This window comes from Novosphingobium sp. ERW19 (assembly GCF_012641315.1).
Lineage (GTDB): Bacteria > Pseudomonadota > Alphaproteobacteria > Sphingomonadales > Sphingomonadaceae > Novosphingobium.
On the sequence record NZ_JABAIC010000017.1, the window covers coordinates 1 to 54,944 of the forward strand.

Annotated in this window: 38 protein-coding genes; 22 read left to right on the forward strand and 16 right to left on the reverse strand. The window is 63.1% G+C overall.

Features of this window, described 5'->3' with window-relative positions; all coding sequences use genetic code 11:
- Positions 1-413: 413 nt before the first annotated feature.
- Positions 414-788, reverse strand: coding sequence for a hypothetical protein (locus HGI46_RS20585; RefSeq protein ID WP_162896083.1), 375 nt, complete (start codon positions 786-788; stop codon positions 414-416).
- 287 nt (positions 789-1,075) lie between these two features.
- Here HGI46_RS20585 and HGI46_RS20590 point away from each other — a divergent pair, with 287 nt between their 5' ends.
- From HGI46_RS20590 to HGI46_RS20605, 4 genes are all read left to right on the forward strand, one after another.
- Positions 1,076-2,638 carry a hypothetical protein gene (locus tag HGI46_RS20590; RefSeq protein ID WP_168905671.1) on the forward strand — a complete coding sequence of 521 codons (1,563 nt, stop codon included), beginning with the start codon at positions 1,076-1,078 and terminating at the stop codon, positions 2,636-2,638.
- A gap of 93 nt (positions 2,639-2,731) precedes the next feature.
- Positions 2,732-5,410: a TonB-dependent receptor gene (locus HGI46_RS20595; protein WP_168905672.1), complete on the forward strand. Its 2,679-nt coding sequence runs from the start codon at positions 2,732-2,734 to the stop codon at positions 5,408-5,410.
- Positions 5,411-5,506: 96 nt separating this feature from the next.
- Positions 5,507-5,866 (forward strand): metalloregulator ArsR/SmtB family transcription factor, encoded by a 360-nt coding sequence (locus tag HGI46_RS20600; protein WP_168905673.1) that lies wholly within the window; start codon positions 5,507-5,509, stop codon positions 5,864-5,866.
- Positions 5,850-6,338, forward strand: coding sequence for an SRPBCC domain-containing protein (locus HGI46_RS20605; RefSeq protein WP_168905674.1), 489 nt, complete (start codon positions 5,850-5,852; stop codon positions 6,336-6,338). Before HGI46_RS20600 ends, HGI46_RS20605 begins: the two co-directional genes overlap by 17 nt.
- A 2-nt stretch (positions 6,339-6,340) precedes the next feature.
- Here the strand turns inward: HGI46_RS20605 and HGI46_RS20610 are convergent, their stop codons facing one another.
- Both HGI46_RS20610 and pobA read right to left on the reverse strand, forming a co-directional pair.
- Positions 6,341-7,015 carry a response regulator transcription factor gene (locus tag HGI46_RS20610; protein WP_168905675.1) on the reverse strand — a complete coding sequence of 225 codons (675 nt, stop codon included), beginning with the start codon at positions 7,013-7,015 and terminating at the stop codon, positions 6,341-6,343.
- A 106-nt stretch (positions 7,016-7,121) separates the two neighbouring features.
- Positions 7,122-8,291 (reverse strand): 4-hydroxybenzoate 3-monooxygenase, encoded by a 1,170-nt coding sequence (pobA, locus tag HGI46_RS20615; RefSeq protein ID WP_168905676.1) that lies wholly within the window; start codon positions 8,289-8,291, stop codon positions 7,122-7,124.
- A 113-nt stretch (positions 8,292-8,404) separates the two neighbouring features.
- Here pobA and HGI46_RS20620 point away from each other — a divergent pair, with 113 nt between their 5' ends.
- A complete protein-coding gene (locus tag HGI46_RS20620; RefSeq protein ID WP_168905677.1) occupies positions 8,405-9,250 on the forward strand; it encodes a helix-turn-helix domain-containing protein in 846 nt (281 codons plus the stop codon).
- 25 nt (positions 9,251-9,275) lie between these two features.
- On the opposite strand, the gene HGI46_RS20625 is transcribed toward HGI46_RS20620, so the two are convergent.
- Together HGI46_RS20625 and HGI46_RS20630 are read right to left on the reverse strand one after the other, a co-directional pair.
- On the reverse strand, positions 9,276-11,972 hold the full coding sequence (locus HGI46_RS20625; protein ID WP_206065869.1) for a hypothetical protein: 2,697 nt from the start codon (positions 11,970-11,972) through the stop codon (positions 9,276-9,278).
- 78 nt (positions 11,973-12,050) lie between these two features.
- Positions 12,051-13,007, reverse strand: coding sequence for a hypothetical protein (locus HGI46_RS20630; RefSeq protein ID WP_168905679.1), 957 nt, complete (start codon positions 13,005-13,007; stop codon positions 12,051-12,053).
- A gap of 668 nt (positions 13,008-13,675) precedes the next feature.
- Between HGI46_RS20630 and HGI46_RS20635 the strand changes: the two genes are divergently transcribed.
- The 4 genes from HGI46_RS20635 to HGI46_RS20650 are packed head-to-tail and all read left to right on the forward strand — an operon-like array spanning position 13,676 to position 16,951.
- Positions 13,676-14,809: a cobalamin-independent methionine synthase II family protein gene (locus HGI46_RS20635; RefSeq protein WP_168905680.1), complete on the forward strand. Its 1,134-nt coding sequence runs from the start codon at positions 13,676-13,678 to the stop codon at positions 14,807-14,809.
- A 5-nt stretch (positions 14,810-14,814) separates the two neighbouring features.
- Positions 14,815-15,213, forward strand: a complete 399-nt coding sequence (locus tag HGI46_RS20640) for a nuclear transport factor 2 family protein (protein ID WP_346766786.1) — start codon at positions 14,815-14,817, stop codon at positions 15,211-15,213.
- A gap of 23 nt (positions 15,214-15,236) precedes the next feature.
- Positions 15,237-15,953, forward strand: coding sequence for an IclR family transcriptional regulator (locus HGI46_RS20645; protein ID WP_346766787.1), 717 nt, complete (start codon positions 15,237-15,239; stop codon positions 15,951-15,953).
- The gene (locus tag HGI46_RS20650) at positions 15,953-16,951 is read left to right on the forward strand and encodes a nucleoside hydrolase (RefSeq protein ID WP_168905682.1); all 999 of its coding nucleotides are present in this window, start codon (positions 15,953-15,955) and stop codon (positions 16,949-16,951) included. The genes HGI46_RS20645 and HGI46_RS20650 overlap by 1 nt, the downstream gene beginning before the upstream one ends.
- Before the next feature lie 27 nt (positions 16,952-16,978).
- On the opposite strand, the gene HGI46_RS20655 is transcribed toward HGI46_RS20650, so the two are convergent.
- The 8 genes from HGI46_RS20655 to HGI46_RS20690 all read right to left on the reverse strand — a co-directional run bounded on the left by HGI46_RS20655 (position 16,979) and on the right by HGI46_RS20690 (position 26,310).
- Positions 16,979-17,818 (reverse strand): beta-etherase, encoded by an 840-nt coding sequence (locus HGI46_RS20655; RefSeq protein ID WP_168905683.1) that lies wholly within the window; start codon positions 17,816-17,818, stop codon positions 16,979-16,981.
- Positions 17,819-18,084: 266 nt separating this feature from the next.
- On the reverse strand, positions 18,085-19,473 hold the full coding sequence (locus HGI46_RS20660; protein ID WP_168905684.1) for an aminomethyl transferase family protein: 1,389 nt from the start codon (positions 19,471-19,473) through the stop codon (positions 18,085-18,087).
- 288 nt (positions 19,474-19,761) lie between these two features.
- On the reverse strand, positions 19,762-20,019 hold the full coding sequence (locus tag HGI46_RS20665) for an ATP synthase F1 subunit epsilon (RefSeq protein ID WP_039335066.1): 258 nt from the start codon (positions 20,017-20,019) through the stop codon (positions 19,762-19,764).
- Between the two features lie 47 nt (positions 20,020-20,066).
- The gene (gene atpD / locus HGI46_RS20670) at positions 20,067-21,509 is read right to left on the reverse strand and encodes a F0F1 ATP synthase subunit beta (protein ID WP_118074159.1); all 1,443 of its coding nucleotides are present in this window, start codon (positions 21,507-21,509) and stop codon (positions 20,067-20,069) included.
- Between the two features lie 28 nt (positions 21,510-21,537).
- Complete coding sequence (locus HGI46_RS20675) at positions 21,538-22,410, reverse strand: F0F1 ATP synthase subunit gamma (protein WP_039335060.1); 873 nt, start codon at positions 22,408-22,410, stop codon at positions 21,538-21,540.
- 60 nt (positions 22,411-22,470) lie between these two features.
- The gene (gene atpA, locus HGI46_RS20680) at positions 22,471-24,000 is read right to left on the reverse strand and encodes a F0F1 ATP synthase subunit alpha (protein WP_168905685.1); all 1,530 of its coding nucleotides are present in this window, start codon (positions 23,998-24,000) and stop codon (positions 22,471-22,473) included.
- A 31-nt stretch (positions 24,001-24,031) separates the two neighbouring features.
- Positions 24,032-24,586, reverse strand: coding sequence for a F0F1 ATP synthase subunit delta (locus tag HGI46_RS20685; protein ID WP_168905701.1), 555 nt, complete (start codon positions 24,584-24,586; stop codon positions 24,032-24,034).
- A 167-nt stretch (positions 24,587-24,753) separates the two neighbouring features.
- Entirely contained in the window at positions 24,754-26,310 is a 1,557-nt protein-coding gene (locus HGI46_RS20690) for a serine protease (protein ID WP_240946928.1), read from the reverse strand.
- Positions 26,311-26,462: 152 nt separating this feature from the next.
- Here HGI46_RS20690 and ada point away from each other — a divergent pair, with 152 nt between their 5' ends.
- Together ada and HGI46_RS20700 are read left to right on the forward strand one after the other, a co-directional pair.
- Entirely contained in the window at positions 26,463-27,509 is a 1,047-nt protein-coding gene (ada, locus tag HGI46_RS20695; RefSeq protein ID WP_168905702.1) for a bifunctional DNA-binding transcriptional regulator/O6-methylguanine-DNA methyltransferase Ada, read from the forward strand.
- Positions 27,510-27,512: 3 nt separating this feature from the next.
- A complete protein-coding gene (locus HGI46_RS20700; protein WP_168905687.1) occupies positions 27,513-28,382 on the forward strand; it encodes a type II CAAX endopeptidase family protein in 870 nt (289 codons plus the stop codon).
- Between the two features lie 30 nt (positions 28,383-28,412).
- Here the strand turns inward: HGI46_RS20700 and HGI46_RS20705 are convergent, their stop codons facing one another.
- The 3 genes from HGI46_RS20705 to HGI46_RS20715 all read right to left on the reverse strand — a co-directional run bounded on the left by HGI46_RS20705 (position 28,413) and on the right by HGI46_RS20715 (position 33,815).
- A complete protein-coding gene (locus HGI46_RS20705) occupies positions 28,413-29,960 on the reverse strand; it encodes a hypothetical protein (protein WP_168905688.1) in 1,548 nt (515 codons plus the stop codon).
- 90 nt (positions 29,961-30,050) lie between these two features.
- Complete coding sequence (locus HGI46_RS20710; RefSeq protein WP_168905689.1) at positions 30,051-31,601, reverse strand: cryptochrome/photolyase family protein; 1,551 nt, start codon at positions 31,599-31,601, stop codon at positions 30,051-30,053.
- 48 nt (positions 31,602-31,649) lie between these two features.
- Positions 31,650-33,815: a primosomal protein N' gene (locus tag HGI46_RS20715; RefSeq protein ID WP_168905690.1), complete on the reverse strand. Its 2,166-nt coding sequence runs from the start codon at positions 33,813-33,815 to the stop codon at positions 31,650-31,652.
- Positions 33,816-33,885: 70 nt separating this feature from the next.
- Here HGI46_RS20715 and HGI46_RS20720 point away from each other — a divergent pair, with 70 nt between their 5' ends.
- The 11 genes from HGI46_RS20720 to HGI46_RS20770 form a co-directional block, all read left to right on the forward strand.
- Positions 33,886-34,569 (forward strand): DUF4197 domain-containing protein, encoded by a 684-nt coding sequence (locus tag HGI46_RS20720; protein WP_168905691.1) that lies wholly within the window; start codon positions 33,886-33,888, stop codon positions 34,567-34,569.
- 94 nt (positions 34,570-34,663) lie between these two features.
- Positions 34,664-35,317, forward strand: coding sequence for a fructose-6-phosphate aldolase (gene fsa, locus HGI46_RS20725; protein ID WP_168905692.1), 654 nt, complete (start codon positions 34,664-34,666; stop codon positions 35,315-35,317).
- Positions 35,318-35,344: 27 nt separating this feature from the next.
- A complete protein-coding gene (cobT, locus tag HGI46_RS20730) occupies positions 35,345-37,159 on the forward strand; it encodes a cobaltochelatase subunit CobT (RefSeq protein ID WP_168905693.1) in 1,815 nt (604 codons plus the stop codon).
- A 43-nt stretch (positions 37,160-37,202) separates the two neighbouring features.
- Entirely contained in the window at positions 37,203-37,874 is a 672-nt protein-coding gene (locus HGI46_RS20735; protein ID WP_346766788.1) for a nitroreductase, read from the forward strand.
- A gap of 8 nt (positions 37,875-37,882) precedes the next feature.
- Positions 37,883-38,554 carry a nitroreductase gene (locus HGI46_RS20740; protein ID WP_168905694.1) on the forward strand — a complete coding sequence of 224 codons (672 nt, stop codon included), beginning with the start codon at positions 37,883-37,885 and terminating at the stop codon, positions 38,552-38,554.
- A 170-nt stretch (positions 38,555-38,724) separates the two neighbouring features.
- A complete protein-coding gene (locus tag HGI46_RS20745; RefSeq protein ID WP_168905695.1) occupies positions 38,725-41,892 on the forward strand; it encodes a CHAT domain-containing tetratricopeptide repeat protein in 3,168 nt (1,055 codons plus the stop codon).
- A gap of 3 nt (positions 41,893-41,895) precedes the next feature.
- Complete coding sequence (locus HGI46_RS20750; protein WP_168905696.1) at positions 41,896-43,941, forward strand: adenylate/guanylate cyclase domain-containing protein; 2,046 nt, start codon at positions 41,896-41,898, stop codon at positions 43,939-43,941.
- Complete coding sequence (locus HGI46_RS20755; protein WP_118074148.1) at positions 43,928-44,695, forward strand: hypothetical protein; 768 nt, start codon at positions 43,928-43,930, stop codon at positions 44,693-44,695. Before HGI46_RS20750 ends, HGI46_RS20755 begins: the two co-directional genes overlap by 14 nt.
- Before the next feature lie 3 nt (positions 44,696-44,698).
- The gene (locus tag HGI46_RS20760; RefSeq protein WP_168905697.1) at positions 44,699-45,466 is read left to right on the forward strand and encodes a hypothetical protein; all 768 of its coding nucleotides are present in this window, start codon (positions 44,699-44,701) and stop codon (positions 45,464-45,466) included.
- A 245-nt stretch (positions 45,467-45,711) separates the two neighbouring features.
- The gene (locus tag HGI46_RS20765; RefSeq protein WP_206065871.1) at positions 45,712-47,454 is read left to right on the forward strand and encodes a ShlB/FhaC/HecB family hemolysin secretion/activation protein; all 1,743 of its coding nucleotides are present in this window, start codon (positions 45,712-45,714) and stop codon (positions 47,452-47,454) included.
- A 131-nt stretch (positions 47,455-47,585) separates the two neighbouring features.
- Positions 47,586-54,944, forward strand: a 7,359-nt coding sequence (locus HGI46_RS20770) for a hypothetical protein (protein WP_168905699.1), incomplete at its 3' end; no start/stop codon positions are given.

Genomic DNA, 54,944 nt, shown 5'->3' on the forward strand with positions numbered 1-54,944 from the left:
CGTCGCACAATATTCCCGATATTGCGCTTCCTCGCCTCCTTGAACTGGCGGTTTTTGCCTCCAGCCGTGGCGCTGTGGAATTTGTCCACGCCGCCTAGTGCCCGCCTGTCGCTATCTTCAGCCGGTCGCCGTGGTCAACGACGGGAACGTCGCCTTCTGACCCAGCGCCCCTTGCGCAAGCGCTTGATGCTCTCCTCGCAGCGCTCACACTTGCCGACGTAGCCATCAAATTCAAACGACACTTCTGATCGTACCGGGCGATGATAGCCCAGCAAGCATTTCAACGAGACCATGAAACCCACCCCAGAGTTACTTCCAGAGTGAAGCAAAGAATCTCCGTTCTGAAAATTCAACGAAAGTTAATTTTCGAGATCGTTTTTCACTTTTCGCACATGCAAGAATCCGAACAGCGATCAGCGCAGTGCAAGAACCTCGTTGGTTTCCAGCCCGCGCATCGCAAGTGAGGCGGCACGGCGGGAATCGACCCAGCGCCCATCGGACAGCTGCACGTCATAGCGCTCGTCGCTCGATGCTGCGTCGCGGTAGAACTCGGCCGCCTTCTGCTTCTCCCCCACCAGCTTGTAGGCCGTTCCCAGGTTGATCAGAGCCAAGGGATCCTGCTTCTGCACAAGATCGCTGTTCTCGATCTTGGCAATCGCCGCGCGGGGACGGCCAGCCATGATTTCATGATAGCCGACATCACCGCTCTCGATAGCAGGCGCCGGCACTGTCAACGTGGCGGGAGCCTGTGCCATCAGTGCGGCTGCGAGAAACAGAGTTGCGGACATCGAGACTCTCCTTTGCTTGTCGGCCTTGCGCATTCGGTCAGCGCTTCGGCTTGTTGAGTCTGATTATGCATCCGATGGCGGCGACTGCAATCAAAGTGAAACATTGTCACAAAACTGCAATTTTCTATCCGGCAGATTTCCGTGCTGTCGTCACAAATGTCAAATAACCGTCAGATATTCTGACTTATTTCTGTCAGGAAACCGCAAAGTGGCTGTCACTTTGCAGGCCTAGATCACCCCTCGACCCGGCGGGAATCGCTCCCGCTGTTATCCATGGGGGATACCAAGTGAAGAAGTTCCACGGCCTTATGCTCATTGGCTGCAGCGGATTGGCGCTCGCTGGCTGCGGCCCGACCGACATCGCCTCGCCTGGCACCGGCGGCAATGTTGTCATCAACCAGCCCACGCCAACGCCGGCGCCGACCCCCACGCCAACCCCGACTCCGACCGTCACCGCCGCGGCTGGTTGCCCGACCATCGAAGACCCCACCGGGCTCACCGATGCCGGTACGGTCACTTCGGCGCAGGGCTCGTGGCGCGTGTGCACGCTGCCTGCCCGCATCACCCGTTCGACCACGCTGCCCAAGATCGCCGGGCTGCTCTATTCTATCAACGGTCGCGTCGATGTCGGCACCGATGCCGGCTTCAGCAGCACCAGCACGGGCGTTACGCTGACGATCCAGCCGGGCGTGATCCTGTTCGGCAACACCGGCACGTCCTGGCTCGCCGTCAACCGCGGCAACAAGATCAATGCGGTCGGCTCGGCAACCGCACCGATCATCTTCACCAGCCGCGACAACGTGCTCGGCCTCAACACCGAAACTTCGCAGGGGCAGTGGGGCGGCGTCGTGCTGATGGGCCGTGCGCCGATCACTGACTGCACCACCGGTTCGGTCGCCAGCGGATCTACTGCCAGCACCTGCGAACGCCAGACCGAAGGTTCGGCCGACCCCGCCCTGTTCGGTGGCACCAACAGCGCCGACAGCAGCGGTTCCATGAAGTACGTCCAGATCCGTTATTCGGGTTACGTGCTTGGTTCGAACTCGGAACTGCAGGCCCTCACGCTCGAAGGTGTCGGTTCGGGCACGGAACTGGACTACATCCAGAGCTACAACAGCTCGGATGACGGGGCCGAGTTCTTCGGCGGCACCGTGAACATGAAGCACTACATCTCTGTCGGTGCCGATGACGACAGCCTCGACATGGACACCGGCGTCCAAGCGAACCTGCAGTACCTGTTGCTGATCCAGCGTTCGGGCGCGGGTGACACGCTGATGGAGCTCGACAGCAACGGCAACGAAAGCCAGACGCCGCGTCAGGTTTCGCGCATTGCCAACTTCACGGCGATCCAGCCTGCCACCAGCAGCAACAACGAAGCCAATGGCCAGGCGGCGCTGTTCTTCCGCGGCAATTCCGACATCAGCCTCTACAACGGCGTCGTCGTCGCTCCGGCCAACCAGTGCATCCGCATGAACGGCTCGGGCGGCACGGCCTCCTCGACCCTGACTGCGCGTTCGGTGGTCATGTCCTGCGCAGGCACTGGCGATGACCGCTTCATCGGCACGGGCGCCTACACCGCTGCGCAGGTTGCGGGCTTCTTCGGCTCGGGCTCGAACAACAACAACGCCGGGTTCACGCCCACGCTGGCAAGCCTGTACATCAACGGTGCCAACGAAACCGCCGTCACCGCGTTCAACGTGACCACGCTGTCCTCGTTCTTCTCGACGGCGGCCTACATCGGCGCGGTCCGTGACAGCTCGGACACCTGGTACGCCGGCTGGACCTGCAACAGCGCTGCGGCAAACTTCGGCACCACCAGCCAGTCCTGCACGCTGCTGCCGATCACCTGATCGGCGCCTTTCGGGAAATCCGGGGGGTGGCCGGCAACGGCTGCCCCCTTTCCCGCACCACGGAACTTTCCTTTTCCCCAGGGGGGACGACAGATGAATACCTCGCGGCTCGCACACCTGCTGCTGCTGTCCACCGCGCTGCTCACGCCGGCGCTTGTCCATGCGCAAGAGGCCGCGCCGGCGCCGTCTCCGGCTCCGGAAGCTTCCGCCGATCAGGCCGCGGCGGATCCGCAGGCCGAAGAGCAGCCGCAGGAGGCCGCGCCTGAAGTCTCCATTCCCGGTGGCGAGATCGTCGTGACCGGACAGCGCGATCGCAACCTGCAACGCGCCGCTCCGCAAGTCGTTTCGGTTCTCGGCACTGCCGAAATCGCGCGGACCGGCGAAGGCAACATTGCCGGTGCACTCGGCCGCGTGACCGGCCTCAGCGTCGTCGGCAATGGCTATGTCTATGTGCGAGGCCTCGGCGATCGCTACTCGCTCGCGCTGCTCAACGGTTCTCCCTTGCCGAGCCCCGAACCGCTCAAGCGCGTCGTCCCGCTCGACCTGTTTCCCTCGAGCATCATCGCCTCGTCGCTGGTGCAGAAGTCCTACTCGGTCAACTATCCTGGCGAATTCGGCGGCGGCGTGGTGAATCTCACCACCAAGTCGGTCCCGCAGGAAGCGTTCGTCAATGTCGGCATCGGCGGCGCCTGGGATACGGAGACGACCAACCAGCTTGGCTATACCTACTATGGCTCGAGCACCGACTGGACCGGGTTCGACAACGGCCAGCGTGATTACACCAAGGCCCTGCAGAGCTTCTTCGCCAGCGGCGAGCGCCTCTCCTCGGGCAATGTCGATGCCGTTGCCGTGGGGCAGGGCATCGTCAACACCCGCAATGGCCTCACCCAGCGCATCCCCAACATGCCCGGTAACGGCTCGCTCTCGCTTTCGGCGGGCAAGTCGTTCGAGCTTGGCGGCGCGACACTCGGCGTCATCGCCACCGCCGGGTACAACAACAAGTGGCTGACCCGTGACGTTCTGAGCCAGACATCGGTCGAATCCGATCTCGCTGATCTGCAGTCCGATTTCCGCCGCGTCACCACCGACAACCGCATCGTCGTGAACGGCATGCTGGGGCTGGGGCTGGAATTCGGGCGCAACAAGATCCGCTGGACCAACCTCTACATCCGCGACACGCTAAAGCACACGCGCATCAGCCTGGGCCAGCGCAACCAGACCTCGGCAGACTGGCAGCAGCAGGAAACCGCCTGGTACGAGCGCCAGCTGATCGACAGCCAGATCGTCGCCGAATTGAAGCCGCTCGACGGCCTCAGCGTTGACCTGCGCGGCGGCTATGCCAATTCGCAGCGTGAAGCGCCTTACGAACTCGGCTTCGAGTATGTGCGCACCAATGTCGCCTCGGACCCGCTTGGCCAATTTTTCGTCAACAATCTCGATGGCAACGCCGGCCGCGCCAATGTCAGCTTCTCCGATCTCAACGAAGACCTGTGGTCGGGCGGGATCGACGTGTCCTACAAGGTTTCGCCCGCGATCACCGCGACGGTCGGCTACGCCTATACCGATACCCGCCGCACCAGCTCGCGCCGCGACTTCCAGTGGCGTGCGGTCGATCTGCCCGATGGCGTGAACCTGTTCCGCCCCGACTACCTTCTCAGCAATGCCGTCATCAAGGCATTCAACATCGGTCTCGTCGATACGAACGAAGGCAATCCCGCCTTCCTCGCCACCTTGAAAAACCACGGGGCTTACGCAAAGATCGATGCGCAACTGACCGATACCCTGCAACTCGATGCAGGCGTCCGCTACGAAACGGCGAAGATGGCCGTATCGGCGATTCCGGTGTTCAAGGATGTCACGGCTATCACGGCGCCGACCAGCCTGAACAACGACTATTGGCTGCCGGCGGCCACGCTGACCTGGTCGTTCCGCGATGACATGCAGTTGCGCGCCAACGCGTCGAAGACGATCGCCCGCCCGCAGTTCCGCGAGCTGATTTACCAGTTCTACTTCGATCCCGACACCAACCGCACCTATCGCGGCAACCCCAACCTGCAGGACAGCACGCTGACCAACGCCGAGGCCCGCTACGAGTGGTACTATGCGCGGGATCAGCGTTTCTCGATCGCCGGTTTCTGGAAGCGCATCGACAAGCCGATCGAAAGCTTCGTCAGCCTCGAAAGCGACAACTTCATCACCAGCTTCGCCAACGCGCCCAAGGCCGATCTCTACGGCGCGGAAATCGAGCTGCAGAAGTACTTTGACCTCGCCGACTGGGGCGGGATGTGGGAGTCACGCCGCTTTGCCGTGATCGCCAACTACACCTACACCAAGTCTAAGCTGAAGGTGAAGGAAGGCGACCAGACTTCCTACTACCTCGCCGCATCGACCCGTGCGCTGGACTACTTCCGCGATGGCGCACCCCTGACCGGGCAAAGCGAGCACATTGCCAACGTTCAGCTCGGCCTTGAAGACACCGACAAGCTGTCGCAGCAGACCATCCTGCTCAGCTACGCCAGCAAGCGCGTCTTCAGCCGCGGTCTGCTCAACACCGGCCAGCCCGATGTCATCCAGGACCCGGGCCTGCGCATCGACTTCGTCGCGCGCCAGGGCTTCAAGCTGTTCAAGAACGATCTCGAACTCAAGTTCGAAGCACGCAACATCACCGGTCGCCGCAACTACGAATATCAGCAGTCCGGCGCCAACCGCGTCGAAGTCAACTCGTACGACGTGGGGCGCACCTTCGCCCTGTCGGCATCGATGACGTTCTGACGCCTTTCACCAGTCAATCCACCTCGAGAGGCGGCTCCGAAGCGGGCCGCCTCTTTTTTATTGCCGTATCGGCCAGATCGTGAAATACTGAACTACATGGTTCAGCATTGTGTGTCCGATATCGATGCCACATTCGCGGCGCTTTCCGATGCCACCCGGCGTGGGATCGTCCTGCATCTCGGGCAGGCAGACGCTTCGATCAGCGACCTGGCCGAACGCTTCGGCATGACGCTCACCGGCATGAAGAAGCATGTCAGCGTGCTGGAAGCCGCGGGGTTCGTGGCCACCGAAAAGATCGGTCGCGTGCGCAAGTGCCGGCTGGGGCCAATGCGCCTGGACGAGGAAGCCGCCTGGATCGAGCGTTATCGCCAGTTATGGGACGCCCGGTTCAACGCACTGGACAATGTTCTGGAAGGCATGATGCAAGGAGAGATCGACGATGACCGACAAGCTTGAAAGCGCCGACCCGCACACGCGGGTGGAGCGCCCGTCCGACCTCGAACTTGTCGTGGTTCGGAACTTCAGCGCGCCAGTGCATCTGGTCTACCGCGCTTGGGCCGATCCCGCGCTGTTTCGGCAATGGTGGGTGCCGCGATCCTACGGCATGACGCTGATTTCGTGCGAGATGGACGTGCGCGTGGGCGGCACCTATCGCCTCGAGATCGGCCACGCTTCCATGGACCAGCCGATGGCGTTCTTCGGCACCTATCTCGAAGTCGAGCAGGACCAGCGGATTGTCTGGACGAATGAGGAGAGCCCGGAAGGGGCGGTGACCACCGTCAGCTTTGTCGCGCACGACGGCGGCACCGAAGTCACCATCTCCAACCTGTTCCCGAATGCCGAAGCGCTCGAACACGAGCTTGCCTCAGGTGCATGCGACGGCACCGCCGAGAGCCTGCGCCAGCTGGAGGAATTCCTGCAGGCCTGACCTCAAGGCCGGTCGAGCACATACCCCATTGAGCGCACCGTGCGCAGCGGCGAGCCTGCGCCGACGTCACGCAGGGCGCGGCGCAGGCGGCTGATCCAGGCATCGACGGTCCGCTCGTCGATCGGCTGGTCGTGCTTGCCCAATGCCGCAATCAGCTGCGTACGGCTGAACACGTGGCCGGGCTTTTCCATCAGGTAGCGCAGCAGACGCATCTCGTTGGGCATGAGCAACAGCGGCTTTTCGCGCCAGCGGGCCTGCAGCGCGGCAAGGTCCAGCGCCAGGTCACCCAGCCGCAACACCCGCGCCGGCGCTTCATGCTCCGGAAGCTGGATCGACAGCACCCGGTCGAGGATCGCACCCCGGTCCACCGGTCCGACGATATAGTCGTCAGCCCCCGCGCGCAGGGCGCGGCGCTTGGCCTCGGCATCATCTTCCTCGAGGATCATCGTGATATGCGCTTCCTGCCCCAGGCTGTCGCCGCAGCGCAGGCGGCGGCACAGTTCCAGCCCGGACATCTCGTCAAGCACCCAGTCTATGAACGCCCATGGCCGCCCTTCCATGAGGGGCAGGGGGGCCTCCGATTTCCAGCGGTGAAACACCACGCGCAGATCGGAATGCACGAAGGGTTCGCGTCCTCCGGATAGGTTGCCTGTCAGCAGGATGTCGATGTGCCGCATGAAAAGAAAGCCCCTGTTTCCAGGAGCTTTCTGTATCGACTTTGTGACGGTGAAATGACGATGTTACACTGCGCCGGCCGACCTTTGGGGCAGGCCCTGGCAGCTGTTACACCGGCAGACCGACGTAGTTCTCGGCGATGCTCGTCTGTGCGGCCTTGCTGGAAGCGATATAGTCCAGCTCGGCCACCTGCATTGCGCGCTCGAACGGGCCGTCCTCGGGGAAGCGGTGCATCAGCTTGGTCAGCGACCACGAGAAGCGCTCGGATTTCCACACCCGGGCCAGCGCCTTGGCAGAGTACCCTTCGATCGCGTCGTTATCGCCCCGCTTGAAGAAGCTGCTCAGGGCTTCGGCGGCGTAATGGACGTCGCTTGCGGCAAGGTTCAGGCCCTTGGCACCGGTCGGAGGGACAATGTGCGCCGCATCGCCGCACAGCAGCAGGCTGCCGTGGCGCATCGGTTCGAAAACGTAGGAGCGCAGCGGCGCGATCGACTTTTCGATGGAAGGCCCGCGCGTCATGTTCGCCGCAGCCTCCGGCCCGAGGCGCACCGCCAGCTCGTCCCAGATGCGCTCGTCCGACCAGTCCTCGACCTTCTCGGTCAGCGGCACATCGACATAGTAGCGGCTGCGCGTGTGGCTGCGCATCGAGGCGAGGGCGAAGCCGCGCTCGTGATTTGCATAGATCAGTTCATGGTTGCACGGCGGCACGTCGGCAAGGATGCCAAGCCAGCCGAACGGATAGACCCGCTCGAATTCGCGCGCCACGCTCGCCGGGATGGCCTTCCGGCTGGGGCCATGGAACCCGTCGCAACCGACGATGAACCGCGCATCAATGCGCTGTTCGCTGCCCTCAAGCGAATAGGTGACGTAAGGGGCGTCGCTCTCGATGGCATGGAGAGCCACATCGCTGGCGCCATAGATCACCTGCAGCCCACGCTCGGGCGCGGCGTCCATCAGGTCGCGGGTGATCTCGGTCTGGCCATAGACCACCACAGTCTTGCCGGTGAGATTGGCGACATCAATGCGGATCAGGCGTTCGCCATCGGCGAGATTGAAGCCTTCTTCCACCAGTCCCTCGGCCTTGAGGCGAGCATCGAGGCCGAGCCGTTCCATCAGCCCGACGGTGATCTGCTCCAGCACACCTGCACGGATGCGGCCAAGGATATAGTCCGGCTGCTGCCGCTCGACCACGACGCAGTCAACGCCCTCAGCCTTCAGCAGGTGTCCGAGCAGCAGGCCGGCCGGGCCTGCGCCGATGATGGCGACCTGAGTCTTCATGACAGTTCTCCCACGCGCCCGCACTGGGATGCGGGGTCAATGCTGGAGAATTTGACAGAAGCGCGGTTGCGGGTGAATGCAGCCGCAGGACAAACTGCTAGCACTTTCGGGACATGACCGAGGCGATACCAAGATATGCCCTCTATGGTGAAGGCACGGCGCAGAACACCGGCGGTTTCGCCCATATCGAGACCATCGCGGAGCGGAGTGCCCTGCACGATTGGGAAATCGGCATTCACCGCCACGATCATTTCGTTCAGGTTCTTCTGGTAGAAGAGGGACACGCTGCAGTGACCCTCGATACCATCACCGTCGGGCTCGAAGGTCCGGCGCGCGTGATCGTGCCCGCCGCCGCCGTCCATGGCTTCCGCTTCCGCCAGGGCACCCGCGGATTTGTCCTCACCTTGTCCACTGACTTTTCCACAAGGGCAGCTGGCCCGGCCGATCCGTTGCTCGGCGCTCTGGCACGCGGCGGTTCTGCGCCGCTTGGCCCCGAAGCTGCCCGCCGCGCCGTCTGGCTCGCGCGTGAAATGCTCGGCCTTCAACAGGAATGGCAGCAGCGCGATCCATTGTTCATGGCGCTGGCTGAAAGCCTCATCCGCACAATCGCCCGCGAGGAGGACGCTTCCGATCCGCAGGAGCGTGCCGACCGGCGGCTCGATCGCTTTCGCCAGCTTGTCGAACTGCATTACCGCCAGCACCGCGATCTCGATTTCTATGCCGGCGCGCTCGGCCTTACCCGCCGCACGCTGTCGCGTCTCACCGCAGCGCGCCTCGGCTGCAGTCCGATGGACTTGATCCACCGCCGCCTCGCCCTCGAAGCCCATCGCTTGCTGCGCTACACCAATGCCACGGCGGCACAAGTCGCCGCCGAACTCGGCTTCGAAGACCCCAGTTATTTCTCCCGCTTCTACCAACGGGTTACCGGCAGGCGACCTTCACAGGACAAGGCGGCCTAGGCGTTGTGGAATTTGTCCACGCCGCCTAGAATACCTTGCGCAGTTCGAGCGCCACGGTGCGCCCGATCGGATCGCGATAGGCGGGCTGAAAGCCCAGTGGCAGATCCCCATTCGCTGCAGTCACCCGCTGGCGGGCATTACCGATGTTGTCGACGACGAGCGAAATGCGCGCGCCCTTCCAGAACGGAGACTTGGGCACGAGCGAGCCCATGTCGGCAATCGCGCGCAGGTCGAACGTGCTGATCGGCTGGAACGTCAACCGGTTCGGCGCGGCTTGCGAGCCATAGAGCAGCTGGCTCTGCCCACGCCTGCTGGCTGAAAGCCGGAACCCGCTTGGCCCCCGCATCACCGAGACATTGGCGGTCGTCAGGTGCCGCTGCTGACCGCCGCCGATGCCGATTGCGCCACCCGACAGCAGGTTCACTTGCCCCAGAGCTGCTCGGATCACCGAAGTGCTCTCCAGCACGATGGTATGCGCCGCATTGACCTGCATCGTCATCCTCGGCCCATAAGCCCTGGCCTTGCCATTCGCATCGAGCGGCATCGGCTCCAGAGGCACCGCAAAGCTCGTGCCCAGTCGCAATTGCCGCGAGCGCAGCCGGTCAAAGTTCACCGTGCGATTGTCCACCAGCGTCAACCGCCCGCTTGCATCGCGCACGAAGCGGTCGGGGAACGCCGCCACCACGGCCTGCGTCGGCAAGGGCAGGGCACCGAACTGGTTGCGCGTGTCCGAAATCGAATAGTCCGCGTTGACCTGCAGTTTGTAGCGGGACCATGGCGATGCGGACACCGACAGCGTGCGCAAGCGTTGCGTCTCGCTCCTCAGGCCGCCGCCGCCGCCGTAGATCGTCGTCACGGGCACCGTCTCGCCACGCACCGGATCGAAGTAGGGCACGTTCTCGGCAATCGTGCTCGGCGCGGCGACAAGTTCCAGCGGAATGGCCCGCCCGTCACGGTTGTCGGTCAGGTTGAAACGCAGCCATGCCAGCGGCCGCCAGTTGAGTGCAAACGCATGCTCGTTGATCCGCCCGAACTGCCCCAGCCTCTGTCGCGAGACGTCTGCTGAAACATCTATGTCGCCCAGCGCGTCGAGAAAATTTCCCGCCTTGCTCGTCAGCGGCACGGTAACGCCTGCGCGCAGTGTCCAGTCGTTGCGCTCGATCCTCGAATCGCGGCCCTGCTGGTCCGTCGCATCCAGCGTGCCACCGCCCAGCGCGCCGCCCCCGCGCACTTGCACCGTGCCTGCAGGCAGCCCGAACAACGGTCCCTGAACATCGAGCCGTACCTCGCGCGCAGTGGTCTTGTTGCGCGTGGTGCGCACGGAAAGCGGAATGAGCGCGGCCAGCCCGTCGGCAAAGGGATTGATCGTCGGATCAATGGCGATCAGCCCTCCGGCTACTGTGCCATTAAGGATGCTGCCCGAGGCGCGCTCGCGTTGTTCGTAGCGGCCCAGCAACGTGCCTTGCCACGGCCCCCGCGTCGCGATCAGGGATGCCGTCAGGCTCCTTGCGTCGCTGCGCGTATCGTAGCGCAAGGGCCGCGAGGCGTCGCTCAATGCCAGCACCACCGGTGTCGTGAACAGACTTGCCGGATGATCCGCCGCCAGGAGAAACCGCGCTGTCGGCAAGCCGTTGAGGCTCGAAGCCGTCGTGCGGCCGATCCGCCCGTTGAACGAAAGCGAAAGCCATGGGGCCAGCGTCTTGTTGCCTGAAAGGCTGGCTTCGAGCGGCTGCGACGCGCCGCGCAGCGTGCGAAAGTCGCCGATCCGGCTGTCGTTCACCTTGTTGGCGAAAGGCACCAGACTGGGCAGCGTCGGCGTCCCGGCATTCTGGGGCAGCGCGATCGTGCTTACCAGGCTCCCGGCAAGCGCCGAAAGCGCCGGGTCGATCTCTGTGCCCCGGAAAGAGATCACATTGCCCAGCGGAGCAAACGGTATGATCGAGTCCGGCCGCACCAGATTGCGGTCGGTTTCGAAGAGGTTGTCCGATTGCGAAGCCTTGACCGAAAGGTTGATGCGGTCACGCTTGCGGATGAAGGTCAGTTGCGCCTCACCCCGGCTCAGGCCCCAGTCCCCCTCGGTGGCGACTTCGCGGCTGCCGGTCACGGTGAGCGTCTTGACCGCAGGCTTCAGCACGATGTTGTAGACGCGCTGCGTGGATCCACCACCGACGCGCGCGGCTGACCCACGTGGTAGCGTTTCGATCTTGCGCACGGCTTCTACGGGGTAGTCGGATATGTCACCGATGTCGCTGACCGGCTGGCCGTTTACCAGCACTGCCGGCTGATCGTCGCCGTTCTCATCCTGGATCTGATTGACCAGTTCGCCAACCGTGCTGGCACCGTAGGATGCGATGCGGTCTTCCTCGTAATCTTGCTCAGGCGCGACGTCGGACAGTTGCGATACGATGGCGCGATCGCCCACGACCACGATCTGCCGGTCAAACAGTGGAACCGGCAGTTCCAGCCCGGACGGCCGCGTTTGCGCCGATTCGCTTTGCGGCGCGCCGTCACCACTGCCCGAGCCTGCTTCACCACTGCCATCGGCGGTACCGCTGGCCGCATGGGCCGCGACCGACAGGCAGGACAGCACCAGTGCAGGTATCGCAAGGCCCGGCCTCAGCGTGCCGAGGCACTGCAAGCGCGGCGCAGACCAGACGGTCCGTCCGCTCTTGTCAGAGCTCTGCCCATTGGCGGGGAAACAAGGGTGTCGAGGGGCTGTCATCAGCGTCGTGAAAAGGCGCAAGGCTCCACCGGCCATTGCCGATGGAGCCATAGACACCCAGACCCGAGGTCAGATCGCTCAGGCGCCCGGAACCGAGATATAGGTCCCGTTCGAGGTCTGCGAACCGCCGCCCCACGGAGCCGTATTGAAGTAGGTCGTGTTGCAGTTGGTGCCGACATAGCCGTTCTGAGCAGTCCAGGTGCCCGGCAGCCTCTTGGGCGAAATGCAGACGACGACCTTTTCGGCCAGCCAGTTGCCGACTTCTGTCCACGGGCCAGCAGCAGCTTCATGCCCGGCAACGCCATAGACGGTGTTGGTTTCGTCGATCGTCTGGTTCGAAGTCAGCTCGGGTGCGGCCTCCGGCGCATTGTCGATCCACTGTTCTTCAACCGGTTCAACAGCATCGGCGGTCGTGATGAACAGGCATTTTGACTGATTTTCGCCCCATTGGCTCCACGTCGGGCCCTTGTCGGTAAACTCGGCGCACGCACGTTCTGTGGCTTCGATGTTACCGTTCGCTTCGGGATCGCGGATATAATAGCCCTGAACCGGCGTACCTTCGACCGCGGGAATGTAAGTTTCGCTGTAGCGCGTGTATTCGCAGTTGTAGCTCACCGTGGTGGTGGTGGAATAATCGGCGGTGAAGTCGTATTCGCTCGCGGGCCAGTTCTTGTTCTTGGCAACCTTGTCACCGAACAGGTTCACGCTGCCCCCGGTGCGGAAGGGCCTTCCTTCAATGGTGAAGCCTGAATAGGTCGGCGTGCCGGTGCCAAAGCGGGTGCCCGGCGTTTCCACGCGGTTGCTTTCGACCGGATCAGCATCGATCTGACCGGTTTCGACGACTTCCACGGTCAGCGAAGGACGGCCGTCATGCAGCGGCGCAGTCAGCTTGGCAGCAAGGTCAGCGTCGCACACGCCTGCCATTGCAGTAGTCGTGTCGCCTGAAAGCGTGATCGCCAAGGCCGGCGTGATTGCCAGCGGGCTCAGCGAAGAGGCACACAGAGCGCCGATCGTCAGGATCTTTACAGTCTTCATTTGGGAACTCCCCCAGCAGTTGCGCTCGAAGTCCCGGACCCCATGGTCGGGCGTTAACCTTGAGTGCTTGAGCGCGACTCGCCGGTTTATCGAGTTATAAAGGCTTAATACGTAATTAATGGTATGGTTAGGAGTCATAAAGTGTTAATGATCCAAAGCGGGACTGTCTTTCAAATAGTCATTAAAGCATGTGAGATTATCTAAAGTTCAAAATCCTTTACTTCTTTGGATAAGTGATTTGCTGTTTCTTCGAGAGATTTTTCGACCATCACCGTCATCGCAAATTTCACTTCATGAAACGACGTTTCCGGATTTCTGGAAACGCGTTTTCACCCTTGGACCGTCAGCCATCGCAAACAGCGCTCCAAAACAACTTTCCTACAGCGTCAGTGCTGCGGCAAACTCCGGTCATGCACAAATTCGGATTCGCCCCTTTCGGAGCTACTGCGTCGCTGCCACCGCCGTGGCCTCGTCTTGCGGCTCGACGGACGCAAGCGGGCCGTCGAAATGGCGAAATCGGTGGGGCTGAATGTTTTCTCTTTGAACTGTGTAACCCGTAAACCCCAAGGCAGCCGCGCTCTGGCGAAAACCCCGCAAATCCGCTTGTTTCGACCGCGAACTGCGCTATGAATTTTTCATGGATATGAACTGCGGAAGAGGCAACTGAAATGGCCAAGATCAAGACAACCCACGTCGGCAGCCTCCCGCGCGGCGATGAATTGACGCCCCTGCTGCTCGCCCGAGACAAGGGCGAAGCATACGACGCCGCCGAATTCGATGCAAAAGTCTCGGCCGCAGTCGACGCCGCAGTCAAGATGCAGGTCGATGCCGGCGTGTCCGTGGTCTCCGATGGCGAGCTCGGCAAGGTCGGATATTCGACTTACATGATCGAACGCCTGTCCGGCTTCGGCGGCCACATTGATCGCAAGCCTGCGGCGGACCTCGCCGAAGTGCCGAACCTGGCCAAGAAGCTCTCGGCGATCATGGGCAGCCAGGAGTTCGTCCGGGCCTCGTGCATCGGCCCGGTTCGCAAGGTCACGCTGCAGCCGCTGCATGACGACATCCGCCGCTTCAAGGCCGCGCTCGCCAACCACGCGGCGCCCGATACCGAAGCCTTCATGAATGCGGCATCGCCGGGCCTGATCACCGCCTTCCAGGTCAACCGCCACTACCCCAGCCACGAAGCCTACCTCGCCGACCTCGCCGATGCGATGCGCGTGGAGTACGAGACCATCGTGAGCGAGGGGTTCTACCTCCAGCTCGATTGCCCCGACCTCGCGATGAGCCGCCACACCGGCTATCAGGACATGTCGGAAGAGGACTTCCTCAAGGTCGCCGCCGCCAACGTCGAGGCGCTGAACGCGGCAACGGCCAACATTCCGCCCGAGAAGATGCGCATGCACATCTGCTGGGGCAACTACGAAGGCCCCCACGACCACGACATCCCGCTCGAACGCGTGGTCGACATCGTGATCAAGGCGCGCCCCGCCACGATCCTGTTCGAAGGCGCCAATCCCCGCCACGAACACGAATGGACAGTGTGGCGGGACGCCAAGCTGCCCGATCACAAGATCCTTGCGCCGGGGTTGATCGACACCTGCTCGAACTACATCGAACATCCCGAACTGATTGCCCAGCGCATCGAGCGCTTTGCCGGCTTCGTCGGCGCCGACCGCGTGGTTGCCAGCACCGACTGCGGCTTTGGTACTTTTGCAGGGTACGGCAAGCTCGATCCGATCGTGACGTGGCGCAAGCTCAAGTCGCTGCGCGAAGGCGCGGACATCGCCGCGAGCCGCCTGTGAGTCAGGTGAGCTTGACTCCTGAAGACCGCCGCGCCGCGGAGCATGATTGTGCCCGCCTCGTTGCGCTCTACGCCAACCTCAACGACGAGGCGCGGTGGGAGGAGGTGGCAGCGCTTTATGCCGAGGATGGCGTCATGTACCGTCCGACTGCGCCTGATCAGGGCGTGGAAGGGCGCGAGGCCATCCTTGCGGCGTTCAAGGCAAGGCCGCCGCGCACCACACGGCATGTCTGCTCGAACGTGGTGATTGACGTTGAAGGCCCGGCCACAGCACGGGGCACCAGCGCGATGCTGCTTTTCACGGGCGAGGGCGCGCCGCTGGTCGGCTCCTTCCACGATCGCTTCGTGCGGACTGCCGAAGGCTGGCGGTTTGCCGAGCGGCGCGGGAGCTTGACGTTCAAGTGAACGCCCCTGCCGCCTCGAACCCAGTGAAGTCGGCGATGCGCACGCTCGACGTGATCGAGTACGTCGTCGCAAACCGCCAGGGCGCTGTGGCGCAGGAGATCGCGGGCGCGCTGGCCATTCCGGTCAGCAGCCTGTCCTACCTGCTCGCCACCTTGACCGAGCGTGGCTACCTGACGCGGGACGGGCGGCGCTATTTGCCGGGGCCGGGGCTGCAGCGATTGCGCGCGCCGGACGCCGCGCTCACGCTCGAGGATCGCGTGGCCCCGCTGGTGCGGGCCTTGCGCAGCGAACTCAACGAGACCTCCTCGTTCATGGTCCGCCGTGGCTGGGAAGTGGAGGCGCTGGTCACCGAGGCCAGCGACCAAGCGCTGCGCTATGCCGTCGATCCCGGCACGCGCCGTCCTCTCCATGCGCTGGCGGCCGGCAAGATCATGGCGGCGTGGCTGCCACCTGCCGAGATGGAGCGCTATTTCGCCGAGACCGAGCGCGCCAAGCTGACGCCGCAGACGCGGACAACCGAGGCAGAACTGCGTGCAGACTTTGCCCAGATCATGGCCACTGGCTTCAGCCTCGCCCAGGAAGAGGCGACGGTCGGGATCTGCGGCATGGCGGTTCCGGTGTGGATCGACGAGCAGCTTGCGGGGGCTTTCAGTGTGGCCGTCCCGGCGGTGCGATTCGATGAACAATTAGCCGAGCGGGTGCGCCAGTTGCTGCTGCGCTTGGCAGGAGCGGTAAAGTGATGAAGCGCAGGTCTTTTCTTGGGGCTCTGCCAGCGGCTGCAGGTCTCATGGTGGTCCCCGGCCTTGTGCGAGCGGCGGCCGATCAGCGACGCTTCCGGGTGATTTGCGATAACGATTTTTCAGGAGATCCGGACGGCCTGTTTCAGCTGGCGCATCACTTGCGCTCGCCTTCGGTCGAGGTGCGGGCGATCATCGGGTCGCATCTCCACGCTGATGAGAAGTGGGCCAAGTCCGACCATCAGGCGACCGATGGAGCAAACCGGGCGCGCGAACTGCTGGAAGTCATGGGGCTGACCGGCAAGGTCCCGGTCTTCGTCGGCTCCGAGAAGGCCATGATCTCTGCGTCCGTCCCGGCGCGCTCGGCGGCAGCCGATGCGATCATTGCCGAGGCGATGCGGGACGATCCCTTGCCGCTGTTCTATTGCGCCGGCGCTGGTTTGACCGACCTCGCTTCAGCCTTGCTGTTCGAGCCGCGCATCGCCAAGCGGCTGACGCTGGTGTGGATTGGTGGGCCCGAGTATCCCGGCCTTGGCCTGCCCGTGCCCGGTGGATCGCCGGGCGAGTACAACATCACCATCGATGTCGCCGCGGCTCAGGTGGTCTTCAACCGCTCCGACGTTGCGATATGGCAAGTGCCGCGCAATACCTATCGGCGGATGCTGTTCTCGATGGCCGAACTCGAAGCGATGAAAGAGAGCGGCGGGACCGGTGCCTGGTTGGCGGGCCAGATATCGGGCCTGTCCGAGGCCGCGGCCAAGATGGGCCTGAAGGTGGGCGAGGCCTATGCCCTTGGTGACAGCCCGCTGGTGACGCTGACTGTTCTGCAATCCTCGTTCGAGCCTGATCCATCCTCCAGCGACTATGTGATGATCCCTGCTCCGATCGTGCAGGCAGACGGCACCTTCAAGCCGAACCCTGAGGGCAGGCCGATCCGCGTCTATGTGACCATCGACACCCGACTGACCTTTGGCGACATGATGGCCAAGCTCAAAAGGTAAGGGCCGGATCGCTCCGGCCCCGATTGCTTATTTCTTCATGCCTTCGGTAATGCGCTGGGTTTCTGCGCGGGTCGAATCCGGGCCGGTGTTGCGCTTGTAGATGCCGCCCTGTCCCGCCGCGCGGGTAAACAGGTCGGGATCGCCTTCACGTTGTTCCAGGCCGAACAGGGGAAACAGGCCCGGGTGGCGACCAAGCCCGCCGTAGAGATCGAGGCAGCGTTCGATCCACGGGCGGAGCGGATCGTCATTGGCGAGCACCGGGATCTTGCAGACCGAGGCGGTGAAGAGGATTCCGCCCATGATGCGGTAGTCGGCATAGTTGGGCGCGGAGCCACCAAGCCATTCGTGCTGGCCAAGCGCAGCGCGCAGCGGTTCGAGGGCGGCGCTGATGGTCGGCAGACGATCTTCGCGGCCGGCCTGCACGTCCTCAAGCTTGCGGCCGAGCATCTTCTCACGGCTGTGGGTGACGTATTCATGGTCTGCCGGCACCGACAGGTCGCGGTAGTCTGCGCAGAAGCAGAACATCCACGGACCCACGGCAGCATTCCAGAACCAGTGGTCGAGCGCCTTCAGCGTGACGGCGACGCTTTCGTGCGGGATCAGGGCTGGCCGGTCAGGATACTTGGCATCAAGGTATTCGACGATGCCCCAGCTATCCAGCACCCATTCGCCGTCGTCGACGATGGCGGGCAGGCGCTCGGTCTTGCCGCCGGTGCGCTCAAGAATGCCGGTGAAGCCGCCGGGTACGACGTCAAGATCAAAGCCCTTGTGCTTGAGCGCGTACTTGGTTGCCCAGACGAAGGGGCTGATCGTCGCGCCGGTGGAAAGGGCGAGGTCGTAGAAGGTGATGGTGTTGTTGGCGGCCATGGCATCCTCATGTTCTTGTTGCGGGGATTGTGCCATATTTTGTTAGTAACACAAACGAAATTTGCGCTTGGCTGGGTTCCTGTTTTCTCGTCATCTCGGACTTGATTTTGGCCCCGCCTTGTTCCCGCAGCTCGCGCTGCTGGAAGAAAAGCGGGATCCCGGATCAAGTCCGGGATGACGAAGACAGGGCGCAGGCGAAAGCAAAGAGCGCCGGACCCGTCGGGATGGGCCGGCGCTCTCGCTTTGGGGCTGGCTGCCCTAAGTCCTTACTTCTTCGTGCGCCAACCTTCGGCGTAGTTGTCGCGGGCGACTTCGGAGTAGGGAACGGCGGCGACGGTGGCCTTGATCTCGGTCTGGACGTGGGTTTCGACGGTCGGCTTGGTGGTGCCGCCATTAGGTTCACCCCACAGCAGGCTGACTTCGGTGCCAGGTTCGACGTAACCGGGTTCCATCATCGCGAGGGTGAGGAACTTGCCTTCGTTGGCGGTATAGCCGATCCAGGTGGAGAGGCCGACCAGCTTGCCATCGGCGAGGACCTGATCGAACGGGTGCATCGAGTACACAGCGCTCGGATACTCCATGAACTTGGCGCGATCGCCCTTGCTCAGTGCCGAGGACTGGACGCGCATGACGTCTTCGTTGTCGAGCGCGAGGGTCACCTTGGTGCGGTGCTTGCCTTCTGCGGCCATCTTCTCGAGCGCGGCGCGGCCGATGAAGTCATGGTCGAACTTGACGAAGGGGCCGTAGCCGAGATCCCACGGCGTGGTGTAGTAGCCTTCGATGGTTTCGGGCACGTAGCTGCCGCCGACCGAGCACTTGGCTTCGTAGGAATTGGCCGAGAGCCATTCGCGGTACGGGCGCAGAGCCTCGCCGGTGTAGATCGCGGGGAAGGGCGAGGGGATCCAGCCCGATTCCAGCGTGTTCGACGAGTAGGCGCGACCCCCGACCAGCGCCATCTGGAATTCCTTGCCAGCCTCGACCAGTGCGGCGTGGACGGCGCCATAGTCTTCCCACGGGCCCATCAGCTCGAAACCGGGCTGGCCGGCCATGCCATGCCGCAGCGCGCGCACTTCCTTGCCGCCGATGGTCATGCGAGTCATGTGGAAGAACTTGAGGTCGGGCGCGGTTTTGCCGGTGGCCTTCTCGATGATCTTCATCGCGTTCGGGCCCTGGACCTGGAAGCGGTAGGAGTTGCGCTTGCCATCGGTGCGCATCGCCCAGCGTTCGTCACGCTCGACGGTGACGTTCCAGTTGCCCGAGGCCGCGTGGTATTCGACCCATTCGATCGTCGGCGCGCGGCCGACGAGGTTGAAGTGGTTCTCGTCGAGGTAGAACAGGATCACGTCGCCGATGACGTAGCCATCCGGGGTGACGGGAACGAACTGCTTGGCGCGATCGGGCTGGAAGTTCTTGAACGAGTTGATGCCGAGGTGCTCGAGCATCTTGAAGGCGTCAGGTCCCTTAACCGCGAGATCGACCATGTGGTACGACTGGTTGTAGAGCACCGCCGAATGCGCCCATGCCCACTGTTCGTTGCGCCAGTTCGAATACTCTGCCGGGACGCCGGGGTAGACGTTGGGGCCGACCTGCTGATTGCGGACGAAGTTTACAAGGTCACCGGCGTTCTGGATGACCTGTTCGAGGGTCTGGGACATTTCTCAAGCTCTCCCGATGCGATTTCACGGATATGGACTCGTCATGCCTCATTTTCGCGTGCTTGAAAAGTTCGGAATGCTGAAATGGGTGAAAAATTGTATGTGCTGCATACGGAGTGTGGCGCTTTGCGTCCTTCGACAAGCGCTGGATGAGCGGGTGTTGGAAAAGGGCGGTTCACTAACCAATCCCGCTCAGCCTGAGCTTGTCGAAGGCTCGTCTTCGCAATCACGCAAACGAAAAGGGCCGGTCCTTGCGGACCAGCCCTTCTGCGTGTCGGTTTCGGCGGATCAGCCTTCGACGTGCTCGGCGAGAACCGTCAGGCCCTTGGCGCCGACTTCGGCGAAGCCGCCCTGGACCGTGATCTCTTCAGGCGCCGAACCTGCCGACTTGTATACCTTGATCGTTCCGTCCTTGACCGTCGACATGAACGGCGCGTGGCCTTCCAGCACGCCGAATTCACCGTCGGTGCCGGGAACGACCACCATGTGGACCTCTTCCGAACGGACGAGGCGGGCCGGGGTGACGAGTTCGAAGTGAAGGGACATCTCTTGCCTTTCGGTCTCCCCGGGGCTTTCCCGGGGAGCTAGCTCAATCAGGCTTCAGCAGCCAGCTTCTTGGCCTTTTCGACCGCTTCGTCGATGCCGCCGACCATGTAGAACGCGGCTTCGGGAAGGTGGTCGTACTCGCCGTCGACGACTGCCTTGAACGAACGCACGGTGTCTTCGACCTGGACGAACTTGCCCGAGATGCCGGTGAACACTTCGGCGACGTGGAAGGGCTGCGACAGGAAGCGCTGGATCTTGCGGGCGCGGGCGACGGTGAGCTTATCTTCTTCCGAAAGCTCGTCCATGCCGAGGATCGCGATGATGTCCTGCAGCGACTTGTACTTCTGCAGCGTTTCCTGAACGCGGCGAGCGGTCTGGTAGTGCTCTTCACCGACGACGGCGGGCGTCAGCACGCGCGAGGTCGAGTCGAGCGGGTCAACCGCCGGGTAGATGCCGAGTTCCGAGATGGCGCGGTTCAGCGTGGTCGTTGCGTCAAGGTGAGCGAACGAGGTGGCCGGGGCCGGGTCGGTAAGGTCGTCGGCGGGGACGTAGATCGCCTGCACCGAGGTGATCGAACCCTTGGTGGTGGAGGTGATGCGCTCCTGCAGCGCGCCCATGTCGGTGGCGAGCGTCGGCTGGTAGCCCACGGCCGAAGGAATACGGCCAAGCAGTGCCGACACTTCCGAACCCGCCTGGGTGAAACGGAAGATGTTGTCGACGAAGAACAGAACGTCCTGGCCTTCCTGGTCGCGGAAGTATTCTGCCATGGTCAGACCCGACAGAGCGACGCGAGCGCGGGCGCCCGGGGGCTCGTTCATCTGGCCGAACACGAGGGCGACCTTCGAGCCGTCCGGGGTCGGGTTGCCATCGGCGTCCTTGGCGATAACGCCGGCGTCGAGGAATTCGTGGTAGAGATCGTTGCCTTCGCGGGTGCGTTCACCGACGCCTGCGAAGACCGACACGCCGCCGTGGCCCTTGGCGATGTTGTTGATCAGTTCCTGAATGAGAACCGTCTTGCCCACGCCGGCGCCGCCGAACAGGCCGATCTTGCCGCCCTTGGCGTAAGGAGCGAGAAGGTCGATGACCTTGATGCCGGTCACGAGGATCGCGGCTTCGGTCGACTGCTCGATGAATTCCGGAGCCTTGGCGTGGATCGGAGCGGTCTGCTCGGCACCGACCGGGCCACGCTCGTCGATCGGATCGCCGACGACGTTCATGATGCGACCCAGGGTCTTGGGGCCGACCGGCACCGAGATCTGCGCGCCGGTGTTCGACACGGGCTGGCCGCGAGTCAGGCCGTCGGTCGAGTCCATCGCGATGGTGCGGACGGTGTTCTCGCCAAGGTGCTGCGCGACTTCGAGAACGAGGCGGTTGCCGTTGTTGTCGGTTTCGAGCGCCGAGAGAATGGCGGGGAGTTCGCCGTCGAACGCGACGTCGACGACGGCGCCGATGACCTGGCTGATCTTGCCGGTAGCTGCTGCGGTGGCCATTGTTGTTTCCTTGCCTTCTATGTCGTCGTCAGAGCGCTTCGGCGCCAGCGATGATTTCGATGAGTTCGGTGGTGATCGCGGCCTGGCGGCTGCGGTTGTACTGGATGGTGAGCTTGTTGATCAGCTCGCCCGCATTGCGCGTCGCGTTGTCCATCGCGGTCATCGACGCACCCTGTTCCGAGGCTTCACGCTCAAGTAGGGCACCGAACAGCTGCGTGGTGACGTAGCGCGGCAGCAGTTCCTCGAGGATTTCCTCTTCGCCCGGCTCGTATTCGACCACGGCGTCGATGGCGACGGTGTTGGTCGGGGCGGGGACGGGGATGATCTGCGTGGTGACCGGCAGCTGGGTCAGCGCGTTCTTGAACTCCGGCGCGACAAGGTGCGCGACGTCGAACTTGCCGGCTTCGAACATCTCGAGGAGTTCGCGGGCGATGGCGCTGGCTTCGTCGAAACCGGGCGTGCGCACGTTGCCGGTGTCGTATCCGGCGGCGATGCCGTTCGGATAGTCACGGCGGATCGGCGCGCGACCCTTCTTGCCGACGAGGTAGAAGCTCACCGTCTTGCCCGCCGCTTCGAGCGCACGCGCCTGCAGCTTGGCTTCCTTGACGATGTTCGAGTTCAGACCGCCGCACAGGCCCTTGTCGGTGTTGACCACGACAAGGAGGTGGCGCTGGTCGGAGCCGGTGCCGCGCATCAGCAGCGGTCCGTTATCCTGGCCTGCGACCTTGGCGGCGAGGCTGCCCATGACTTCCGCGAGGCGGCTGGCATAGGGGCGCGCGGCTTCGGCAGCCGCCTGCGCCTTGCGCAGCTTGGCCGCCGCGACCATCTGCTTGGCCTTGGTGATCTTCTGGGTCGACTTGACCGAGTTGATCCGGCCCTTGAGTTCCTTCAGCGAGGCCATGACGGCTCCCTTGATCCGTCACCCCGCCGCGCCGGACGGGGTGGCGTTGACTTCAAAGACTTAGGCGAACTGCTTTGCGAAAGCGTCGAGCGCCGCGACCAGCTTGCCCTTGGCTTCGTCGCCAAGGTCCTTGGTGTCGCGGATCAGGCCGAGCAGGTCAGCGTGCTGCGTGCGCAGGAAGCTGAGCAGTTCGGCTTCGTATTCCGTGACGCGATTGGTCGGCACCGAGTCCAGGTAGCCCTGCGTACCGGCAAAGATCACCGCGGTCTGCTCTTCGAAGCCGAGCGGCGAGAACTGCGGCTGCTTGAGCAGCTCGGTCAGGCGCGCACCGCGGTTGAGCAGCTTCTGGGTCGAAGCGTCGAGGTCCGAACCAAACTGGGCGAAGGCGGCCATTTCGCGGTACTGGGCGAGCTCGAGCTTGATCGAGCCGGCAACCTTCTTCATCGCCTTGGTCTGGGCCGAGGAGCCAACGCGCGACACCGACAGGCCGACGTTGATGGCCGGGCGGATGCCCTGATAGAACAGGCCGGTTTCAAGGAAGATCTGACCGTCGGTGATCGAGATCACGTTGGTCGGGATGTAGGCCGAAACGTCGCCCGCCTGGGTTTCGATGATCGGCAGGGCGGTGAGCGAGCCGGCGCCGTTCTCGTCGTTCATCTTCGCAGCGCGCTCGAGCAGGCGGCTGTGGAGATAGAACACGTCGCCCGGGTAAGCTTCGCGGCCAGGTGGGCGGCGGAGCAGCAGCGACATCTGGCGATAGGCAACGGCCTGCTTGGAAAGGTCGTCGTACACGATCACGGCGTGCATGCCGTTGTCGCGGAAGAATTCGCCCATGGTCGCACCGGTGTAGGGTGCGAGGTACTGCAGAGGAGCCGGTTCCGAAGCGGTTGCGGCGATGACGATGGAGTATTCCATCGCGCCGTTTTCTTCGAGCTGGCGGACGATCTGCGCGACGGTCGAGCGCTTCTGGCCGACGGCGACGTAGATGCAGTAGAGCTTCTTGCCTTCATCGGTCCCGGCGTTGACGGCCTTCTGGTTGATGAAGGTGTCGATCGCGACGGCGGTCTTGCCGGTCTGGCGGTCACCGATGATCAGCTCGCGCTGGCCACGGCCGACGGGGACGAGAGCGTCGATCGCCTTGAGGCCAGTCTGCACGGGTTCGTGCACCGACTTGCGCGGGATGATGCCCGGAGCCTTGACTTCGACGCGGGTGCGGGTGGCGTCGACGATCGGACCCTTGCCGTCGATCGGGTTGCCAAGAGCGTCAACCACGCGGCCGAGCAGCCCCTTGCCGACGGGCACGTCGACGATGGTGCCGGTGCGCTTGACGACATCGCCTTCCTTGATCTCGGCGTCCGAGCCGAAGATCACGACGCCGACGTTGTCGGCTTCGAGGTTCAGGGCCATGCCCTTCACGCCGTTGGCGAATTCGACCATCTCACCGGCCTGGACCTTGTCGAGACCGTGGATGCGGGCGATACCGTCACCCACCGAGAGAACCGACCCGACTTCCGAGACCTGGGCGTCGGTGCCGAAGCTGGCGATCTGGTCCTTGATGACCTTCGAGATTTCAGCGGCGCGGATTTCCATGTTCTGTCCTTCCTGGAACCTGTGCGGGCCGTTAGGCCTTCATCGCCTGGGCGAGAGAATTGAGACGGGTGCGGATCGAGCTGTCGATCATCTGGCTGCCGATCTTGACGACGAGGCCACCGAGAATGTCGGGATCGACACTGGTCTTGAGCTTGATCGACTTGCCGGTGCGGGCCTTCAGCTTTTCAGTGAGGGCGGCGACCTGTGCATCATCGAGCGGGTGGGCGCTGGCGACTTCGGCGCTGACTTCGCCACGATGGGCAGCAGCGATCTGGCCAAATGCGCGGATCACGTCGGGCAGGGCCGAGAGGCGGCGGTTCGAAGCGAGCACGCCGAGGAACTTCCTGGTCAGGTCACCAAGGCCGAGCAGGCCGGCAACCGAATCCATCGCGCGAGCTGCTGCATCGCGGCCGAGCTGCGGGTTGCCGATCAGGCCCTTGAGGTCAGCCGATTCGCGCAGTGCAGCATCGAGCTTCTCGAGATCGCCCTCGACGGCGTTCACAAAGCCCTGCTCATTGGCCAGATCAAACAGTGCCGAGGCGTAACGCCCTGACAGGCTGGCCGTAATGCCGCTGGAAATCTCCACGCGCCGAAGTTCCTTCATCCAGGATAAGCCGAGGCAGACCATTACCCGGCGATGAACACCGGGTGGCCTGCAGACGGGGCGCGCCTAGCAACGTCAGGCCGATATGACAAGATGCGACTTGGCTTCTTGTGCATAGGTATGATCGTGTTTTTCCTTATGCGGGGCGATCAGGGAGCGGGTTGGCAGTTGTAGCGCATCCGTTCGTTGGGTTCAGGCGGCAGAAGCGCCTTGATCGACTGCTGGTTCTGGCCGAACTGGCGGGCAGCTTCTTCGCCCGCGCCGCATGCGGGGGCATTGAGCCTGGCGCGTGCGGCGCGAGCCTCGGTCATGGCATCCAGACCCACCAGAAACCGCTCCACCGTGTAGGTCCGGGATTGTGGATCATACGAATTCACCGAGACCGTCTCCTCGCCATTCGGAACAAGGATTCGGCTCCAGCCATCGTTGGCGAGGCCGTACTGGGTCTTTCCGTTCATGCAGCCGCTTTCAGTCCACTCGATCGGAACATCGGTGATATCCGAAACAGTGACGCGGCTCCGTTCGGGATCGAGCACGCAGATCATGCGTCCGGAGCCGGCACGATCGAGTGCTGCTGCCGATGCGCTGGAAGACGTGTGTGGCTGTTCGAGCTTTTCCCGTGCGCGACTGTCTATCGATGCAAGTGACGGCCGCAGGAACCAGACAGCGACGGCGGACACCAGCAAGGCTGCGGCTCCAAAGATGTGTTTACGCTGGAACTTGCCGCGGCGTCTGGAGGCCTGGACCATGCCCCAGCCACCGGCGCCAAGTGCGCCGACGAGAAGCAGGGCAGCCAGGGCCATGCCGTTGTCGCGCTCGGACAGGACGGCCATTTCAGCCTCGCGGCGAGCAGTTTCGAACTGCTGCTGGCTGGCTTGCGCGCGTGCGTCGCGTTCGGCGGCCATGCGCGCCTGCTCTCCCGCCGCGCGTTGCGCTTCGGCGCGGTCGAGGTCCGCGATCGAGCGACAGGGCAGGCCGCTGCTGTGCACATCAACCTTGGCGCGGAGCAGGAAGGCCGAGAGCTCGCGCATCGAAATGGCGAAATAGAACGACGAATCGGTGCTGTTGTCGCTGACCGTGCCGAAGGAGTTGACGCCGATCACGCGGCCGCAGGAATCGAGCAGTGGGCCGCCCGAGTTGCCCGATCCCAGTGGGGCGGTGTGCAACAGGGTATCGAATGACCGCGAAGAGCGCCCACCTGACAGATAGCCGCGCGTCTTGACCGCTTCCTGCGGCGTGACAAGATCGGCCATCGATAGCCCCTGCGCCAGATCGACGTTGCCGGGATAGCCGACGGCATAGACTTCCGAACCGTCCGTTGGTGCGCCGGGAAAGAGCGTGATCGGCGTAAGGGTGCCGCCACCTTCGATGCGCAACAGGGCAAGATCATTGCCGGGCGAATAGGCAACCAGCTTGGCCGGATAGCCGTTGCGGCCTTCCGCCGGGACGACGCCAGCGATGAGCGTGTCGTCCCCGCGCAGCTCTTCGACGACGTGGGCATTGGTGACGATCAGGTTCGGGGTTACGGCAAATCCTGTGCCATGGGTGATCAGCCGGGCCCGATCCCCGTCGCTTTCGATGATCACCACGCGAACCACGGATCGGCTTGCCGCGCTGATGTCCGCGGGGTCGGCAAGAGCGACCGGTGCGGATCCAAGCGCCAGTAGGGCAACCAGAAAGGCGATTAACTGTTTGGCGACACGCATGGAGGCGCTTTTTGCGCTGATTTGCTTTGACCGCAAGGTGCGGGACGCTTTGGTGGCGCAGTGTGGCCAGATTCTCTCCACAACGAGGAGACGAAGCGATGCGCGATGTGACACAGGCTTGCCGAGATCGTTCTGCGCATTATCGACAGGACATGGGCGCAACTGCGGACATTCCCGACGATGAAGCCTGGCGTGCTGTGCTGGCGCGCGATCGCGCTTTTGACGGGCGTTTCGTCACCGGTGTGCTGAGCACCGGCATCTATTGCCGTCCATCCTGTCCGGCCCGGCATCCACGTCGTGCCAATGTCCAGTTCTTTTCCGACGGGGTTGCGGCGAGAGAGGCCGGTTTGCGCCCATGTCTGCGCTGTTCGCCCGATGACGTTTCGCGCGATGAACGCGCGGTGTTGATGGCGATCGAGGCGATCAAGGCGGCGGGGCAGCCTTTGGCGCTTGCCGACCTTGCCGAGCGCTGCGGCTATTCGCCAACGCACTTTCAGCGGGTTTTTGCAAAGGCGACCGGGCTTTCGCCCGCGGCCTATGCGCGCGCGCTGCAGAAGGAGCGCATGACTGAAGCGCTTTCGGGCGCGGGCAAGATCAGCGATGCGATCTATGACGCCGGGTTTTCCGGACCTTCGCGATTTTACGCTGCGGCAGAGGAGCGCTTGGGCATGACGGCTTCGGCTTGGGCAAACGGCGGGCGCGGCGTGACGATCCGCTGGGCAGTGGTGCCGACCTCGCTGGGCGCGATGCTGGTCGCGGCGACAGAACGCGGCATTTGCCGACTGTCTTTCAACGAGGACGCGGCGACTTTGCGTGCGCGCTTTCCCAATGCCGCGCTGGAGCAGGGCGGCGAAGATTTCGCAGGCCTGCTTGAGCAAGTGATTGCGGCGGTGGAGACGCCGGGAGACCATTCGCATATCCCGCTCGACGTGAAGGGCACTGCTTTCCAGGAAGCGGTGTGGCAGGCACTCCGGGCCATTCCAACGGGAGAGACGCGCTCCTATGCCGAAATCGCCGCAGCGGTCGGCAAGCCCGGCGCGGTGCGCGCGGCGGGATCGGCCAACGGGGCCAACAACGTGGCGGTGCTGATCCCGTGCCATCGCGTGATCCGCTCGGACGGCTCGCTTGGCGGCTATGCCTATGGGCTTGAGATCAAGCAGCGATTGCTCGACAAGGAGCGCGAAACCAACCGGGGGTAAGGCATGGACGATCTTCAGACGGCAAGACCGGGCATCTTGCGAAGGATCATTGCCTTCCCGTTGACGCTGATGATTCTCGAGTTCCTTGCCGTCGCCATGGCTGCGTCTGCTGCGACGGTTGGTCTGAAGGGTCTGTTTCCGCACGGAACGCCCGGCTACTTCCTTGGCGGCCTTGGCGTGGCTGTTCTGGCAATACTGGTCTACCTCGCTTGCACTCGCTGGATCGAGCGGCGGTTGGCCCACGATCTTCCGCTTGCGGCCATGACCAAGGACCTGCCGCTTGGAATTCTGATCGGCGGCGCACTTTTCACCCTGATGACGGGGATTGTCGCGCTGCTGGGCGGACTGTCCGTCGAAGGCGTGAATGGCATTGGCGCGCTGTGGGCGATGCTGGTGATGGCGGTCACCTCGGGGACGATCGAGGAGATTCTGTTCCGGGGCATACTGCTGCGGCACGTCGAGGCAATGCTTGGCACCTGGACAGCGCTGGTTGTGACCTCGGCGCTGTTCGGTGCAGCGCACCTGGCCAACGACGGGGCGAGCCTGTTTGCCGCTTTTGCGATTGCAATGGAGGCCGGCGTCCTGCTGGGCGCGGCATACCTCTGGAAGCGACGGTTGTGGATTCCGATCGGCATTCATGCCGCGTGGAATTTCACCCAAGGGTGGGTATTCAGCGTGCCGGTATCAGGGGGCAATGCGCCCGAGGGCCTGCTGATAACGACCCGCAACGGACCTGACTGGCTGACCGGCGGCGCGTTCGGCCTGGAGGCAAGCGTGATCGCCATGCTGGTGGCGACCGGCGCGGGCTTGCTCCTGCTTCTGCGCGTCATTCGTGAGGGCGGTATAAGGCCGCCCATGTGGGCGCGGCGCTGACGGACCTTTCAGTTCGCCGGCGCCAGGGCTTCAGTCCTCTGCGCAGGCCTCGTCATCGGCCGAGCAAGGTTTCTCCACCTGTCCGGTCGACTTCCAACGCTCTATCCGAGTGAGAAGCGACTTGCCGTACGGCCCGCCGTGAGGATCGTTGGCGAGAATGCGGGCGTGGGCGATAGCGTCATCGAATCGCCCCTGGTTCGCCTGGTCCCAGGCAAAGGCTGCGCGAATGCTGCTGGCCTCTGGCGCCAGTTCGAGCGCTCGCCGCAAGGCGTAGCGCGCCTGGCCCGGTATTTGCGCCGTCTCGGCGCTGTAGCTCTGGAACAGCGTCCAGAACGCGAAGGAATCGTAAGGTGACGCGTCGCTGGCCTTGCGGATCCAGCTTCTGGCCGCTGTCCACCGCTCGGGCGCCCTGATGGACACGTTCTCGAGCCTGTGCATCTCGATTTCGCCCTTCAGAAGGTTAGCCCGCGTCATCCCGGGCTGGAGTTTCAACGCCAGTTCGTTGAACTTCTCGGCCTCGTTCCACAACGCAATCTCTTTAGCCGTATCATCGGTATTGTTTGCGAGCGCCTGTGCCGCTCTGGCTACCTCGTAGGCAGCATTGGCAGACTGGGGATTCGCCATGGCAATCTGGCGCAGTTCGCCAAGCGCCTCTTCCTCGCGCTTGTCGATGAAGCGCATGATATGCAGCGGCACAATGGCCGAGTCGACCGGCGACAGGCGTTCGAGGGCTGGAGCTGCCGGTTGCGGCAAGGGCGTGGCGGAGCGTGAGAACTTGATGCTGCCGCGCATGTACTTGTCGAGTTCACGATCCAGCTTCTTGAGGTCGCCGAATGCCGCGGTGCCGGCTTGGTCGGGCGGCATTCCCCCTGCCACGAGCGAGAGGTAATTGCCGAGCTGGCCCTTGCGCTCCTGGCTCGTGCTGAGAAAGTGCACCAGCAGCCAGGACTTGCCGTAGAACAGATCCGAATTGCGCCCCTGCTTGCCGGCCAGCACATCGGTCAGAGGCATGTCGTCCCGCGCAAGGCTCCACGCTCTATGGCGGGCCGGGCGGCCAAGGTCGAAGCGGCCCTGACTGTCGAATTCGACGGTGGAAAGATACTCCGCAAAGCCTTCGACGTACCACGAGGGATAGGCGAAGCGGAAGTTTCGGAACATCAGGAAGTGGGCGTATTCATGAAACAAGGTAGTCTGGGCACCGAGTTCGAGTTCCGACATGGCGACTTCGCGATGCGAAACGATGAAGCGGCCTTCGATGTCATGCGAGAAGAACCCCGCTACCTCCGGGACCTTGTACATTGCGCCGACCGCAGCCTTGTTCGGCAGCAAGTAGATCGGCAGCGGCATGGCATTGGGATCATCCGGAATGCCGAACATCTGCCGTACCAGAAAATCGAATCGTTCGAGGTCATTTGACAACTTCGTGGCAAGTTCGACGCTGCCTGCACTATGCAGCGCGAAATGGCGGGAGTTGAGTCTGTACCAGCTTTCTGCGGCGGCTGGTGTAGTTGCTGCTGCAAAGATGCTTGCGCCTACGGCGATGGTCCGCAGGAAATTCTTGAACGCAGAAATATTCACGCCGGATCTACCACCCAATGTCAAACCACTTAGGAAGAGCAGTCCTTCATTCTGGCATTATCGGCAAGCACAATCGTCACCGGATCGATTTCAGCCCCAAGTTGATGGCTGGTCGGAAAGACTGTCCAGGAAAGCCTCGGCACTGGCGATGTATTCATGACGCCGCTCTTCGCTCATCCTTCGCCATGTCGCATAGGGTTGGGCGAGCCGATGGTAACCCGCCAGCCGCTTTTCATTCCGTGCAAGGAAGTGCCAGTAGAGTGCATTGAACGGGCAGGCAGCGGGGCCGGTCTTCTGCTTCACGTTGAAAGTGCATTTGCCGCAGTAGTCGCTCATGCGATCGATGTAGGCGCCGCTGGCTGCATAGGGTTTCGACGCCAGACGGCCTTTGTCGGCATGAAGGATCATGCCCGCCACATTGGGCAGTTCGACCCATTCATAGGCATCGGCAAAGACGATCAGATACCATTCGGCCACTTCGCGGGGGGCAAGGCCGGCAAGCAGCGCGAAATTGCCGAGCACCATCAACCGCTGGATGTGATGGGCATAGGCATTGTCCCGAGTGGTGCGAACGCATTCGGCGATACAGTGCATCGGCGTGTCGCCCGTCCAGTAGAATTCGGGGAGCGGACGGTGGGCATCAAGGCCGTTGGCATCGGCGAGCCCCGGCATTTCCAACCAGTACATTCCGCGGATATACTCCCGCCAGCCAATGATCTGGCGGATGAAGCCTTCGACGGCTTCCAGCGGTGCGCGGCCTTCGCGCCATTCCGTTTCGGCGCGCTGGCACAGGTCAAGCGGGTCGAGCAGGCCGATATTGATCGCAGGCGAGAGCGCTGCGTGAAACAGGAAATCCTGTCCCGACACCATCGCGTCCTGATACTTGCCGAACAATGGCAGTCGGTCCTTGAGGAAAGCGTCGCGCGCCTGCTCGGCCTCGGCACGGGTTACCGGCCAAGCGAATTTATCCAGCGAGCCGAAGTGCCTTGCGAAGCGGGTTGAAACCATTTCGAGCACTTCGCGCGTCGTGTCGTCAGCCTTGAATGCCGGCAGCCCCGGTGGGGCGAGGCCAGCTTCGGGGCCACCGCGATTCTCCGCATCGAAGTTCCAGCGGCCACCGACCGGCTTGTCCCCATCCATCAGCAGCCCAGTCTTGCGGCGCATCTCCCGGTAGAACCACTCCATGCGCAATTCGCGGCGACCTGCAGCCCACTCGAAAAAGTCGGGGAGGGGGCAGATGAAGCGGGTATCGGGCAGGATGCGAACGCGAACGGGGAGGTCCGTGCGCCACTGCTCCATTGCCTGCCGTACGCGCCATTCGCCTGGCTCGGTAACCTGCACGCCGCGTGCGTTGTGGCGTGTTATGGCGCGGGCAACTTCGCCGGTGAAGCTGCCGGTGTTTTCAGGGGCATCGAGGCGGACGTAATCGACCATCCAGCCAGCTTCGCGCAATTCCTCGGCGAAGTGTCGCATGGCCGAGAGGATCAGCGCGATCTTGGCCTTGTGGTGGCGAACGTAAGTGGTCTCCTCGACCACTTCCATCATCAGGACCACGGTGTCCTCAGGCCTGCGGTCGGCAAGACTGGAGATGTCGGGCGAAAGCTGGTCGCCGAGGATGGGAACGAGAACGGGGCCGGTCATCCTTGCGGAATGGCCGAGTGGCGGTTTCGTTCAACCTGACCCTAAGGGTCAGACAAAGCTGTAGGGATCGATATCAACGGCGACACGCACGCCCGGCGGGAAGCGCAGCGGGTCGAGCCAATCGCGGATTACCCGCTGCAGTTCGGTGGAACGGCGAGCGTTGATGAGCAGACGATAGCGATAGCGGCCCCGCAGCAGCGATAGTGGGGCGGGTGCGGGGCCAAGGATCAGCACATCGTCAAGGCGCGGAGCGGAACCTCCGATGCCCCTTGCAGCGTCGCGCGCTTCGGCTTCGTCCTCGCTGGAGACGATTATTGCCGCCCAACGACCGAAAGGCGGCGCTCCGGCATCACGCCGGGCTTCGGCTTCGGCGGCATAGAAGGCGTCACGGTCTCCGCTGGCCAGGGCCTCGATTACCGGGGCTTCGGGGTGCCGGGTCTGGATTAGCACCTCGCCAGGTTTTTCGCCACGGCCGGCGCGGCCCGCAACCTGCGCGACCTGCTGATAGGTGCGTTCGGCCGCGCGAAGATCGCCGCCCTCGAGACCCATATCGGCGTCGATCACTCCGACCAGCGTAAGCTCGGGAAAGTGATAGCCCTTGGTGACGAGCTGGGTGCCGACAATCACGTCGATCGCCTTGTTGCTTGCCATCTCGACGAACTCGGCGGCCTTGGCAGGGCTGGTCAGCGTGTCGGAGGTGACCAGCGCGACCCGTGCTTCAGGCAGGATCGCGGCGACTTCATCAGCGATGCGCTCCACGCCCGGGCCGCAAGCGACAAGGCAATCGGGCTCGCTGCATTCGGGGCAGGCATCGGGCGGCGGGATCTCATGTCCGCAGTGGTGGCAGGCGAGGCGGCGCGAGAGGCGGTGCTCGACCAGCCAGGCGGAGCAGTTCGGGCACTGGAAACGATAACCGCAAGTCCGGCACAAGGTAAGCGGAGCATAGCCGCGTCGGTTAAGGAACAGCAGTGACTGTTCGCCCTTGTCGAGCCGATTCTTCAGCGCCTCCACCAACGGTGGCGCAATCCAGTGTCCGCGCTCGGGCTGTTGTTCGCGCAGGTCGACGATCTGGATGTCAGGCATCGTTGCTCCGCCGAAGCGCGCAGGCAGGACCACGCGCTCATAGCGGCCAGCTTCGGCCATCTGCAAGCTTTCCAGCGCCGGCGTGGCGCTGGCGAGGATAACTGGCACCTTCTCGAAATGCGCGCGCATCACTGCCACGTCGCGGGCATTGTAGCGCACCCCGTCGTCCTGCTTGAACGAGATCTCGTGCGCTTCGTCGACGACGATCAGCCCGAGTTGGGCGAAGGGCAGGAACAGCGCGCTGCGTGCACCGACAACCACTTGCGCCGTTCCGGCTGCCACGGCCCGCCATGCGCGCCGCCGTTCCGACGACTTGAGCGAAGAGTGCCATGTAACCGGCGGCACCCCGAAGCGCGCTTCGAAGCGCTTCAGGAAAGTCTCGGTAAGCGCGATTTCCGGAAGGAGCACGAGGACCTGCCGCCCTTGCTCGATCGCGGCTGCGACCGCTTCGAAATAGGTTTCCGTCTTGCCCGAGCCCGTCACGCCGTCGAGCAGAAACGGATGGAAGTCATGTGCATTGACCGCCGCGACAAAGCGGGCAGCGACTTCCGCTTGTTCATCCGACAAGTCAGGCGCGGCGAAACCGGCGTCGGCAGGCGGATAAGGCCGGTCAGAATCGACCACCACCGGTTCAAGCAGCCCGGCATTGACCATGCCGCGTAGCACGCCATCGGAGACGCCGGCGATTTCCGACAGTTCGCGGATCGTTGCCTGCTGGTCCTGCAACAGGTCCAGAGCGATGAGACGCTGGGGCGTCATGCGTTCCGGCTCGCGGCCGGTCAGGCGATATTCGGTGACGGTGCCGCCGCCCTGCAGCGCGGCCGTGCTGGAAAGCGCCATGCGCGCCACTGCTGCAAGCGGCGCGACGTAATAGTCGGCGGTCCACTCGATCAGGCGCCGCAATGGTGCGGGCAGGGGGGGGACAGGGAGGACCTGAAGCAGAGGGCGCAGCTTGGCATCCGGAACTTCGGTTCCCGGCAGCCGTTCCGCTTCCCAGACCACGCCGATGATCTGCCGCGGCCCCAGCGGTGCAATGACGACGCTGCCCGGTTCCACGTCCATACCGGCGGGCACGCGATAATCCAGCGGGCCGAGCGCGGAATTGAAGACGAGGCATCGGACGCGGTTCATGTTCGCCGGTCTATATGGGGCTGCATCGCAACCGGCAAAGCCCGGGCGCAAAGGAATTGAGGAGAAAAACATGTCGCAGGCTTCCACCATCCTGAACCGCCGGGTCCTGCTTGGCGGCATGACGTCAGCTGCCGTGCTTTCCGTTGCCGGCTGCGCGAGCTATCCGCAGTTCTCGTTGGAAGAGGCGGTGCGACGTTTGCTGTTCCTGTCGACCGATCGGGCCTTCGCGCGCTTGCTGGCACCGGGCGGGTTCTGGGACGATCAGGTGACGCGGCTTGCGCTGCCAGAGGCCATCGGCAACCGTGGCAGCGTTCTCGCGCGAATTCTGACCGGGCCGATCGTCAGGGACCGTCTGCAGCGCGCGTTCAACGACATGGCCTATGACGCGGCGGAACGCGCAGCGCCTGCGGTGACAGACGCCGTCCGCACGATCGGCATTCGCAATGCTCTGGCGCTGCTGCGCGGCAGCGACCCTATGGGGGCGACGGCGTTCCTACACCAGGAGATGGGGACCAGCCTTGTCGAGATCATGGTGCCCGAATTCGGCGATGCGATCCGGGTGAGCCGTGACCCACTGTTGGGGCAGGTGCTGGGCGCGCTGACCGGTGTGGACGTCGGCGGCATCGCAAACTCGCTGGCTTACGAGGCGGACAATGCGATCTTCCGCGCGATCGGCCGGGAAGAGGCCGCCATCCGTTCGGACCCCCGTTCGACCAACGATCCGGTACTGATAGCCGCTTTTGGCCTGAAGTAGTCTGACAAATTCCCGCGCGCAGGCACTGACATTGGCCGAGGCTTTCCTTATAGGCACGGGGGAATCACTCCTCCCTGCTGGAAGGCCTCGTCCCATGAAGTTCTTCGTCGACACTGCCGATACCGCCGAAATCGCCGACCTCGCCGCCACCGGCCTTCTCGATGGCGTGACCACCAACCCGACCCTGATTGCCAAGGCTGGCAAGGACTTCATCGAAGTGACCCGCGAAATCTGCGGTCTGGTCGATGGTCCGGTCTCGGCTGAAGTCGTGGCTCTGGACCACGAAGGCATGATGCGTGAAGCCGAGATCCTGCGGAAGATCGCCGACAACGTCTGCATCAAGGTGCCGCTGACCATCGACGGACTCAAGACCTGCAAGGCGCTGACCAACGACGGCACCAAGGTCAACGTGACGCTGTGCTTCTCGGCCAACCAGGCGCTGCTGGCAGCCAAGGCCGGCGCAACCTTCATCTCGCCGTTTGTCGGCCGTCATGACGACAACGGTTTCGATGGCATGGACCTGATCCGCGACATCCGCCTGATCTATGATAACTACGCATTCGAGACCGAAATCCTTGTCGCGTCGATCCGCCACGGCGTCCACGTTCTGGAAAGCGCACGCATCGGTGCCGACGTGATCACTGCGCCGCCCGCCGTGATCAAGGGCCTGTTCAAACATGTCCTTACGGACAAGGGCATCGAAGGCTTCCTTGCGGACTGGGCGAAGACCGGCCAGAAGATCGGCTGATCCATCTGACTCACAGGCATTTGCGCATTGGCTGACGAAACTCCCCTCGACCGTTTCCGCTCGGTGCTGACCGGCACCGCGCGGGCGATCTCGCTCGATCCCGAGGTCGAGGTGGCGTGGACGGCTGATGCGCCGGTCCAGTCCGGGCAGTCGATGCGTGTGCCGATGCCGGGGCGTTCGCTTCCGGCAGAGCAGGTGGCCGAAGCGCGCGGCCACGCGGATTCGATGGCGCTGCGGCTGCGGCATCACAACGCTGGCCTGCATGGCCGCAATGCACCGACCGAAGCGCTGGCGCGCGCGTGCTACGATGCGGTCGAGCAGGTCCGCTACGAGGCGCTGGGTGCGAACGCCTATGCCGGGATGCGCGACAATCTCGGTGCAGCGCTGGCCATGCGCATGGCCTCGGATCCGATCAGTCGCGCCGCCAAGCCCGAGGACGTGCCGCTGCCGACCGCGCTGGCGCTGCTCCTGCGCGAGAAGCTGACCGGGCAGGAATCACCCGCGTCGACCGATACCGGCATGGCAATGGTGCGCAGCTGGATCGAGAGCAAGGTCGGCGAGGACATCGAAGGCCTTGCCCTTTCGCTCGACAACCAGCGGGCATTCCAGCAACTCGCGCTCGACATGCTGCAGCATCTCGACCTCACGCAGTCCGCGTCCGAACAGGACGAGGATACGCAGGAAGACGAGGGCGAAGATCAGGAGGACGAGGGCGAGGAAGAGCCTTCGAACTCCGACGATCAGGAGCAGCAGCCCTCCGAAGTTGCGGGCGATACCAGCGAAGGCGACGAGGATTCGGAGTCCGAGCAGGAAATCGAGCAGGACGACGATGCCGCCGACTCCGACATGGCCGACGAAGGCGAAGAGGGCATGCTGCCCACGCGCCCGAACCGTCCATGGACCGACCTGCCAGAAAACTTCGACTACAAGAGCTACACAACGCAGTTCGACGAGGTCGTTTCGGCCACGGACTTGTGCGACGAGGAAGAACTGACGCGGCTGCGTGCCTATCTCGATACGCAGCTCAAGGGCCTGCAGGGCGTGGTCACGCGCCTCGCCAACCGGCTGCAGCGCCGCCTCATGGCGCAGCAGAACCGCTCGTGGGACTTCGACCAGGAAGAGGGCCTGCTCGATGCCGCGCGCCTTGCCCGCGTGGTGATTTCGCCCGGGCATTCGCTGTCCTACAAGATTGAGCGCGACGTCGAGTTCAAGGACACGATTGTCACGCTGCTGATCGACAACTCTGGCTCTATGCGCGGTCGCCCGATCTCGATCGCTGCGATCAGCGCCGACATTCTCGCGCGCACGCTTGAGCGCTGCGGCGTGAAGACTGAAGTGCTCGGCTTCACCACCCGCGCATGGAAGGGCGGGCAGAGCCGCGAGGCCTGGCTGGCCGGTGGCAAACCTTCCCAACCCGGCCGCCTCAACGATTTGCGCCATATCGTTTACAAGAAGGCCGACGAGCCTTGGCGCCGCGCGCGCAAGAACCTCGGCCTGATGATGCGCGAAGGCCTGCTCAAGGAAAACATCGACGGCGAGGCGCTGCTCTGGGCACACACGCGGCTTCTCTCCAGGCCCGAAGATCGTCGCATCCTGATGGTCATTTCCGACGGCGCGCCGGTCGATGATTCGACCCTTTCGGTAAACAACGCCGGTTATCTGGAGCAGCACCTGCGCAAGGTGATCGACTGGATCGAGAAACAGTCGCCAGTGCAGCTTGTCGCCATCGGCATCGGCCATGACGTGACCCGCTATTATCGCCGCGCGGTGACAATCATGGACGCGGAGCAGCTCGGCGGCACGATCATCGAACAGTTGGCGGATCTATTCGAGGACGAGTAGGTCCAGCTTGACGACGCTTGTTTAACCGGGCAGTTAATCCGGCATGAGCACCATGACAGTCAGCGAGGCCGTTCTCTCCCGTCGTTCCATCCGGGCGTTCAAGCCCGATCCCGTGCCGCTTGAAACCCTGCGTCGCGTGATGGACAAGGCGCGCTGGGCGCCGTCGGGGTGCAACTTTCAGCCTTGGGAAGCGACCATCGTGACAGGCGCACCGCTTGCCGAGTTGCAGGCAAAGATGTTGTCGTCACCGATGCAGGATCCGATCGAGTATTCGTGGTCGGACCCCGAGGTCATCCCTGAATGCAAGGCGCGCCTTCATGCGGTGGGCGCTGCCATGTATCAGGCGATGGGCGTGGGACGCGCCGATGCGGATGCAAGGGCTGACTTCGTTCGCAACAATGCCACGTCTTTCGGCGCTCCGGCCGTGCTGCTGTGCTACTTCGACCGTCGCATGGGGCCACCGCAGTGGTCCGATGTCGGGATGTGGCTGCAGACGTTCATGCTGCTTCTGCGCGAAGAGGGGCTTGATTCCTGTCCTCAGGAATTTCTCTCGATGTATGCAAGGCTTATCAAGGAGTTCATTGGCGTTTCTGATGAAACCCACATTTTCTTCTGTGGCATCGCCATTGGCTATCGCGATGAAGGCAATCCCGTGAACGGCTTCAGTCGCGAGCGCGAACCGGTTGACGGCAACGTACGGTTCCTTGGCTTCTGAGTGGCTCCATGGATGTAACCGACGCAGTGCTGACGCGGCGATCGGTGCGCCGCTTCCGCTCGGATCCTGTCCCGCTCGATCTCTTGCGCAGTGTCCTCACGAAGGCTCAGAGGGCTCCATCGGGTGGCAACGTCCAGCCATGGAATGCCCACGTCATTTCGGGTGAGCCGCTCGTCCGGCTGGTCGAGACCGTAGGAGCCGTCATACCACTCGGCCGCAATGCGCATGCGCCCGAATACGCCATCTATCCGCCAGAGCTTGATGGTGCATACGAAGCGCGGCGCTTCGGTGTTGGCGAGGCGATGTACGCCGCGATTGGTATCGAGCGGGACGACAAGCGCGGGCGCCTGGCGCAGTTCATGCACAACTTCCAAGGCTTCGGTGCCCCGGCGCTCATGCTGGTCCATACACCACGCTACATGGGACCGCCGCAGTGGTCTGACATCGGAATGTGGCTGCAGACGGTCATGCTTCTGCTGCGAGAGGCAGGGCTTGATTCCTGCGCGCAGGAAGCGTGGGCCGTTTACCAGAAGCAAGTCCGGGAATGCGTCGCCATCCCCGACGACCACGTATTTTTCTGCGGGCTTGCGATCGGCTATCGCGATGAGGACGCAGCCATAAATTGTTTTGAAGTACCTCGCGCGGCGCTGGAAGAGGCTGTTACTTTTGAGGGCTTCTGACGCCTGACGGCGACATTTTGTCACACATCGTCGGGGTATCACTTGGCATTGCCGGGTTGACGCGCCTATGCTGTGGCAAAGGGCACAAGAGTCTTCGGGATACGCAGTTATTCGATGCAATGGTCTTGGCGTTCACGTGGATCGTGGAGGTCGGGCTGAGGGAGCAGGCGATGCGTAACCGACTGGCGAGCTTCGGAATCAGACTGGCGACGGGCGTTGCTGCGCTTGCGTTGGTGTGCGGCCCTTCGGTTGGGCACGCAGTGGCGGCTGAGGAATCGCTGCTCCTGCGCGACAGTTTCCCGCTCGGATCGGGTGGCAGCAAGGCGCTCTGCCAGGTCCAGTCACGCACGACGGATCAGGCCAACCGGTCGCCCCTGGACAGGACATGGGCCATCGTCTGCCGGGATTCGGCCCTGCCGGTCGGATATGTCTTTGCGCTGCGGCACGGACAGGATGACGAACTGGCCCGCCTTGCGGATCGGCGTCGCCAGAAAGTCACCTGCCAAGATGCAGGCCGCGCTTCAGTTGCCGGGCGCATGCGGATGGATTGCCGCTGGAACGATCCTGATCTGGCCTACGAAGTGGTGAGCGTGGCGAGGGGCAATACAACCTTCGTGGTGGAGGGCTTTTCCGCCTACCACGGTGCGCTCGACCTGGCTCTGCGCTCGATCTATGCCGATCGCCTGATCGACGAGCCGATCGAGATCGCCATGACCTCGATAAACGACACCGAAGCCTATGCCCGGATCCAGGCTCTGACGCTTGATCCGGCAACGGCGCTGGCAGAAGGCTATCGCCGTAACAATTCGGGCGATTACGCCGAGGCTGCGGCCTACTTCGAGACGCTCGACCAGCGGCAGGCGTCGACGGGCGATGTGCCGATCGACCGAGTCGAGTTCCTGGTGAACGCTGGGCTGCAACGTTCCAATCTTGGCCAGTTCGCCGAAGCCGACCGCCTGTTTGCAGAGGCTGGCGCCATGCCTGCCGGCAGCGGTGTGGTGGAGCGGCTGCGCCGCAATTACGAGGCAATCCACCTTCTCAACCAGGAGCGCTACGCTCAGGCACTTGAGCGGCTGGGACAGCCCCTGCGCCAGACCAGCGCGATGGGTGCGGATAGCTTGCGCGACACCATGGAACTTACGCCATCGGTCTCGCGACGCATCAACGCTTCGGACCTGACGGCCAATGCGATGGGACTGGTCGACGATCTGCGGCTGACAGATGATGAACGCGCGACGATCCTCGATGCACAGAGCCTCCAGTTGCGCGGCACGGCATTGCGTCTAATCGGGCGGAAGGCCGAGGCTCGTACTGCGTTGGAGCAAGCGCAGGCACGGGCTTTGGCAGTGCGCAATGGCCGCGTTGTCTCGATCGTGCGCATGCGTGCGCAAGTGTTGAACGAGCTTGCCACGATTGCTGAAGACGAGGGGCGGATGTCTGACGCAGAAGCGCTGTTGCGTTCTGCGCTCGAGATTGTCGGCGTACAATATCCGGAAACCCGCAGCATGGCAGCGGCCCAGGCTAGGCTGGCGGCTTTCCTCGTGCGTCGCGGGCGCCCTTCGGAAGCAGAGCCGCTTTACCGCCAGGTCGTGGCCCGTTCGGTCGAGCGCGAGAATGGTCTTTCCGGCCTGTCTCGGCAGATGGCTCCCTATTTTGATCTGCTTGCCACGCGAATGAATGGGGATGCGGGAACGAGCGATGCCTTCTTCCAGGCATCTCAAGTGCTGGTGCGTCCGGGCGTTGCCGAAACGCAGGCCGTGCTTTCGCGCGAACTGTCAGGCGGCAGCGACGAGGCCGCACGGCTGTTCCGGCAATCCAACAGTCTGACGCGCGCCGTGGAACGCGCCCGCATGACCTATGCGGCCTTGCAACGGCTGGATGATGCGTCGGCCCGGACAGACGAGATTGCCGATGCTGCAAAACGGGTCAGCGAACTCGAAGCGCAGGAACAGGCAACCGTCATCGAACTTGCCAACTATGCCCGCTATCGCGTTGTGACGCAGCGTGTAATTGGTCAGAAGGAGCTTCAGGAAGGCCTCGCTCCGAACGAGGCCTACGCCAAGATGGCTGTTCTAGGTCCTGATGTGTTCGTGTTCTTTGCGAACAAGGACAAGGCCGTTGGCTATCGGGCGCCCATCACTGCGGCGGAATTGGAATCGTCGGTCAAGGCGGTCCGTGACTCGATCTCGCGCTTCGATGGCAAGCAATATGTAACCGGCACTTTTGCGGCAAAAGAGGCAGTAGCCGTCTACAAGGCCTTGTTTGGTCCTGTCGCATCGGACCTGCAGGCAGCCCGGCATCTGATCTTCGAACCAGACGGGGCGATGCTGAAATTGCCGATAAATGTGCTGATTGCCGACGAAGGTTCGGCACAGGAATACCTAAAGCAAGCCGAAAGCCCGGCCGGCGATCCCTTCGATCTACGGGCTGTTCAATGGCTTGCAAAGGACAAGCTTGTTTCCACTGCGGTGTCTGCACGGTCCTTCATGGATGCCCGTAAGCAGCCTGCTTCGAAGGCGCACGAGGCCTATCTCGGCATGGGCCGAAATGCTGCGGTTGTAGCATCGAGCGGGCAAGTCGGTTCGAGAGTGAGGGGGGGCGATGGGGCCGCAGGCAGCGATTGCGACTGGCCGTTGACGACGTGGAGCAGGCCCATCTCCGAGGCCGAGCTTCTCAAGGCCCGGATGCTGCTTTCCGGGCAGGGGACTGATCTGATGGTCGGTTCGGCATTTTCGGACACGGCGATCAAGGCGCGGGGCGACCTCGACAATTTCCGCATTCTTCATTTTGCAACGCATGGCCTCGTTACCCCGCCACAGCCGTCGTGCGCGGCACGGCCAGCGCTTGTCACCTCATTCGGCGCGCAGGGGTCGGATGGCCTGCTCAGCTTTGCCGAGATATTCGATCTGAAGCTCGACGCTGACATGGTCATCCTTTCGGCCTGCGATACGGCGGGTGAAGCGGACGTGATTGCCACGCGCGAGACGGGCCTTGCCACGGGTGGCGGGTCAGCGCTGGAAGGACTGGTCCGCGCGTTCATCGGTGCCGGAAGCCGATCCGTCCTTGCCAGCCATTGGCCAGCGCCCGACGACTTCGACGCCACCGCGCGATTGATCAACGGCCTGTTTGCCGCTGCGCCCGGCACGGCCTCCGGAGAGGCCCTGCTCAAGGCGCAGCAGGCGCTCATGTCCGATGTCGATACATCTCACCCTTATTATTGGGCCGGCTTTGCGGTTATCGGAGACGGAGCCCGGCCGCTCGTGTCTCAGGGCGCGCGGATGGTTGCCATCGGGGGAAGTTCGGCCGTGGCGCCTTCACGGGTAAGGGAGGGAATTTAAGGCATGGCCAAAGAGCCGCGTGTGGTCAGTGAAGGACCGCGCGAGATTGGCAGGACGGCGCGGCGCAGCCTGTCGCAGCTTGGCTGGCAGCGCAGTTTCGTAGCGCTCATCCTGCTGGCGTTGGCCCTGTTCATTGCCCTGAACAGTTGGCGGCTGCCGCTTTTGCGTGATGCGGAAGCGGCGCTGTACGATTTGCGTGCAGCCAATTTCGCCCCACCGACCGATACCGACAAGCGTATCACGCTGGTCGTCTACACGGCCGATACAAATCGGGCGACGGGACAAATTTCTCCGGTCGACCGGACGATCCTCGCCAAAGCACTGGGGCAGATCGACCAACTGGGAGCGAAGGGCATCGGTATCGACGTCCTGTTCGACAGCCCGCAGGATGATGATGACCTCTTGAGGGCGTCGCTCAAGGCAATGAAAACGCCTGTCTTTCTGGCCTTTGCTGACAACCGCACTAATCCGGAGGCCATCACCTACGAGCAGGAGCAGGACCTGCGCGCCTTCATGCAAAGTGCAGGCGGGGCTATGACCAAGCCCGCCTCGATCCTGCTTGAGACAGATACGGACGGTGTTGCCCGCCGCTGGCCTCGGCAATATTCGGGGTTGCCGCCTTTGCTGTCGATCGCCCTGACGCAAGGCAGTGCCGATGCCGATCCGCGCTTCGCCAGTTTTACGGGACCGATCCGCTATCGAGTGCCCTCGGCGAGCGACCGGCCAGTGTTCGATAAGATCCCGATCGATCTTGTGGCCGATCCTGAAACGGCGCCCTTGGTCGCGGACGCAATCAAGGGGCGCTACGTCCTGATTGGCGGGGACTTTTCGGATTTTGACCAGTTCGATACGCCCTTTACCCGCACCGGGAATCCCGTGACCGGCGAAACCCGCATGATTGGCGTCGAAGTCCACGCATCGATGCTTGCGCAACTGCTGGACAAGGCTTGGAAGCAGCGGCCCGCGATGGGGCTGAAGATCCTGGCTGGTATCCTCGCCGTCGCGCTGGGCGCTGCCACCGCCATGATCCAGACCCGCACCTGGGTCTTGGCAATCGGTGTGCTTGCGCAGTTTTCGCTGTTCCTGGCGGTGCCGTTCCTTGTGGAGCGGGCGGGCTTTGACACGCTGGACCTGCCGGCGACAGGCTGGCTGATTGGCTGGCTGATAGCCTATACCGCCATCAGTTCAGGCTTGCGTGCCATCAACGCAGCGCAGCGTGAGTTCGCGCAGGGCGCACTTGGCAAATACCTGCCTCGATCGGTTGCATCAGAGATTATGCGCAATCCGGACCGCCTCTCGCTGCACGGAGAAAAGCGCGAGATATTCTGCCTTTTCAGTGACCTAGAAGGCTTTACCAAGCTGACGCATGCAGTCGAGCCGGAAATGATCGCGCGCTTGCTGAACGACTATCTCGACCGGCTCAGTGCCGTGGTACTGGAGTATGGCGGCACGCTCGACAAGTTCGTCGGCGATGCCGTGGTCGCCTTCTGGGGCGCCCCGATTGCCTACCCCGATGACGGTGAGCGCGCGGTGAAGGCGGCATGGGCGATGTACCTCGCTGGCGAAGAGTTTCGCAAGTCGGTGCCTGAAGGCGTGCCCAAGATCGGACGAACCCGCGTGGGGGTACATTATGGCGAAGCGGTCGTCGGCAATTTCGGGGGGGAAGGGCGGATACAGTACACCGCTCTTGGCGATGCCATGAACACTGCTGCCCGGCTTGAGGGCGCCAACAAGCCGCTGGATACGCGCGTGCTCGTCAGCCGGGAAGCAGCCGAGCGGTCCGGGCTTGACTGGTTCCGTCCCATGGGGGCTGTGACGCTGCGGGGGCGTAAGACGCCTGTTGAAATCTTCGAACCGGTTCCAGACATGGCCGAGGACCAGCGCGGGCTTGCAATCGCGGCGGTCGAGGCGCACGCGCAGGGAGACGCGGAACGTGTGAAAGCTCTCACAGACACAATTCTCGAATCGGTCCATGATGATGACGCGATGATGAATTTGATCCAGAGGTTGCGGCAAACGCACAAGGGAGAGAGTTATGTTCTTGGTTGATGGCAAGCAGTTGCGCGCCTTCGTGGCGGGCGCGTCGGCCATTGCCGGGCTTGCACTGGCAGGCCATGCCATGGCGCAATCGGTTGTGGTCCGTTCGACCGGACCTTCGGCAGGAGCCTATCCGCAGGGGCGCAAGTTGCCCGCAGGAGCGTCGGTCGTCCTCAAGTCCGGCGACCATGTAACGGTTCTCGACAAGGCTGGGACCCGGGTTCTCAACGGTCCCGGAACTTTCGCACTCAACGGCGAAGTCAACCGCGATGCCGCAGCAGGCACGCAACTCGCGGCAATGATGGCCCGCGGCGGCGCCTCGCGCACGCGCACAGGGGCTGTCCGTGGCGCTGCCAGCGCTCCGGCATTGGCTACCCCGACCGGCCCGGAGAACGTCTGGTATATCGATGTGAGCAAGGGCGGAACCTATTGCATTGCCGACCCTGCAACTGTCGTGCTCTGGCGTCCTGAAAAGGTTGAGGAAGGCACGGGCAAGCTGCTTTCGCAGGACGGAAGCTCCGCGGATGTAACCTGGCGTGCCGGAAGCGCGCTCAAGGTCTGGCCGGCCGCCAGCGTGCCCGTCGTCGACGGGCAGACCTACACTTTCAGCAATGCTGTGGGCGCGCCGGTAAAGATCCGCACCGTGGTCATGACCAACGTGCCGACTGACGAACTTGAGGTGGCAGGGGCCATGGCGGACAAGGGCTGCAATGCGCAGCTCGATCTTCTTGCGAACCTTGCGCAATCAACCCAGGCCGGAGGCTGAACAATGCGCCGCAAGGGACTGGTCATGTTCAGCATTGCTGTTGCCTCAGCACTTTCGACAATGACGAGCGGCGCCTTCGCACAGGCCGTTGTCGTACGATCGACCGGTCCGTCTGCCGCTTCGTACCCAAAGGGCAAGCGGCTCCCGGCGAATGCACAGGTCGTGCTGAAAGCCGGCGACGTGGTTACTGTTCTGGACAAGGCCGGAACGAGGGTACTCAAGGGTGTGGGCACCTTCACACTCGACAATGCAGTGAACCGTGATCGCAGTGCGGCGGCGCTTCTGGCGCGGTCCCTCAGCAATCCTGCATCGGTCAGGGCGGGGGCCGTGCGCGGCGCCGGGGATACCTCGGGTGAAAACGTACTGCCTGTAAGCATCTGGCTGGCAGACACTAGCGAGGGCGGGAACGTCTGCGTTCCCCGTGGCAGCGACCTTTATCTGTGGCGAGAGGAAGCCAAGGCTCGAAGCTTTACCTGGCTTACCGAAAGTGCGGGCGGCGAGATGGTGCGTATGCAATGGCCGCCCAAGACCGTGGGCATCGCCTGGCCCAAGACCATGCTCGCCCCGCAGGAAGGGCGCACTTACCGCATCTATGATGAAACGGCGCCGGACAAGGCGGCGGAGTTCCGGATCGTCATGCTCGAACCTGAGGACGTTCCAGCCGATGCGGCCTCGTTGGGCACGCTGTTGCTGGACAACGGTTGCAAAGCGCAATTCGATTGGCTTGCGGCAACACTTGCAGAACCGGACATACAAGAGCAACATCCATAGTGGAACTACTTAGGGTGATTCTCCACCACAGGTCATTCCCAACGTTACAGAGCCTTACCGGGCCAACAAGTTAAGTCATCACGGGTCGCGCCTGTGGAGATTCGACTCAAATGGCCGATCCTGTTGCTGTTTTGCCCTTCCTCGGGGGCACGATACCAGTTGGTTTCCGAGACAAAGCCCGGTTTTTCAGGCTTCGCGGGACGGCTGCGGCAGGCCTGTTTCCCCTTCTGACCCTGTCTCTTTCGGTGAGCGCGGCGCTCGCCCAGTCGGTCACTCCGGGCAACGTCCAGCCTCCTACGCGCGAAGAAATTCAGCGTGGCGTGGCAGAAGGAACGCTCAATCGGAGTGGCCCGGTCACGGTCGACACGTCCGAAGTCGAACGCGCGCCATGCCCTCTCGCTGCTCCTGATTTCGCCGGGATCCGCTTCAAGCTTTCGGCCGTCAACTTTACCGGCATGCAGGATCTTCCGGGCTTCGACCTGGCGGATAGCTACGCCGAGTTCGTCGGAATGGAGCAGCCGGTATCGGTGATCTGCGAAATTCGCGATCGCGCCGCAACCAGGCTGCGGCAGGCCGGATATCTCGCCGCGGTGCAGGTACCGCCGCAGAAAATCGATGGAGGAACGATCCGGCTGGATGTGCTCCTTGCCCATCTCAAGCGGGTACAGGTCAAAGGTGATGTGGGGCGGTCGGAACAGGCGCTCCTCAGGTATCTCCAGAAGCTTACCAGAGACCCGGTATTCAACACCCGTCGCGCAGAGCGTTACCTGCTGCTGGCCAAGGACCTGCCTGGCATGGATGTACGCCTGGCGCTTCGCCCGCTCGAAGGATCACCGGGCGAAGTCGTTGGCGAGGTTTCCGTAAGGAGGGTACCAGTCTACGCTGAACTCGGACTGCAGAACTACGGTTCTCACGCAGTCGGTCGGTACAGCGGTCTCGCCAGGGTGCAATTCAACGGGCTGACCGGGCTGGGCGATTCCACCACAGCCAGCTTCTTTGCCACCACCGACCTTCATGAGCAGAAAGTGCTGCAACTCGGCCACGAAATGCGCCTTGGCGGGGAAGGCTTCGCTCTTCGCGGGGACTTCACCTACGGTTGGACCAATCCGACGGTGACGGACACGCGGGCCGATTTCCATTCGAGGACATTGTCGGCATCGCTGGAAGGCAGCTTTCCGCTCATACGGTCGCAGGCATACAACCTGTCGATTGCCGCGGGGGGACAGATATCCAACCAGGATCTCGACTTCGGCAGCATTCCGCTGAACCGCGATCGCTTGCGGGTAATCTACGCCAGAACCGATGCCAACGGGATCAGCCGACCGAGCCTGACCGGCCGCAACGGCTTCACGCCGTTCGAGCCACACTGGTCATGGGGACTGACCCTCGAAGCTCGACATGGGCTTGACGTCCTCGACGCCACCAAGGGCTGCGTCGGTGCCAATGCGCCCAGTTGCCGTGGCTTCGGAAAGGTCACGCCGAGCCGGATTGAGGGCACTGCAAAGGGCTTTGTCCTGCGAGCCTCTGGAGTTTTCGATTATCGTCCGGTGCGCAAGGTCACGCTCAGCATTCAGCCCCGTGCGCAATACTCGCCCGACAAGCTCCTCTCCTACGAGGAGTTTTCCGGCGGTAACTACACCGTCGGCAGAGGATATGATCCGGGCGCAGTGATCGGGGACAGCGGCGTTGGCGTGCGCGGTGAAATCCGCTTGGGATCGCTCTTGCCCAAGGTTGCCGGTGGCAGTGCTTTCCAGCCTTACGCCTTTGCCGACGCGGCATGGGTGTGGAACAATGACGCCGCGTTCGACGGGCTCGATCCGCAGAAGGTGATTTCTGTCGGCGGCGGCCTGCGGGCCGCGATCAAGGACTCCATTCGCCTCGATGCCGGCGTGGCTGTGCCATTGCACGATCCGCTTGGATTGGACGTCAAGGGCAAGGCCCGTTTCATGCTCAATCTTTCGTTCCAGCTCCTGCCGTGGAGGCTGTGATGGCCCGTACGCTTACAAGCCCGATGCATAAGTCTCGCAAGGTTTCACTGGCCCGGCTTTTGTGCGGAATTTCATGCGGGGCTGCATCCCTCGCTCTTGCCACGGCACCCTCACAGGTGAGGGCGCAGGCGGTGCAGGGGACGGCAACGGTCCAGTTCGGCGCGAGCGCTCCCGTCTTCAACGGCACGAATACCGATACCATCTTCGTCAGCGCGAACGAGGCGTTGATTGACTGGGCGATCAACAGCCCGACCGGCGAGTTCCTGCCCGAGGGCATGACCTTGCGGTTCAATGCCGACACCGGCACGCCCTTCACCGTACTCAATCGTGTCACGGACACAGCTACAACCGGTCCACTGTCGATATCCGGAACAGTCTCGTCAGATCCGCTTGGCAGGATCTGGTTCTACAATGCCGGCGGTTGGGTGGTCGGGTCGAAGGGTGTCTTCAATGTCGGCAGCCTGATCCTCACGTCGCTGCCGATCACCGTCGACCCGGCGACATCTGGTGGCACTCGTCTTTACGGCGACAAGAACGAGATACGCTTCGGTTCTGCCCTCGATCCAAAATCGTCGGTCTCGATCCAGTCGGGCGCGCAGATCAATGCGACGCTGTTCAACAGCAGCTACGTTGCCCTTGTCGCACCGCGGGTTGACCAGGCTGGCACGATCAAGGTGAACGGTTCCGCCGCCTTCGTTGCCGCAGAAGCGGCGACCTTGACGATCAACAATGGGCTGTTCGACATCGTTGTCGACAGTGGGTCGGCTGACGATACGGGTGTCTCCCATACCGGCAGCACGACGTGGGCGGCAAACAGCTCCTCTACCGACAGCAACCATGGTGTCTACCTCGTAGCCGTTCCCAAGAACCAGGCGATGACTGCCATTGTCTCCGGGCGGATGGGATATGACAGTGCGACGACCGCCGCTGTGGTAGACGGTTCGGTCGTACTCTCGGCAGGGTATAATGTTGCATCAGGCCGCGTCGATCCGAATGCTGTCGTGGGCGACGATGCTTCCCTTGCCATCTCGAACCTGACGATCGGATCCAAGGGATTCGCCACTTCGCTGCTTGGTAGCGCCAGTGGTGGCATTGCCATTGACGCGACCACGGCGTCGACGGTCGTCAATGGCAGCGCGGCATTCGACGCGCGCGGCGATCTTTCCGCCACGATTGACAACGACAGGTCCATATCTGTCGAGGGCGATCTGTCGCTGACTTCGGCGAATGGCGCCAAGGCTGGCAACGTGGCGGTGTCTGTTGCCGGAGATGGCGGTCTCTTCGTAAGCGGAGGCCTGAGCCTCGCGTCCACCGCAACCGGGGCGATCCAGACCGACCCGTCGAACGGCGATGCATTGCTGCCGGATTCCTTGGGTGACGACGCGGTCGCCGGCAATGTCTCGCTGACTGTCATCAACGGCAGTGTCTTCGCGACTTCGACTTCCTTGCTGAGCGACGCAACATCCGGGCTCGGCGCCATCTCGACTGGGAGCGCTACTTCGGGATCAGCGAAGATCGTGGTTTCCGCGCCCGCCGGTTCAACCAGCAACAGTGTCTCCTTCGGCGATCTCACCATCTCGTCTGCCGCCAGCCACGGCTTTTTCAGCCGTCAGCAGCCGGTCAGCGGCGGCAATGCCACATCTGGTGAAGTATCTCTGTCAGTGTCCGGGGGGACTTATTCGTCCCGTTCACTCTCGCTTTATTCGGATGCGATCACCTATTCCGTTAGCGACCAGTCGCCACTTGATGCCACTGCGGGCGCAGTATCCGTCAGTTTTTCCGATATCCCGACGCGGTTCCAGACCGGTTCGATCTACGTGTCGAACTATGCCTCGGCCAGCGATGGCGGCGTTGTCTCGCTCGGTAACGTGTCACTGTCGTTGGACAATGCCAATGCAGGGACCGGGCTTGTCACCAACAACGGCACTCTCCTCGGTCCCGTCTCTCTCGGATCGAGTGCTTACGGCGATCTGATCAACCCCAACACGGTATCGCTAAACCTCACCAACAACTCCCAACTCGATACCCTTGACGCGAGTGTCTATCTGTCGGCGAGCGGGAGTTATGCATCGGGAACACAGCGTTCAGCCAATGTCTCTTTCGTGAGCGATGCCAGCACGCTCAATGCAGGATACCTGAGCCTGTCCTCTGATGCGAGCTCCTACGAGAGCGGCGTAGATAGCCAATCCGGCGCTGTCACGGCAATCTTGCGCAATGGCTCTTCGGCAACATCGAAATTCGGCACATATCTGCGCTCGCAGGCAAGCGGGGGAAGTGGCTTCGATGGTGGCAGCGGTACAGGTGGCGCCGTTGGCTTAACCCTTTCCGATTCATCCTATTCTGGCGACCTGTCGTTGCGTTCGACGGGTAGCGCGGGCCGAAGAGGCGACATCGCGGGCCTCTCCGGTGTCGGGACAGGAGGGGATGTATCGTTCACCCAGTCTGGCAAGACGGCGTCGTTCACCGGTTCGCAGGTCACTGTGTCCAGTCTCGGCCAAGGCGGGGCGGCGTTTGAATCCTTCCGGACCAGCTTCGGCTCGCAGGTCGGAGATGGCGCGAGCGGAATTGGTGGAACCGCAACATTCGCCATTGCGGATGGCACATTTGCGGCGAGCACGCTCGTCGTCAGCGCAACCGGTGAAGGTGGCAATGGCCAGAACGCGGCTGGCGGGGGGCCGGGTGCCGGTGGCCTCGGTCTCGGTGGTTCGGCAGCGCTGAACGTCACGGGTGGATTGGTTTCTGTACCCGATATTACTGTCACGGCATCGGGTTACGGTGGCGACGGGGCGTTCGCGGATTTCGACATTGACGGCGGCGTTGGCGGGGCTGGCACTGGCGGTGAAGCATCGGCAACCATCACTTCCGGAACGATCCGCACGGATTCCCTCCTGGTCGAGGCCAATGGCAACACGCCGATCTCGGACCCGATTTTCGGCGGTATCAGTTACTTCGGGAATGGCGGTTACGAATTCGGTGGAACGCTACAGCCGGGAAGGGGCGGGCTCGGCACCGGCGGGGTGGCGCTCGTCACGATCGATGGCGGCTCCTTGTCCGCGACTGTGCCGTCTCGCGATGTCCCGCTACAGGTCCAGGTAAGGGCTACCGGCAGCGGCGGGCTTGGCGGTTACTCCTATGGGTCCGGTACTCCCCAGTACTCCGGTTCCGGAGGAGACGGGGTCGGCGGAACTGCTACGCTCCGATATCTCTCTGGTGTGTTCGATGCCGGCATCATCGGAGTCGATGCGACCGGTAGTGGCGGACGCGCCGGAAACTTCATTAACGATGCCGAGGATGCCTTCTTTGGCGGAAGTGGCGGCAGCGGTACCGGCGGCACGGCAACATTCGAAATCGCTGCAGATTTCGGCGCTTCCACATCTCTCGGCGATCTCCGCACCGTTACGGTATCCGCCGACGGTATCGGTGCCATCAGCGAAACTGGCACCAACGGGGGTACCGGTGGCAATGGTACTGGCGGCACTGGCCGTCTTCTGGTTGCCGCCGGCACGACAGCACTCGGCGATCTCACCATAACTGCCGAGGGCAGGGGGAGCGATGGTGGCGATGGGAAATCCGGAGGCAATGGCGGACGAGGCGGTGCGGGCATCGGTGGCGTGGTCGAGGTTGTTTCCGACGGACTCGGTGCAAAACTGACCATAACCGGTGCCGCATTGTCTGCGGCAGGCGTCGGTGGAAACGGCGGCAATGGCGGGGCCGACACCGCCACCGCAGGTAATGGCGGAGCCGGCGGCTTGGCCATAGGCGGGGAAGTTGCGTTCGCGGCGGCAAACCTTGGCACGCTCACGGTTTCAGGCCCCGCGATCGAGGCATCCGGTCGAGCCGGAAATGGCGGGCTTGGTGGAAACTCTGCGCTGGTCGGCGGCGTCGCCCAAGGCAACGGCGGCAATGGGGCTGACGGTTCAGGAGGCGCCATCACCGCTACGGCATCCGGTGGCGGCAGCCTTGCATTCGATGGTCTGGCCCTGATCGCCAGCGGTCTGGGCGGTGCCGGTGGTGGCCGCGTGGATGGCAGCAGCAGCGGTACGCCCGGCCCCTCGATCGGCGGCACGGGCGGCCGCGGCAGCGGGGGCCTGATTGCTCTCAATTCGACGGGCGCCAATTCGAGCATTTCTTTCGGCAGCTTGACGGCAACCGTCGACGGCACTGGCGGCGCCGGTGCTGATGGAGCCGGATCTACGGCCTCAGGCGATGGGACGGCTGGCAGCGCGGGCGGTGATGGTTTTGGTGGTGCATTCAGTCTGCTCGCTGACCTCGGAGGCTCGATCGCAATCGCCGAGGCCGATGGCGGACTGGCGATTTCGACTTCGGGCTTTGGCGGCAACGGTGGGCGAGGCGTCGATGCAACCGGATCGAGCGGAGGTTCCGGCGGGAGTGGCGGCGCTGCGGGGGCAGGTTCGGGGGGCACCATCGCGCTTTCGGCCAATCGGCTTGGCGAAGCTTCACTGGGATTGTTCGGCGGCACGACCCTCACCGCAAGCGGCGTCGGCGGCACAGGCGGTGCAGGCGGCAACGGTGCCTCGGCGAGCGAAACTGGAGTCGCGGGTGGCAATGGCGGCAATACCGGCCTCGCCCAGTCCGGGGTCGGTGGAGCTATTTCCATCCGAGCGGAAGGCGGAAAGCTCGGGTTCGGCGACCTTGCTGCTTCGGCGGTTGGCACCACGCAGTTCAGAAACCTGGCTGGACTGGGGGGCAATGGGCCAGGCGGTGCGGGTATTCGTGGCACCTCAACTACCGTTGCGTCTGCGGGCGGAACGATCGCGTTCTCGGCGAGCGACGATATCGACGGTGGCCTCGGGCAAGTAACGGCTGGCGCCGTAATCGCAGACGTCACGAGCAAGCAATTGTTCGTCGATCTCGGCTTCGGCTTCAACACGATACCTGGCAGCATATCGCTGTCAAACTCGGCGACTGCGGCTGGCGGCGGTCTGCATTTTGGCAGCTTCAGGGGTGAAGCGTCTGGTTTTCCTGCAAATCTCGATCCGACGATCGGTATTTCCGTCACCGCCGGCGCAATTGCGGTCGATGCTGACCTGACGCTGGCTTCTGGCGGCAACATCGCCATCACCCTCTCCGATGGCGCTTCGCTGACCGCGGATACTGCGCGTGTGCTGAGTGATACCGGTATCGCGGTAAGTGGCGAGGGCGATGGCCGCTTCTCGGCCCGCACGATAAACCTTCTGTCGTTCGGTTCGATCGGAATCGTCAGCAATGGCTGCACTACGGCGGCCTGCCGCCCAGTCGAGGCCAGCGGCAGTCTCGGTTTGGAAGCGTCTGGCGATTTCAGCCTTTCCGGTCCGGCCGAACTGGCAGGTCTGGGCAATCTCGAAGTCTACGCGGGCGGGAACATCACCGGCGATGCCGGCAGCGGATACTATTCGAATGGCAACGTCGCGGTACGAGCCGGAAACGATGCCACGATCCGCAACATCTCGGGCGCAAATGTCATCGCCGAAGCTGGTGCGGTGCTCGATGGAGATTACTTTTACGTCGATGGCTTGCTGACCCTTGGCGAGGCTTCGGGCGGCGGCCGCTTCGACGCTTCGGGCAGTCTCGATCTCAACAGCGGCGGAACCGTTCTGACTCTGGATGGCACCGCCTTCACAGCCGGAGCGGGCGTTGGCGTCCGGTCCGGTAATGATATCCGGATTGGCGGCAACAACAGCTTCCTCGCCAACACCGGGCCATCGTCGGTCCCCGAACGCGTGATTTTTGCAGCGGGCGGCCAGCGGATCGATTACAGCCTCGTGCCCTCCAACATCGCTACGCTGTCGATCGGGGCAGGTTCGGCAATAGATGCTGGCACAGGCGGCGTCGAGATTTCCGGCGCTGCCATCGATGCTCGTCTGGCCAGCTTTGCGGGAGCATCGTTCCGCGCGGATGTCACCGGAGCAATATCGGCATCGTCGATCCGCCGAACCGATGGCGATACGCTTGATGCGGATTGCCTCGAGGGCGCGATCTGCATCGGAGACGTCAACTCCGCTGACTTCGTCAGCATCGGTGACGGAGACTTCAAGGCCTTCGATATACGCTCCAACGGCGCGATATCAGGCAAGTCCGTCGTGCTTTACGCGACCAGTGACATAACCATCGGCGGTCCCGAGGTTTCAGCGCAGATTACAGCGGTCGATGGCCTTTCGATCACGTCCGAGGAAGGTGGCATCGCTGTCCTTGGCGGTTCATCGCTGCAAGGGGGCTTCATCAGCCTGACAGCCGCTGCCAACCTGTCGGGCTCCGGGAATATCGAAGCGACGGTCAGCGACATCGGACTCGCGATCGGAGGTGACATCGATGCCACCTCTCTCGTTGCGGCACGTGAGCTGACTTCGGCAGTCGCAGTCGGCGGCGAAACCGAGGAGAGCTTTGCTGCTGCCGGCGCGCTACGCACGGGCACTCTCTCGCTCGGCGCAACCAGCGCAGTTTCAGCCACGGCCGAAATCCGCATCGGCTCCCTCTCATTGGCTGGCTTTGACGGCACTTTTGATGCGGCAACTTCGCTTCATGTGGGTACGGCGTCCGACGTCGGCAACCTGTCCCTCACTGGTGGCACCGCCGTCACGTTCGGCGATCTTGTGGTCGGCGGTGATCTGTCGATCGATGCGCCGTCAATCGAAGGCACGAGTGCGAGTGCAGGTGGCCTGCTTTCCATCACCGGCGATGACCTTGTTGCCGACCAGCTTGAGTCGGCGGGCGATCTGTCGATCACGATCGTAAATGAAGCGATCCTGGGTTCCGTCACGTCAACCGGTGGCTCGGTATTCATCGACCCGGCGCTGCTGACGTTCGATGCGATCGCTGCGGACGGCAGCATCACGCTCGCAGGCGGGACGATCACCGGCGGCACGCTCGATGCGGGCGCCGGCATCACCGTGACCGCGACCGGCGCGTTGACGCTGGCCTCGGCCACTGCGGGCACGACGATGACGCTCGGCGCCGACAGCCTGCAGGCAGGCGCGCTCGACGTTGGCGGCGATCTCGCGCTCACCGTGACCAACGGCGCGGTGCTGACTGGTGCGGTGACGTCGGGGGGCAATGCCTCGGCTGGGTTCGGCACGCTCGACTTCACCACGCTCGATGCCGGTGGTCTGGTGAGCCTCGAAGGCGGCGATCTTGCCGGCAGCAGCATTGTCGCGGGCACCAGCTTGACCGCTCTGCTCGGCGGGACCTATGCGGTGGCCACGGCAAGCGCAGGCACCGACCTTGCGCTTCAGGCCGCGAGCGCCAGCGGCACGTCGCTGGCCGCGCTGGGCAATCTCGATGCGACGGTGAGCGGCCTTGCCGGTGTCACCGGTTACAGCGCAGGCGGCGATCTGACGCTCACTGCGGGCACGCTCGATGCCGCGACGCTCAGCGCCGATGGCCTGATCGCGGGCAATGTCAGCGGCACGGCGACGCTGGGCTCGGCCATCGCCGGAACCACGCTCGACTTTACCGCAGCCAGCCTCACGGCGACGAGCCTGCAATCGGCAGGC

Bases quoted from the DNA above. Each gene is read 5' to 3' on its own strand.
- HGI46_RS20605 (WP_168905674.1), top strand. From the start codon at position 5,850: ATGACCGACAAGCTTGAAAGCGCCGACCCGCACACGCGGGTGGAGCGC.
- HGI46_RS20720 (WP_168905691.1), top strand. From the start codon at position 33,886: ATGTCGCAGGCTTCCACCATCCTGAACCGCCGGGTCCTGCTTGGCGGC.
- HGI46_RS20715 (WP_168905690.1), bottom strand. From the start codon at position 33,815: ATGAACCGCGTCCGATGCCTCGTCTTCAATTCCGCGCTCGGCCCGCTG.
- fsa (WP_168905692.1), top strand. From the start codon at position 34,664: ATGAAGTTCTTCGTCGACACTGCCGATACCGCCGAAATCGCCGACCTC.
- HGI46_RS20755 (WP_118074148.1), top strand. From the start codon at position 43,928: ATGTTCTTGGTTGATGGCAAGCAGTTGCGCGCCTTCGTGGCGGGCGCG.
- HGI46_RS20660 (WP_168905684.1), bottom strand. From the start codon at position 19,473: ATGTCCCAGACCCTCGAACAGGTCATCCAGAACGCCGGTGACCTTGTA.
- ada (WP_168905702.1), top strand. From the start codon at position 26,463: ATGGGCGCAACTGCGGACATTCCCGACGATGAAGCCTGGCGTGCTGTG.
- HGI46_RS20655 (WP_168905683.1), bottom strand. From the start codon at position 17,818: ATGGCCGCCAACAACACCATCACCTTCTACGACCTCGCCCTTTCCACC.
- HGI46_RS20675 (WP_039335060.1), bottom strand. From the start codon at position 22,410: ATGGCCTCGCTGAAGGAACTCAAGGGCCGGATCAACTCGGTCAAGTCG.
- HGI46_RS20585 (WP_162896083.1), bottom strand. From the start codon at position 788: ATGTCCGCAACTCTGTTTCTCGCAGCCGCACTGATGGCACAGGCTCCC.
- HGI46_RS20700 (WP_168905687.1), top strand. From the start codon at position 27,513: ATGGACGATCTTCAGACGGCAAGACCGGGCATCTTGCGAAGGATCATT.
- HGI46_RS20760 (WP_168905697.1), top strand. From the start codon at position 44,699: ATGCGCCGCAAGGGACTGGTCATGTTCAGCATTGCTGTTGCCTCAGCA.
- HGI46_RS20600 (WP_168905673.1), top strand. From the start codon at position 5,507: ATGGTTCAGCATTGTGTGTCCGATATCGATGCCACATTCGCGGCGCTT.
- HGI46_RS20625 (WP_206065869.1), bottom strand. From the start codon at position 11,972: ATGACAGCCCCTCGACACCCTTGTTTCCCCGCCAATGGGCAGAGCTCT.
- pobA (WP_168905676.1), bottom strand. From the start codon at position 8,291: ATGAAGACTCAGGTCGCCATCATCGGCGCAGGCCCGGCCGGCCTGCTG.
- atpD (WP_118074159.1), bottom strand. From the start codon at position 21,509: ATGGCCACCGCAGCAGCTACCGGCAAGATCAGCCAGGTCATCGGCGCC.
- HGI46_RS20735 (WP_346766788.1), top strand. From the start codon at position 37,203: ATGAGCACCATGACAGTCAGCGAGGCCGTTCTCTCCCGTCGTTCCATC.
- atpA (WP_168905685.1), bottom strand. From the start codon at position 24,000: ATGGAAATCCGCGCCGCTGAAATCTCGAAGGTCATCAAGGACCAGATC.
- HGI46_RS20740 (WP_168905694.1), top strand. From the start codon at position 37,883: ATGGATGTAACCGACGCAGTGCTGACGCGGCGATCGGTGCGCCGCTTC.
- HGI46_RS20750 (WP_168905696.1), top strand. From the start codon at position 41,896: ATGGCCAAAGAGCCGCGTGTGGTCAGTGAAGGACCGCGCGAGATTGGC.
- HGI46_RS20635 (WP_168905680.1), top strand. From the start codon at position 13,676: ATGGCCAAGATCAAGACAACCCACGTCGGCAGCCTCCCGCGCGGCGAT.
- HGI46_RS20650 (WP_168905682.1), top strand. From the start codon at position 15,953: ATGAAGCGCAGGTCTTTTCTTGGGGCTCTGCCAGCGGCTGCAGGTCTC.
- HGI46_RS20690 (WP_240946928.1), bottom strand. From the start codon at position 26,310: ATGCGTGTCGCCAAACAGTTAATCGCCTTTCTGGTTGCCCTACTGGCG.
- HGI46_RS20630 (WP_168905679.1), bottom strand. From the start codon at position 13,007: ATGAAGACTGTAAAGATCCTGACGATCGGCGCTCTGTGTGCCTCTTCG.
- HGI46_RS20610 (WP_168905675.1), bottom strand. From the start codon at position 7,015: ATGCGGCACATCGACATCCTGCTGACAGGCAACCTATCCGGAGGACGC.
- HGI46_RS20595 (WP_168905672.1), top strand. From the start codon at position 2,732: ATGAATACCTCGCGGCTCGCACACCTGCTGCTGCTGTCCACCGCGCTG.
- HGI46_RS20665 (WP_039335066.1), bottom strand. From the start codon at position 20,019: ATGTCCCTTCACTTCGAACTCGTCACCCCGGCCCGCCTCGTCCGTTCG.
- HGI46_RS20710 (WP_168905689.1), bottom strand. From the start codon at position 31,601: ATGACCGGCCCCGTTCTCGTTCCCATCCTCGGCGACCAGCTTTCGCCC.
- HGI46_RS20745 (WP_168905695.1), top strand. From the start codon at position 38,725: ATGCGTAACCGACTGGCGAGCTTCGGAATCAGACTGGCGACGGGCGTT.
- HGI46_RS20620 (WP_168905677.1), top strand. From the start codon at position 8,405: ATGACCGAGGCGATACCAAGATATGCCCTCTATGGTGAAGGCACGGCG.